This window comes from Nocardia sp. NRRL WC-3656, assembly GCF_000720265.1.
Classification (GTDB): Bacteria; Actinomycetota; Actinomycetes; order Mycobacteriales; family Mycobacteriaceae; genus Nocardia; species Nocardia nova.
In genome coordinates, this window is record NZ_JOJF01000011.1 from 112,588 (window position 1) to 170,258 (window position 57,671).

44 protein-coding genes and 1 pseudogene (2 of these 45 only partly in view) are annotated in these 57,671 nt (G+C 68.4%); 20 read left to right on the forward strand and 25 right to left on the reverse strand.

Translation table 11 applies throughout. The features are described from left to right. The 3 genes and pseudogenes from IG65_RS0116910 to IG65_RS39125 all read left to right on the forward strand — a co-directional run. Nucleotides 1-25: the 3' end of a phosphoenolpyruvate carboxykinase (GTP) gene (locus tag IG65_RS0116910; protein WP_030515885.1), read on the forward strand. It extends 1,811 nt beyond the left edge of the window; the window shows 25 of its 1,836 coding nt (coding positions 1,812-1,836); its start codon lies beyond the left edge, outside the window; it ends in the stop codon at nt 23-25. Continuing rightward, nucleotides 22-1,641 carry a SulP family inorganic anion transporter gene (locus IG65_RS0116915; protein ID WP_231509256.1) on the forward strand — a complete coding sequence of 540 codons (1,620 nt, stop codon included), beginning with the start codon at nt 22-24 and terminating at the stop codon, nt 1,639-1,641. The genes IG65_RS0116910 and IG65_RS0116915 overlap by 4 nt, the downstream gene beginning before the upstream one ends. A 173-nt stretch (nt 1,642-1,814) precedes the next feature. Then, nucleotides 1,815-2,165, forward strand: a pseudogene (locus tag IG65_RS39125) (class I SAM-dependent methyltransferase); the annotation flags it as partial. Between the two features lie 423 nt (nt 2,166-2,588). Here IG65_RS39125 and IG65_RS36935 read toward each other — a convergent pair. From IG65_RS36935 to IG65_RS0116945, 4 genes are all read right to left on the reverse strand, one after another. Beyond that, on the reverse strand, nt 2,589-3,011 hold the full coding sequence (locus IG65_RS36935; RefSeq protein WP_063016037.1) for a hypothetical protein: 423 nt from the start codon (nt 3,009-3,011) through the stop codon (nt 2,589-2,591). 285 nt (nt 3,012-3,296) lie between these two features. Continuing rightward, nucleotides 3,297-4,667, reverse strand: coding sequence for a hypothetical protein (locus IG65_RS0116935; protein ID WP_051756277.1), 1,371 nt, complete (start codon nt 4,665-4,667; stop codon nt 3,297-3,299). A gap of 179 nt (nt 4,668-4,846) precedes the next feature. Further along, nucleotides 4,847-5,218 carry a metalloregulator ArsR/SmtB family transcription factor gene (locus IG65_RS0116940; RefSeq protein ID WP_030515890.1) on the reverse strand — a complete coding sequence of 124 codons (372 nt, stop codon included), beginning with the start codon at nt 5,216-5,218 and terminating at the stop codon, nt 4,847-4,849. Nucleotides 5,219-5,226: 8 nt separating this feature from the next. Then, nucleotides 5,227-6,471 carry an MFS transporter gene (locus IG65_RS0116945; protein ID WP_030515891.1) on the reverse strand — a complete coding sequence of 415 codons (1,245 nt, stop codon included), beginning with the start codon at nt 6,469-6,471 and terminating at the stop codon, nt 5,227-5,229. 195 nt (nt 6,472-6,666) lie between these two features. Here IG65_RS0116945 and IG65_RS0116950 point away from each other — a divergent pair, with 195 nt between their 5' ends. From IG65_RS0116950 to IG65_RS0116970, 4 genes are all read left to right on the forward strand, one after another. Continuing rightward, a complete protein-coding gene (locus tag IG65_RS0116950) occupies nt 6,667-8,034 on the forward strand; it encodes a DUF2254 domain-containing protein (RefSeq protein ID WP_081879530.1) in 1,368 nt (455 codons plus the stop codon). A 134-nt stretch (nt 8,035-8,168) separates the two neighbouring features. Further along, entirely contained in the window at nt 8,169-8,750 is a 582-nt protein-coding gene (locus IG65_RS0116960; RefSeq protein ID WP_030515893.1) for a dihydrofolate reductase family protein, read from the forward strand. Nucleotides 8,751-8,760: 10 nt separating this feature from the next. Next, the gene (locus IG65_RS0116965) at nt 8,761-9,105 is read left to right on the forward strand and encodes a YciI family protein (protein WP_030515894.1); all 345 of its coding nucleotides are present in this window, start codon (nt 8,761-8,763) and stop codon (nt 9,103-9,105) included. 4 nt (nt 9,106-9,109) lie between these two features. Then, nucleotides 9,110-10,312 (forward strand): RNA polymerase sigma factor, encoded by a 1,203-nt coding sequence (locus tag IG65_RS0116970; RefSeq protein ID WP_030515895.1) that lies wholly within the window; start codon nt 9,110-9,112, stop codon nt 10,310-10,312. Nucleotides 10,313-10,316: 4 nt separating this feature from the next. Here IG65_RS0116970 and IG65_RS0116975 read toward each other — a convergent pair whose 3' ends face one another. Then, nucleotides 10,317-11,126: a class I SAM-dependent methyltransferase gene (locus IG65_RS0116975; protein WP_030515896.1), complete on the reverse strand. Its 810-nt coding sequence runs from the start codon at nt 11,124-11,126 to the stop codon at nt 10,317-10,319. Between the two features lie 132 nt (nt 11,127-11,258). Here IG65_RS0116975 and IG65_RS0116980 point away from each other — a divergent pair, with 132 nt between their 5' ends. Next, entirely contained in the window at nt 11,259-11,900 is a 642-nt protein-coding gene (locus IG65_RS0116980) for a helix-turn-helix domain-containing protein (RefSeq protein ID WP_030515897.1), read from the forward strand. A 112-nt stretch (nt 11,901-12,012) separates the two neighbouring features. Here the strand turns inward: IG65_RS0116980 and IG65_RS0116985 are convergent, their stop codons facing one another. Together IG65_RS0116985 and IG65_RS0116990 are read right to left on the reverse strand one after the other, a co-directional pair. Continuing rightward, complete coding sequence (locus IG65_RS0116985) at nt 12,013-13,044, reverse strand: alpha/beta fold hydrolase (RefSeq protein ID WP_030515898.1); 1,032 nt, start codon at nt 13,042-13,044, stop codon at nt 12,013-12,015. Between the two features lie 128 nt (nt 13,045-13,172). Beyond that, nucleotides 13,173-15,884, reverse strand: coding sequence for an AAA family ATPase (locus tag IG65_RS0116990; RefSeq protein ID WP_030515899.1), 2,712 nt, complete (start codon nt 15,882-15,884; stop codon nt 13,173-13,175). A gap of 450 nt (nt 15,885-16,334) precedes the next feature. On the opposite strand from IG65_RS0116990, the gene abc-f reads away from it, so the two are divergent. From abc-f to IG65_RS0117005, 3 genes are all read left to right on the forward strand, one after another. Beyond that, a complete protein-coding gene (gene abc-f / locus IG65_RS0116995; protein WP_030515900.1) occupies nt 16,335-17,990 on the forward strand; it encodes a ribosomal protection-like ABC-F family protein in 1,656 nt (551 codons plus the stop codon). Between the two features lie 512 nt (nt 17,991-18,502). Continuing rightward, nucleotides 18,503-20,143, forward strand: coding sequence for an MFS transporter (locus IG65_RS0117000; protein ID WP_063833641.1), 1,641 nt, complete (start codon nt 18,503-18,505; stop codon nt 20,141-20,143). Beyond that, nucleotides 20,140-20,838, forward strand: a complete 699-nt coding sequence (locus IG65_RS0117005) for a TetR/AcrR family transcriptional regulator (RefSeq protein ID WP_063018788.1) — start codon at nt 20,140-20,142, stop codon at nt 20,836-20,838. Before IG65_RS0117000 ends, IG65_RS0117005 begins: the two co-directional genes overlap by 4 nt. On the opposite strand, the gene IG65_RS34790 is transcribed toward IG65_RS0117005, so the two are convergent. Then, entirely contained in the window at nt 20,824-21,378 is a 555-nt protein-coding gene (locus tag IG65_RS34790) for a nuclear transport factor 2 family protein (RefSeq protein WP_051756283.1), read from the reverse strand. The two genes, IG65_RS0117005 and IG65_RS34790, sit on opposite strands and share 15 nt — an antisense overlap. A gap of 390 nt (nt 21,379-21,768) precedes the next feature. Here IG65_RS34790 and IG65_RS0117015 point away from each other — a divergent pair, with 390 nt between their 5' ends. The 7 genes from IG65_RS0117015 to IG65_RS0117045 are packed head-to-tail and all read left to right on the forward strand — an operon-like array spanning nt 21,769 to nt 35,338. Then, a complete protein-coding gene (locus IG65_RS0117015; protein WP_030515904.1) occupies nt 21,769-28,068 on the forward strand; it encodes a type I polyketide synthase in 6,300 nt (2,099 codons plus the stop codon). A gap of 8 nt (nt 28,069-28,076) precedes the next feature. After that, nucleotides 28,077-29,447, forward strand: coding sequence for an aminotransferase class I/II-fold pyridoxal phosphate-dependent enzyme (locus IG65_RS0117020; RefSeq protein ID WP_030515905.1), 1,371 nt, complete (start codon nt 28,077-28,079; stop codon nt 29,445-29,447). Further along, nucleotides 29,444-31,453, forward strand: coding sequence for a CRTAC1 family protein (locus tag IG65_RS0117025; RefSeq protein WP_051756286.1), 2,010 nt, complete (start codon nt 29,444-29,446; stop codon nt 31,451-31,453). The genes IG65_RS0117020 and IG65_RS0117025 overlap by 4 nt, the downstream gene beginning before the upstream one ends. Further along, the gene (locus IG65_RS0117030; RefSeq protein ID WP_051756289.1) at nt 31,450-32,490 is read left to right on the forward strand and encodes an enediyne biosynthesis protein; all 1,041 of its coding nucleotides are present in this window, start codon (nt 31,450-31,452) and stop codon (nt 32,488-32,490) included. Before IG65_RS0117025 ends, IG65_RS0117030 begins: the two co-directional genes overlap by 4 nt. A gap of 37 nt (nt 32,491-32,527) precedes the next feature. Then, nucleotides 32,528-33,499, forward strand: a complete 972-nt coding sequence (locus IG65_RS34795; RefSeq protein ID WP_051756292.1) for a DUF1702 family protein — start codon at nt 32,528-32,530, stop codon at nt 33,497-33,499. After that, nucleotides 33,496-34,296, forward strand: a complete 801-nt coding sequence (locus IG65_RS0117040; RefSeq protein WP_169812476.1) for an SDR family oxidoreductase — start codon at nt 33,496-33,498, stop codon at nt 34,294-34,296. The genes IG65_RS34795 and IG65_RS0117040 overlap by 4 nt, the downstream gene beginning before the upstream one ends. Before the next feature lie 28 nt (nt 34,297-34,324). After that, nucleotides 34,325-35,338, forward strand: coding sequence for a hypothetical protein (locus IG65_RS0117045; RefSeq protein ID WP_030515910.1), 1,014 nt, complete (start codon nt 34,325-34,327; stop codon nt 35,336-35,338). Nucleotides 35,339-35,399: 61 nt separating this feature from the next. On the opposite strand, the gene IG65_RS35955 is transcribed toward IG65_RS0117045, so the two are convergent. Together IG65_RS35955 and IG65_RS0117055 are read right to left on the reverse strand one after the other, a co-directional pair. Further along, nucleotides 35,400-35,816, reverse strand: a complete 417-nt coding sequence (locus IG65_RS35955) for a protease inhibitor I42 family protein (protein ID WP_051756297.1) — start codon at nt 35,814-35,816, stop codon at nt 35,400-35,402. Nucleotides 35,817-35,881: 65 nt separating this feature from the next. Beyond that, nucleotides 35,882-36,688, reverse strand: coding sequence for an SAM-dependent methyltransferase (locus IG65_RS0117055; RefSeq protein WP_030515912.1), 807 nt, complete (start codon nt 36,686-36,688; stop codon nt 35,882-35,884). Between the two features lie 116 nt (nt 36,689-36,804). On the opposite strand from IG65_RS0117055, the gene IG65_RS0117060 reads away from it, so the two are divergent. Further along, entirely contained in the window at nt 36,805-38,973 is a 2,169-nt protein-coding gene (locus IG65_RS0117060) for a bifunctional diguanylate cyclase/phosphodiesterase (protein ID WP_063833632.1), read from the forward strand. A 69-nt stretch (nt 38,974-39,042) separates the two neighbouring features. Here the strand turns inward: IG65_RS0117060 and IG65_RS0117065 are convergent, their stop codons facing one another. Together IG65_RS0117065 and IG65_RS0117075 are read right to left on the reverse strand one after the other, a co-directional pair. Further along, on the reverse strand, nt 39,043-40,656 hold the full coding sequence (locus tag IG65_RS0117065; protein ID WP_030515914.1) for an MFS transporter: 1,614 nt from the start codon (nt 40,654-40,656) through the stop codon (nt 39,043-39,045). A gap of 334 nt (nt 40,657-40,990) precedes the next feature. Then, nucleotides 40,991-41,326, reverse strand: coding sequence for a MerR family transcriptional regulator (locus tag IG65_RS0117075; RefSeq protein ID WP_030515915.1), 336 nt, complete (start codon nt 41,324-41,326; stop codon nt 40,991-40,993). A 63-nt stretch (nt 41,327-41,389) separates the two neighbouring features. Here IG65_RS0117075 and IG65_RS0117080 point away from each other — a divergent pair, with 63 nt between their 5' ends. Further along, nucleotides 41,390-42,553 (forward strand): MFS transporter, encoded by a 1,164-nt coding sequence (locus IG65_RS0117080; RefSeq protein WP_036524831.1) that lies wholly within the window; start codon nt 41,390-41,392, stop codon nt 42,551-42,553. On the opposite strand, the gene IG65_RS0117085 is transcribed toward IG65_RS0117080, so the two are convergent. The 13 genes from IG65_RS0117085 to steA all read right to left on the reverse strand — a co-directional run. Continuing rightward, on the reverse strand, nt 42,540-43,058 hold the full coding sequence (locus tag IG65_RS0117085; RefSeq protein ID WP_051756299.1) for a DoxX family protein: 519 nt from the start codon (nt 43,056-43,058) through the stop codon (nt 42,540-42,542). The two genes, IG65_RS0117080 and IG65_RS0117085, sit on opposite strands and share 14 nt — an antisense overlap. Nucleotides 43,059-43,276: 218 nt before the next feature. After that, a complete protein-coding gene (locus IG65_RS0117090) occupies nt 43,277-44,338 on the reverse strand; it encodes an alpha/beta hydrolase family protein (protein ID WP_030515918.1) in 1,062 nt (353 codons plus the stop codon). Between the two features lie 1,049 nt (nt 44,339-45,387). Continuing rightward, on the reverse strand, nt 45,388-46,830 hold the full coding sequence (gene der, locus IG65_RS0117105) for a ribosome biogenesis GTPase Der (RefSeq protein ID WP_369801551.1): 1,443 nt from the start codon (nt 46,828-46,830) through the stop codon (nt 45,388-45,390). Further along, the gene (gene cmk / locus IG65_RS0117110; RefSeq protein ID WP_036524910.1) at nt 46,827-47,495 is read right to left on the reverse strand and encodes a (d)CMP kinase; all 669 of its coding nucleotides are present in this window, start codon (nt 47,493-47,495) and stop codon (nt 46,827-46,829) included. Before cmk ends, der begins: the two co-directional genes overlap by 4 nt. A gap of 101 nt (nt 47,496-47,596) precedes the next feature. Then, complete coding sequence (locus IG65_RS39800; RefSeq protein ID WP_308248289.1) at nt 47,597-48,406, reverse strand: pseudouridine synthase; 810 nt, start codon at nt 48,404-48,406, stop codon at nt 47,597-47,599. 695 nt (nt 48,407-49,101) lie between these two features. After that, the gene (gene scpB / locus IG65_RS34800) at nt 49,102-49,773 is read right to left on the reverse strand and encodes an SMC-Scp complex subunit ScpB (RefSeq protein WP_036524834.1); all 672 of its coding nucleotides are present in this window, start codon (nt 49,771-49,773) and stop codon (nt 49,102-49,104) included. A gap of 335 nt (nt 49,774-50,108) precedes the next feature. Continuing rightward, nucleotides 50,109-50,981 (reverse strand): ScpA family protein, encoded by an 873-nt coding sequence (locus IG65_RS0117125; RefSeq protein WP_051756303.1) that lies wholly within the window; start codon nt 50,979-50,981, stop codon nt 50,109-50,111. Continuing rightward, nucleotides 50,978-51,949 carry a ParA family protein gene (locus IG65_RS0117130; protein WP_081879532.1) on the reverse strand — a complete coding sequence of 324 codons (972 nt, stop codon included), beginning with the start codon at nt 51,947-51,949 and terminating at the stop codon, nt 50,978-50,980. Before IG65_RS0117130 ends, IG65_RS0117125 begins: the two co-directional genes overlap by 4 nt. 298 nt (nt 51,950-52,247) lie before the next feature. Next, entirely contained in the window at nt 52,248-53,237 is a 990-nt protein-coding gene (gene xerD, locus IG65_RS0117135) for a site-specific tyrosine recombinase XerD (protein WP_051756305.1), read from the reverse strand. Nucleotides 53,238-53,346: 109 nt separating this feature from the next. Further along, nucleotides 53,347-53,991: an NUDIX hydrolase gene (locus IG65_RS0117140; RefSeq protein ID WP_030515926.1), complete on the reverse strand. Its 645-nt coding sequence runs from the start codon at nt 53,989-53,991 to the stop codon at nt 53,347-53,349. Then, nucleotides 53,988-55,724 (reverse strand): CTP synthase, encoded by a 1,737-nt coding sequence (locus IG65_RS0117145; RefSeq protein WP_030515927.1) that lies wholly within the window; start codon nt 55,722-55,724, stop codon nt 53,988-53,990. Before IG65_RS0117145 ends, IG65_RS0117140 begins: the two co-directional genes overlap by 4 nt. Before the next feature lie 196 nt (nt 55,725-55,920). Then, a complete protein-coding gene (locus IG65_RS0117150; RefSeq protein ID WP_369801552.1) occupies nt 55,921-56,835 on the reverse strand; it encodes a copper transporter in 915 nt (304 codons plus the stop codon). A gap of 17 nt (nt 56,836-56,852) precedes the next feature. Beyond that, nucleotides 56,853-57,671 carry the 3' portion of a putative cytokinetic ring protein SteA gene (steA, locus tag IG65_RS0117155; protein ID WP_036524839.1) on the reverse strand. The gene runs 396 nt beyond the window's last position, so the window shows 819 of its 1,215 coding nt (coding positions 397-1,215); its start codon lies off the right edge, out of view; the stop codon is at nt 56,853-56,855.

Here is a 57,671-nt window from a genome sequence, read left to right on the forward strand (position 1 = left end):
ACTGCGTCTGGCAGCCCGGTTGTGAACATCGCAGCACTGCTCCCCCGCTGGTCGGATTGGCGTCCGGCCCTCCGCACCCCCGGCCCGGATCTGCTGTCGGGTCTGATCGTCGCCCTGGTGGCGTTGCCGCTGGCACTGGGATTCGGCATCAGCTCCGGACTCGGCGCCGCGGCCGGACTGGCCACCGCGGTCGTCGCGGGCATCGTGGCCGCGATATTCGGCGGCTCCCGTTTCCAGGTGTCGGGGCCGACCGGCGCGATGACCGTCGTGCTGGTTCCGATCGTCCACCAGCACGGCGGGGGCGGGGTGCTGGCCGTGGGCCTGATGGCCGGCATCGTGCTGGTGGCGCTCGCGATCGCCGGGGCCGGGCGTGCGGTGCGATACATGCCGGCCCCGGTGATCGAGGGCTTCACCGCCGGCATCGCCGTGGTGATCGCCTTGCAGCAGTTCCCCAACGCTCTCGGTATCGCGCACGCGCACGGGGACAAGGTTTGGCAGTCGGCCTATGACGCTGTGCGCCAATATATTTCGCAACCCCATCTCGCGCCGGTCGTGATCGCCGTCGCGGTGGCCGCGGTGATGCTCGTCGGCGGGCGGTTCCTGCCGAAGCTGCCCTTCGCGCTGCTGGCCGTGGCCGGCGCGACCGTCGTGGTCGCGCTCTTCGACATCCCCACCGCGGCCATCGGCGCCCTCCCGTCGGGACTCAGTGCTCCCACACTGAACTTTCTCGACTGGGGCAGCCTCGGATCGCTGGTGGCGCCCGCGCTGGCGGTCGCTGCGCTGGGCGCCCTCGAATCGCTGCTGGCGGCGACCGCCGCGGATGCCATGGCCGTCGGCACCCGCCACGATCCCGATCGCGAACTGTTCGGGCAGGGGTTGGCCAATATCTCCGCACCGCTGTTCGGCGGCGTGCCGGCTACCGGTGCGATCGCCCGCACGGCCGTCAATGTGCGCTCCGGGGCACGCACACGCCTGGCCGCGCTGACCCACGCGGTGGTGCTCGCCGCCATCATCTACCTCGCCGCCCCGCTCGTCGCCGATATCCCGGTCGCGGCGCTGGCCGGGGTGCTGCTGGCCACGACGGTCCGCATGGTGGAAACCGCGTCGCTGACCGCCATCGCGCGTGCCTCACGCGGTGACGCACTCATCATGGCCGCGACGTTCCTGGTCACGGTCGCCATGGACCTGGTGACCGCGGTCGGTGTCGGCGTCGCGATCGCGATCGTCCTGGCGCTGCGTTCGGTGGCGAAAGAAGCTCGGCTGCAACAGGTTCCGCTCGACGAGAGCGACCACCTCAGCGAGGAACACCGCCTGTTGCACGACCGTATCGTCGCCTACCGCATCGACGGACCGCTGTTCTTCGCCGCCGCCCACCGCTTCCTGCTGGAGCTGACCGAGGTCGCCGACGTCCATGTGGTGGTCCTTCGCATGGCGCATGTCACCGCCCTCGACACGACCGGCGCACTGGTCCTCAAGGACGCCATCGCGAAACTGCAGCACCGCAACATCACGGTCCTGATGTCGGGCCTGCGCGACGAGCATCGCCGTCGGCTCGCGGCGCTCGGCGCCCTGCCCGCGGGCGGCGAGACGCAGATCTTCGAGCAGACGCCCGAGGCCCTCGCGTACGCGCGCGCCATGTGATCGCCGCGCGGCGAAACCGCCCGGCGCCGCGGCGATCTCGCCCGGCAGCCGCAGGGCGCGCGTAGCATCACCTGCCGTGAGTGGGTGATCCGGGGCCGGGCGCACCGGCCGAAGGCGGGGACACGTCCTTCACCGGATCGATCCCGCAGATCTACGACACGCTGCTGGTTCCGATGATCTTCGCCGAACCCGCTCGGTTGCTCGCGGAGGCGGTGGCCGCGACGGACGCGGTCGACATCCTCGAAACCGCGGCCGGGACCGGGGTGCTGACCAGAGCGCTCGCCCGGCTCGACGGTCGCGACGTCGTGGCGACCGACCTGAACGAACCCATGTTGACGACCGCCGCGAACCGCACGGCATCGGATCGGGTGCGGTGGCAGGTCGCCGACGCCCGAGACCTGCCGTTCCCCGAATGCTCGTTCGACCTGGTGGCATGCCAGTTCGGCGCGATGTTCCTGCCCGACAAGGTCGGCGGATACACCGAGACCCTGCGAGTGTTGCGTCCGGGCGGCATGTTCGTCTTCAACGTCTGGGACCGGCTCGAGACCAATGTGGTGACCCTGGTCGTCACCGAGGCGCTGTGCGCGGCGGCACCGGACGAGCCGCTCGAGTTCTTTCGCCGCACGCCCCACGGATACTTCGACATCGATCGGATTCGCGGCGAACTCGCGGCCGCCGGCTTCGAGCGGATCACCGGTGAATACATCGACGGGTCGAGCCGGACGACGGCCGAGACCGCGGCGGTCGCCCTCTGCCAGGGCACCCCGCTGCGCGGCGAGATCGAACGGCACTCCTCGCTCGATCTCGAATCCGCGACCGCGATCGCGGCCGAGGCGCTGCGCCGGCGGTACGGCACGGGCGAATTCGACGCGCCGATGCGGTGGCTGCAGGTGAGCGCGCGGCGGCCGGACCGAGTCCCCGAGACGCGGTCCGGCCGGCGCGAGATGTCAGATTCTGCGCGGATCCCAGGTGGCGATCGCCCAGATCACCACGATGTCGAGGGCGATGACCAGGATCGACCACCACGGATAGTGCGGCAGCCACAGGAAATTGGCGATGATCGACAAACCCAGTAGCGCGATCGCCAACATCTGCCCCCAGGTCGAACGCGTGAACAACCCGGCCGCGGCCGCCACCATCAGGATGCCGAGGATCAGGTGGATCCATCCCCATCCGCTGATGTCGAACTTGTAGATGTATTGCGGTCCGGAAACGTAGACGTCGTCCTTCACGATGGCCGAAATGCCCTGCAGGATGGACACGATTCCGGTGACGGCCAGTAGGGCCGCCGCGGCCAGCGAGGTGCCGGCCGCCACCGCATTGCGGGTGTCGTTTCGCCCGTTGCGTGTTCCGTGTTCCGTAGCCGTCACGACGGCTCACCCCTTTTCGTGAACCTCGCCGGCGGATTCGCCGGCGCGTACCGACATGCGTCGGTTCCGGTGGGTTGTGACATGCGGCCCTGCGCTGCCTCCTGACCAGCCGCCGCGGCGGATGATGGTCCCGGTTCGCTCATCGACCTGGTACATCGCTCGATGGACGAATTCGGCGAGCCAACCGGGCATCTAACGATTCGTCGCGGAAAACCTCGCGGATAATCACGAACCGATGGACCGTGCGATCGACCCCGAAACGTAACCGAATCGCCGTATTCCGCGTCACCCGGTCGCCGTGGGCTCGGTCTCCGCGGTGGTTTCGGGCGCCGCCGCGGGCCGCGCGAGAATTTCGACGATCAGCAGCAGCGCTCCCGCGACCAGCACGATCCCCACCACGACCAAACCGGTCGCGTAGGGCCACAGCACCAGCACGAGCACCGCGCCGGCCAGCACGGCGAGGCGCAGCGGTGTGCGGTAATGCGCGACGAACGACTCGACCACGTTGGGCGGGCGCCCACGCCGACCGCGGACGGCGACCATGAGCCGCCCGAAGCCGGAACGCACGGACTGCGCCGAATGAGACGACCCCGCCAGATATCCCACCGCGGCCACGACCAGGCTGACGACCGCGACCGCGCGCAGCGACACCCGCATCGGGTGGATCACGGTATCGAACAGCGCGGAGGCGGCCGGTGGCGACAACGTGTCGGGCGGAACGGAATCGAGGTAGACGCTGCGAGCGATCACCACCCCGACGGCCAGCAGCACCATCGCGACCGCACCGGCGACGCCGACGAGTGCGAGGGTCCGCAGCCGCCGGCCGCGGGGAGCCAGCCACACCGCACCCGCCGCGGTGGCCAGCGCCACCCACGGCAGGATGTTCGCCGCGCGGTCGAGCGTGCGCAGCCATTTCTGGTACTTGGGCAGCTCGGTGGCATGGAAGATGACGAATTGCGCGTCGACATCGGGAATCTTGTCGGCGAAGCTGATTCCGCGTGCGTCGAGCCGTTCGCGCACGGTCGCGAGGATCGGCTTCAGCGAAATGCTCACGGTGCCGTTGTCGCTGACCTCGATTCCGGGTCTGGTCTCCCCCTTGACCACATGGACCAGTGCGTCGTGCGCGCGGCGGTTGGCCGTGTCCCACGCCTCGCGGAACTGATCGCTGGTCACCACGGCCGTCGCGGCTTGGTGGATGTAGTTCTCGGCCTGGTCGGCCACCAGCGCGGGCAGACTGTTCAACGCCGCGACGGCACGGGGGCGATCCGACAATTGCCCGACGTTCTGCGTGAGCGCGTTGACCGCATCCGCCGTGTACGCCTTGATGTCGACGCGACCGACGATCGCATCGGTGATCTTGTCGGCCAGTTCCTTCTGGATCGCCGGATCGGTGGCCAGCGGTGCGACGGTCGTGACGTAGCGGTCGGTATCGAAGATCTGGCTGCGCACGAACCGCGTCGTCACCGATCCGATGATCAGTAGCGCGGTCAGGACCAGCAGCAGCACGACGCCGGTCCAGCGCCAGGCGTGCCGATGAGAAGTGCGCGGTGGATGCGCTGCGACATACGCGCGCAACCGCTCGAGTTCGGCGCGATCATCGGTGGACAGTTCCGCATTCGACGCCGGCGGGCGAGCATCTCGATCTTCGGCGGACATGATGACTCACACCCTTCCGGGCCGATCGACACGGCCCAGAACTGATTCGGCGCCGCTGCCCTCGGGGGGACAACGCGTCCGCCGCCGATCCCGGATCGATCCCACACCGTGACCCGACGGTGCTGCCCGGTACGGATCAGACGGGTCGCTCGCGAGAAGCACCGCCCGCGAACCGCGCCTTATTCGTGGGGCAGCTCGCCGGTGACGATGTGGTCGGCGAGGTTGAGTCCTTCCCGGACGAGGCGGGCGAGGTGGCCGTCTCGGATGCGGTAGATGATGCGGCGGCCTTCGCGGCGAGTCTCGACCATGCCGGTGAAGCGGAGTTTCGCCAGGTGCTGGCTGACCGCGGTGCGAGAGCCGCCGCAGGCCTCGGTGAGGGCGGTGACGTCGGCCTCGCCGTCGGCGAGAGCCCAGAGGATGTGCAACCGGGTCGGGTCGGCGAGCATCCGGAACACCGAGGTGGCGGCTTCGAGGCGGGCCGGGTCGGGTTCGACGATGTGCACCAGGCTCGGCGGCAGGGCGCCGACTGCGGGGGTTTCCTCACCGGTCATGGGCTGGTTCACCGACTTCCTGCTGTGGCCATCTGCGCACCCGACGATACGTGCACCGGCCACATTCGCGCGGCAACCACGGCGGCCACGGCCGCCAGGACCATCAGGGTCAGCGCCGCGCCGGCCTGTCCGGCAGCGGCGCCCAGCCAGCCGGCAATCGGATAGGTCACCAGGAAGCAGGCGTGCGAGAGCGAGAACTGCGCGGTGAACACGGCCGTGCGGGTGCTGCCGTCGGATTGGGCGCGCAGCAGTCGCGCCGAGGGCGTGTTGATCAGCGAGGTGCCCACCCCCATGATCGACCAGGCCACCCCCAGCAGCACCCAGCCCGCGCGTGGTCCGGGCTCGACCGCCGCGAGCGTCGCGGCGCCGGCGAGGCCGACGGGCAGGATCGCGCACCCGATCAGCATGAGGCGCCGATCAGGAATGCCGGTGAGCAGTCGCGGGATCGCCAGCGCGGCGATCATCGAACCGCCGCCGAAGCAGCCCAGCGCCACCGCCACCGCAGGTGCCGGCCCGTGCAGCAGGTCGCGGACGTAGACCACGGTATTGACCACGACCAGCGAAGTCGCCGCGGCGACAGCGACATTCATCGCCAGCAACCCGCGCAGCACCGGACTCGCCGCCATGAGCCGTGCGCCCCAGGTGATCCGGGCCGGCAGCGAGCCGGAGCGGTCGGCGGGCACCGATCGAGGGAGCGAGGTGCGCACGACCATGATCGCGGAGGTCGCGAAACCTGCCGCGGTGCCGACGAACAGCAGGTGGTAGCCGACCACGGTCAGCAATGCCGCCGCCAGTACGGGACTGAGCAGCGATTCCAGGTCGTAGGCCAGCCGCGAGAGCGACAGCCCGCGGGTGTAGTCCTCCTCGTCCGGCAGAATCGACGGGATGACCGCCTGGAATGCCGGGGTGAAGGTCGCCGAGGCCGCCTGCAGCACGAAGATCAGGACATAGATCTGCCAGACGTGCGTGACCAGCGGCAACAGCAAGGCGATGACCAGCCGAACCACATCGGCCGAGACCAGCAACATGCGCCGCGGCACCCGATCGGTCAGCGCCGAGACCACCGGCGCCACGCCGACATAGGCGACCATCTTGATCGCGAGTGCCGTGCCCAGCACCGCACCGGCATCGGATCCGGCCAGATCGTAGGCCGCCAAACCCAGCGCGACCGTGAGCAGACCGGTTCCGACGAGGGCCACCACCTGTGCGGTGAACAAGCGCCGGAAACGGTCGTGCCGCAACACCTCCAGCACGTCGGGCCTCCAGAATCCGCAGGACGCATCGAACACGGCCAGTTTAAGACAATAGGTGCGCAATTGCGAACTTATTGTCTCTTCAACGCGTTGCGATCGCGCCGCGCCACGATTCGATCTCTGCCGAGGAGTGGAGGTAGGTTCGGGTCGACAGGCCGGAGATACGCCGTCGGCGAGAGCGCAAGGAGGTCCAGCGTGCATGGGATCTCGCTCGAGGCGGATCGGTGGCGGGAACGGCTGCGCACCAATCTGTGGTTCGTCCCGACGCTGGAAGTCCTGGCCGCGGTGGCGCTGTTCGCACTGACCTTCACGCTCGACCGCGCGGCCTACCACAACGGCACGAGCCTGCCCACCTGGGTGCTGGGCGGCACGCCCGATGCGGCACGCCAGGTTCTCACCGCCATCGCGGCCGCGATCATCACCGTGGTCGGTGTCGTCTTCTCGATCACGATCCTGGCGCTGACGCTGGCCTCCACCCAGTTCGGGCCGCGCATGCTGCGCAACTTCATCCGCGACCGCGGCACCCAGGTGACGCTCGGCACCTTCGTCGCGACCTTCGTCTACGCCATCGCGGCACTGGTGTCGGTCGGCGAGAATTTCGTCCCGCACATCAGCGCGACGGTGTCGATCGGCTCGCTGGTGGTGGATCTGGCGGTGCTCATCTACTTCATCAATCACATCGGCGGGCAGATCCAACTGCCGAATGTGGTCGCCGACATCGCGCGCGAAGTGCGCACGGCGGTCGACGCCAATGCCGACACCACCGCGAGCGGGGCGAAACACGGTCCGTCGGCGCGGGAACTCCGCGATCTGCTGGCCCGCTCCGGTGGCGCGGTGCGCACCTCCAGTAGCGGATATCTCCAGTACATCCGCTACGAGCGGCTGGTCCGGCTGGCCGCCGAAGCGGATGCGGTCATCCATTTACCTTATCGCCCAGGACATTTCGTGACCGAGGGGCAGGTGATCGCGCGGGTGTGGCCGGCACAGGCCGCGAAGGGGATCGAGAAGAAATTCTCCCGAGGCCACGTCACCGGTTCGATGCGCAGTCTGGTGCAGGACGTCTCCTTCGGCGTCGATCAGATCGTCGAGGTCGCACTGCGTGCGCTCGCCTCCGCGACCAACGACACCTTCACGGTGCTGACGTGTATCGATTGGCTCGGCGACTGCCTGTCGCGGATCGCGGTCACCTGGGAGCCGAATCCGGTGCGCCGCGACAAGGACGGTCATATCCGGGTGCTCGCCGCCCAGGTCAGCTACGAGCGGCTGGTGCAGCGCGCGTTCGAGAAGATCCGCCAGGCGGGTGCCGGGCAGCCGGCCGTGATGATCCGCCAGCTCGACGCGCTGGCACAGATCGCCGACCGCGTCACCGACCCCGACCGGCTCCGGGTGATCCTCGAACAAGCGACGATGATCGAGCACGCCGTCCCGCTCATCCCGGAAGAACCCGACCGCGCCGACGTCCTGCGCCGCTGCCACGCCCTGCGCGGCCAGATCGCGGCGGAGCGCTCAACGCTCGACACGCGATCGCGAAAGACCACGCTCACACCGAATCCGAAGCCGTAGCCCGCGGCGCTCAGGTCGGATCGCCGCCACCGATTCGACAATTCTTCGCGCGATGTCGATTCCGGCGGCGGCCGTTCGTATAGGAGGTGAGGGGCGCGATCGTGCGCGTTCCCGGAATCGAGAGGAGCAGGGCGATGCGAGCGATCACGGTGACCATGAATGTCACGCTCGACGGTGTCGTACAGGGGCTGGGACGCGCGGACGAGGACACCCGGGGCGGTTTTCCGTTCGGCGGCTGGGGGCAGCGATTTCAGGACGAGGTGCTCGCCCGGGAGATGGGCGGGGATATGGCCCGGCCCGGCGACATGCTGTTCGGGCGGCGCACCTGGGAGGACTTCACGACCGTATGGGGACGGGCGGACGACAACCCCTACAGCAAACATATGAACGCGGCGACGAAGTACGTCGCATCGACCGGGCTCGACGACGTCGACGCGTGGCAGAACTCGATTCTGTTGCGCGGCGACGCGACTCGGACCGTGCGCGAACTGAAGGCACGTCCGGGAAAGGATCTGTCGATCATCGGCAGTGCGGCTCTGGTGCGCAGCCTGCACGCCGCCGGGCTGATCGATCGGTACACGCTGGTGATTCACCCGCTCACGCTCGGCGCGGGGACCAGGTTGTTCGAGGGCGCGGCGCCGTTGACCGAATTTCGCCTCCTCGGTAGCGTCGCGACCACCGCGGGCGTGATCATCGCCCGCTACGCCCGGCGCTGAGGAGAGGGCCGTGCCCGAATATCTGCTCTCTATCTACCAACCCGACAGTGGGGCGCCCGATGCCGAGACCATGGACCGGATCGTCGCCGAATTGCACCGCCTCAACGAAGAATTGCGTGAGAGCGGGTCGTGGGTGTTCACCGGCGGCCTGCACGCGGCGGACAGCGCGACCGTGGTGCGAGCCGACGGGCTGATCACCGACGGGCCCTATCTGGAGGGCAAGGAACATATCGGTGGCATCTGGGTGATCACCGCGGCCGATCTGGACGCGGCGCTGGCCTGGGGACGCAAGGCCGCGGCGGCCACCACGTTGCCGATCGAAATCCGCCCGTTCCGGGATGTTCCGCCGTTCTGACGCGATGACACCGGATCGGATCGCCGCCGTCTTCCGAGCCGAGTACGGCCGGGCCGTCGCCGTGCTGATTCGCACGCTCGGCGATATCGACCTGGCCGAGGACGCGGTCGCCGACGCCTTCGCCACCGCGCTGCGCCGCTGGCCGCAGGACGGGCCGCCGCCGAGTCCGGCCGGGTGGATCATCACCACCGCCCGGCGCCGAGCCATCGATACGCTGCGCCGCGAATCCGCCAGGGCCCGCAAGTACGCCGAGGCCGCGATCGTACACACCCCGACCGACGACGCCGAGGAGACCTCCGTGCCCGACGAGCGCCTCCGGCTGATCTTCACCTGCTGCCATCCGGCACTGAACCGGCCCGCGCAGGTCGCGCTGACGCTGCGGCTGCTGGGCGGGCTGACCACGCCCGAAATCGCCCGCGCGTTCCTGGTCCGGGAGGCGACGATGGCGCAGCGACTGGCCCGCGCCAAGGCCAAGATTCGCGACGCCCGTATCCCCTACCGGGTGCCCGGCGAGGCCGAGCTGCCCGAGCGACTCGATTCGGTGCTCGCCACCCTGTTTCTCATCTTCAACGAGGGATATGTCGCCTCGTCGGGCACGGAACTGCTGCGCGCGGACCTGTGCGAGGAGGCCGTACGGCTCACGCGCGCACTGGTCGAGTCGATGCCCGACGAGCCGGAGGCGGCGGGCCTGCTCGCCCTCATGCTGCTCACCCACGCTCGCCGCGACGCCCGCACCGATGCGACCGGCGCCTTCGTCCGGCTCGCCGACCAGGACCGCGGCCGCTGGGATGCCGCACTGGTCGCGGAGGGCCGGGCCATCGTCCGCACCTGCCTGCGCCGCAACCGCCCCGGCCGGTATCAGCTGCTCGCCGCGATCAATGCCGCGCACACCGATCCGGTCACCGACTGGACGCAGATCCTCGCGCTCTACGACCGGTTGGCGCGCCTGGACCCGAATCCCGTTGTGGCACTTCATCGAGCGGTGGCGGTGGCCGAGGTCGACGGAGCGGCCGCGGCGCTGAGTCTCGTCGACAGCCTGGACCTGACCGAGCACTACCTGTTCCATGCCGTCCGCGCGGATCTGCTTGCCCGCCTGGGCCGGACGGACGAGGCGAGACGCGATTTCGATACCGCGGCCCGCCTCACCGGAAATCAACGCGAACGCGACTACCTGGCCACCCGAAGTGCCGCGCTCACATCCCGCTGACCGGTCAGCGCGCCCGCGCCACCGCGCGAATCGCGCGCAGCCGCCCGTCGGCCAGCGCATCGGTGAGATGTGCTGCGCGCGTGGCGAAGTCGGGCACGAAGGCGTGCAGGCCGAGCGGGCTCGGCGGTAGCTGTCGCACCATCCGCATCACGGCCACGGCCTCGTCGGTGCGGTCGTCCCACCGCTGGACGGCGAATCCGGCCGCCTCGATCGTCGTCCGCAGGGTGGCGGGCGTGGTGAGGTGACCGAAGCCGGGGCTGTCGGCCCACGGGAGCGGATAGTCGGGTTCACCGGCGCCGGAGGTGGTGATATCCCAGAGCGCGAGCCGTCCCCCACGCGCCAGAACTCGGCGCATTTCGCGGTAGAGGCCGTTCTTGTCGGCGATATTCATCTGGACGTGCTGACTGAATACGACCTGGAAGGCGCCTTCCGGAAACGGCAGTGCGGTGACATCGGCGCACCGCACGGTGATGCGGTCGTCCAACCCGACGAGCCGGTCGAGCCAGCGAGCGATCTCGCAATACTCCTCGACCAGATCGACTCCGGTGACCCGGCAGCCGAATCGGTCCGCCAGATATCGGGCGGTGCCGCCGATGCCGGTGCCGGCGTCGAGAACCTCGGTGGCGGAGGAGATGTCGACCAGGTCGGCCAGTTCGCCGGTGGCGATGCGCCCACTGGTGTGGAAGTCCTCGAGCATCGCCAGATCGTCGAGCCGCAGGCGGCCGAGATCCTTTCCGGCGGCCAGCAACGCCCGTTCGATATCGGCCCGGGCCGCGCCGGTGGCGTACTGGGCGGGGATCTGGCTGCGAGTCATGTGCTTGCTCCGATACAGAGGGAATTCCCGGCCACTCGGCGACCGACCTTGCCATTTCATGCTAGGACGAGAAAGTAGAGTTTTTCAACTAACAAATTCAGAATCTCTACTTCAGGCCGATATAGTGGACATATGCGAAGCTACGGCCAGTACTGTTCGATCGCCCGCGCGCTGGATGTGGTGGGCGATCGCTGGACCCTGCTGATCGTGCGCGAGCTGCTGATCCAGGGACCGTGCCGATTCACAGATCTCAAGAACGGGCTGCCCGGCATCGCCGCGAATCTGCTGTCCACCCGCCTCCGCGAACTGGAGGACGCCGGATTGATCGACCGCGCCGACGCGCCGCCGCCCGTCGCATCGGCTCTCTATCGGCTCACCGATGCGGGCCGGGAACTGGAACCCGCACTGCGAGCATTGGGACGCTGGGGACTGCGGTACATGGATACGGTCGACCCGGACGACGCGTTCCTCCCGCAGTGGCTGGCCTACGCAGCCGGATGGTTCACCGCCGACGCCGATCCCACGGCCGCACCGGTGGTGATTCAACTCGTCGTCGACGAGGTGCGTGCGGTCGTCGACATCGGCGCAGGTCGCGTCGAGACCCGCGTCGGCAGCACCGACGCCGCCGATCTGATCCTCGACGGACCCGCCAATGCGGTCCTCGGCTTGCTCACCGGCGTGATCGATCTGAATGTGGCACAGCAGCTCGGCCTCACCGCACGCGGCGACCACGACGCACTCACCCGCCTGCGGCCCGTCGCGCAAGGCTCATAACCTTCGCACAGGCGAGACCGCGGGCGCGGACATCGGCACAACTGCCCGGAGACAGCGCAACACCCGCGCCGCTTCATCGTGGCGCGGGTGTTGCGTTGTCTCCCAGCGGGTTTCAGAGATGGTCGGCGTCGATCACGGCCTGCGCGAAGGCCGCGGGCGCTTCCTGCGGGACATCGTGGCCGACCCCGGGCAGCGTGCGGTGTTCGTACTTGCCGGTGAACTTCGCGCGGTAGCTTTTGCCGTCGGCATTGGCGCTGTCGAAATCGCTGCCGATGGTGAGCGTCGGGACGGTGATCGCCGGGCCCTGCGCCAGCGCGGTCTCCTCCGCGGCGTACTGCGGTTCGCCGGGGACCAGGCCCAGACGCCAGCGGTAGTTGGAGATCACGACGTCGACATGGTCGGGATTGTCGAACGAGCCGGCGCTGCGGTCGTAGGTGGCGTCGTCGAAGTTCCACTTCGGCGAGGCGGTCTTCCAGATGTACTTGTCGAAGTCGTGGACGTTGCGGCGGTAGCCGAGCACACCGCGGTCGGTGGCGAAGTAGTACTGGTACCACCAGCCGGCCTCCGCGGCCGGTGCGAGCGGCTGCTGATTGGCCGCGACATCGGTGATCAGGTATCCGCTCACGGCAACCAGTGCCTTCACCCGCTGCGGCCACAGCGCGGCGATCACATCGGCCGTCCTTGCCCCCCAGTCGTATCCGCCGAGGATCGCCTTGTCGATGTGCAGCGCGTCCATGAGCGCGACGATGTCGTGCGCGACCGCCGCCTGCTCACCGTTGCGCGCGGTATCCGGAGACAGGAATCGCGTCGGACCGTAGCCGCGCAGATACGGCACGATCACCCGGTAGCCCTGGGCGGCCAGCCGCGGGCCGACATCGATGTAGCTCGCCGGGTCGTAGGGCCACCCGTGGATCAGCACGACCGCCGGGCCGTTCTCCGGACCGTATTCGACGTAGGCGGTGTCGAGGACACCGGCGGTGATGTGCTTGATCGGCCCGAGCGTGGTGTGTTCACCGGCGCCGACGCCCGCGGCGCTCGCCGGGGCGGCGGGAGCCTGCGCATCCGTACCCGACGAGCACGCCGCCAGCGACGCCGCTACCGCTGCCGCCGCGATGATCTGCGCGAACCGCTTCTTGGTGAACATCTGCTCATCTCCCGTGTTCTCGTCCGCCGCGCCCGCTGCCACAGCTGCGATACGAGAAACGGTAGGCGGCACTGGTGTGCTGTCGCGCCCGTCGGATGACGGTATGTGCGTACGTCATCGCGCGCGGGCTACGTCACCGGATCCGTCGCGGTGCGCAGTGCGCCGGCCAGTTCGGCACGGGAGGTGACACCGAGTTTCGGGAAGATGCGGTGTAGGTGGGTGCTGACGGTGCGATGCGACAGATACAGCCGCTGCCCGATCTCCCGGTTGGTGAGCCCTTCGGCGGCCAGCTGCGCGATACCCAGTTCGTGCGGGGTCAGGCTGTCGCGTGCGTCGGGGTCGCGGCGCGGGCTGGTCTCCCCCGCGCCCCGCAGTTCGCGCCGCGCGCGATCGCCCCAGGGCCGCGCGCCCAGCGCGTCGAAGGTGTCGCGGGCCGCCCGCAGATGTGCTCGCGACTCGACGATGCGCCGCTGCCGTCGCAACCACTCCCCGAAGGCGAGCTGGACGCGGGCGCGTTCGAGCGGCCACCCGTCCGGATCGGCGTCGAGAGCAGCGGTGAACAGGTCTTCCGCGGACTCGGCCGACGCGAGCAGGGCGCGGGCGTAGCGCAGGCCGACATGCAGGGCCGGTGACGGACTACGCCGGGCCGGCTCCTCGAATTCGCGCACGATCTCCTCCGCCTCCTCGACGCGCCCGGCGCGCACCGCGGCCTCGACCAGATCGCCCACGACGTAGGCGCGCAGGGCGAGCTGATAGGCCGGGTCGGCGGGGTCGAGAATTCGGCGCAGGTCGGCGAGCGCGTCGTCGTAGCGGCCCTGTCCGAGCGCGACGAGAGCGCGGGCCCGTTGCACGGTGGCCAGTACCGGTCGCGCGCCGGCGGCCGCGCCGATCCGTTCGGCCTCCTCCGCTCGCTCGACCGCTTCATCGAAATCGCCTCGTAGCGCGGCGATTTCGGCTCCGACGGCGACGGCGAGACCGTACATGAAGTGCTGGCCGGTTTCCGGTCCGAGGCGCCCGGCCTCGGCCGCGGCCGCCGCACCGCCCACCAGATCACCGGTGCGCGCACAACTCCAGGCCCGCACCGCCAGCGCCCTGGTCAGCAGGCCGAGCCTGCCCTGTTCCCGCAGGCCGGTGATCGCCGTGGCGGAGAAGCGGCCGGCCAGCGCGAAGGCGCCGATCTGCAACGCCGCGCTGCCGAGATAGCGGTCCACCTCCGGATCGGCGCCGGTGCGCCCGGCCAGTGCGCGCAGTTGCTCCGAGACCGTCGCGCCGCGCTCGAACGGGGCCACATAGGCGGTGATCGCCACGATCCGCGGATCGCCGGCGGGCAGACCCATAACGTCGGCGACGGTCAGCAGGGCGCGGCGCGCGTCCGGACCCGGCTCGGACCAGAAACAGCGCATGGCGGTGCCCCACAGGATGCGCATCGCGAGGTCCCGATCTCCGTCCACCGCAACGGTTTCGGCTAGTTTCGCGAGTTCGGTGGTGCGGGCCGGATCCTCACCGACGCCGTCGTCGAATCCGCTGACCAGCCAGGTCGCCAAGGCGCGCTGACGCGAGTCGAGATCCTGGCGACCGGCTTCCCGCAGCAGCCGATCCACGGTGTCGCGCTCGCCGGATTCCACCGCCAGCTCGGCGGCGCGCAACAGTCGTCCCACCCGCGCTGCCGGCGTCTCGGTCAGGCGCGCGGAGTGTTCCAAGGTCGCGATCGCCGCCGCCACCCCGCCCCGGCGCAACGCCCGCTCGGCCGCGGCCTCGAGTTCGGCCGCTGTGGCATCGTCCGGTCCGGTGACGGCGGCCGCGTGATGGCGGGCGGCACGGTCCGGCTGCTCGCGCAGGGTCGAGGCCAGTGCACGATGGGCGGCGCGGCGGGCGGGCGGTTGCGCCCCGGCGGGGATCGCCGACCGCATCAGCGGATGACGGAATCGCACTGCGCCGGAATCGATCTCGATCAACCCCGCGGTGACGGCGGGGGTCAGGTCCGCGTCGTCGACCGGGCCGCCGAGCAGCAGTGCGGCGGCCGCGAGCGTTTCCGCTACCGACAGTTCGTCGAGCGCGGCGAGCAGCAGGACGGTGCGGGTAGTCTCGGGCAGCTGATCGGCCCGCAGACCGAACGCACGTTCCAGCCGCTCGGTGAGCGGCAACGCCACCTCGGGCCGGTCGGTGGCCGAGGGTAATTCCTTCAGCGCCAACGGATTTCCGGCCGCGGCCGCCAGGACCCGTTCTCGCCGGTGATCGTCGAGGCCGGGCGCGGCGGTGTCGAGCAGCTGCCGCGCCTCCTCCTCGCCCAATCGCGAGAGTGCCAGCGTCGGGTGCCCGGCCTGCGACAGCGCCGCCTGCGCGTCCCGGGTGGCGGCGACCAGCACAATCGGCTCGGATTCCAGTCGGCGGGCGAGGAAGCCGAGCACGCCGGCGGTGGCGGCATCGAGCCAGTGCAGGTCCTCCACCACCAGCAGCAGCGGCTGTTCGGCCGCCCGATCGCTGAGCAGGGTCAGCAGCGCCGCACCGATCAGATATTCGCTTGGTGCGACCGCGTCGACGAATCCGAGCGCGGCGTTCAGTGCCGCGGCGTGGGTGGGCGGCAGCGCATCGATGCCGGAACGCAGCGGGAACACGATCTGATGCAATCCGGCGTAGGGCAGCTGCTGTTCGGCCTCGGTCGCGGTCACGGTTACGACCCGGACGCCCGCCAGCCTGGCCATCACCGCGACCTCGTGCAGCAGCGCGGTTTTGCCGATCCCCGCTTCACCCGCGATGACGACGACGCCGCCGCGCTCGGCGATGCCGGTGATCGACTCGTCCAGATATTTGAGTTCCGATTCCCGTCCGACCAGCGACATCCGTGAGCACTCCTGTCCGGTCCCGGCACCGGCCGGCGCCGGTCACCGCGGGGCGATAGCAACACACCGAGCGAACTCGGCATGCCGTCGACACTATCGGTTCCACAGGCGAACCAGCGGACTCCGGGGCGCGATCCCGGCCGGGAACAGGCTCGGAATGCCGCCGCGACGGCGGCGATGAACACCACCTCGCCGCATCGGCCTGCCAACGCACGAGCGGCAACCCGACCTGGCCTTTTCCGTGCGATGCGGTCCCGGCTGTTATCGTCGGGCGGAGTCGGTAGATCAAGGAGACCAGACATGGTTGGTGAACTCGACATCTCCGGATAGACCCGGAAGTCACGGCCACCGGTAGGCGCACGCGGCGCCGCCGACGTGGCCATGTCGTCGTTCACCCGATCACCCTGCGGCGCGATCGCACCGTGCCGCAACGACTTTCGAGGTCTCACCATGTCCGATGCCTTCATCGTCTGTTCGAACCTGTCGTTCACCTGGCCCGACGACACCCCGGTGTTCCGGGATCTGTCCTTCAGCGTGCCGGGCGGACGGACCGGCCTGGTCGCCCCCAACGGCGCCGGGAAGACCACCCTGCTGCGCCTGATCGCCGGCGAACTGACCCCCTCGGCGGGCAGCATCACCGTCGACGGCGTCCTCGGATATCTGCCGCAGAATCTGCCGCTGACCGGAGAGCTGACGGTCGCCGAAGTACTCGGCATCGCACCGGTGCTGGCCGCGCTGGCGGCCGTCGAATCCGGCGACACCGACGAGCGGCACTTCACCACCATCGGCACCGACTGGGACATCGAGGAACGCACGCGCGCTCAACTGGACCGGCTCGGGCTGGGCGCGTTGCCGCTCGACCGGCGGCTGCACACCCTCAGCGGCGGGCAGATCGTCTCGCTCGGACTGGCCGCACAGCTCCTGCGGCGACCGGATGTGCTGCTGCTCGACGAACCCACCAACAACCTCGATCTCGAGGCGCGCCACCAGCTCTACGACGTGCTCACCGAGTGGAACGGCTGCCTGCTGCTGGTCAGCCACGACCGGGCCCTGCTCGACCGCACCGATCGCATCGCCGAACTCTACGACGGCGAAATCCGTTACTACGGTGGCAGTTTCACCGACTACGAGCAGGCGGTGCAGGCCGAGCAGGCGGTGGCGGAGAAGAACATCCGCACCGCCGAACAGGAGGTCAAGCGCGAGAAGCGGGAATTGCAGCAGGCTCGCGAACGCGCCGCGCGCCGGGCGAGCAACGCGCAGCGCAATCTCGGCAACGCCGGACTGCCGAAGATCTTCGCCGGCACCATGAAACGCAATGCCCAGCAATCGGCGGGTCGCGCGAACGAAACCCACGGCGCCCGTCTCGACGCCGCGAAGAACCGCCTCGACGAGGCCGGGCGGGCGCTGCGCGAAGAACAACGCATCGTGCTGAACCTGCCCGACACCGAGGTCCCGGCCGGCCGCACGCTGTTCGCCGCCGAGCACATCCGGTTCCGCTTCGGCGAGCGCGAGTTGTTCACCGGCGAGGGCGCCGATCTCACCGTCCGCGGACCCGAGCGCATCGCCTTGACCGGACCCAACGGCGCGGGCAAGTCCACGCTGCTGCGCATCGTGCACGGCGATCTCACCCCCGACAGCGGTACCGTCACCCGCGCCGACGGCCGGATCGCCTACCTGTCCCAGCGGCTGGACCTGCTCGATGCCGACCGGACCGTGGCGGAGAATCTGGCCGCCGCCGCCCCGCAGCTGCCCGCCGCGCAGCGGATGAATCTGTTGGCGCGCTTCCTGTTCCGCGGCTCGCGCGCCCATCTGCCGGTCGGCGTCCTCTCCGGCGGGGAGCGACTGCGGGCCACACTGGCCTGCGTGCTGTTCGCCGAACCCGCGCCGCAACTGCTGCTGCTCGACGAACCCACCAACAACCTCGATCTGGTGAGTGTCGGACAGCTGGTCGGCGCCCTGGAGTCCTATCGGGGCGCGATCGTGGTCGTCAGTCACGACGAACACTTCCTCGCCGAGGTGCGGGTGAGCCGGCGCGTGCGACTCGCGGACGGCCGCCTGGCCGACGACAACGCCGCCGTATCCGCCGAACCCCCGTCTCCCCGATAACACCCGACGGCTCCGAAAGGGAGCGTGGCGGCGGTCGAATCGAGCGTTTCGTCCGCCGCCACCGGGGGGACGACCGGTTTCGGTATCACGCGGATCGCGCGTCGGGGCGGCTCGCGTGCGCGCTCACGCCCCGTCACCGACCGTTCCCACCATTGGCAGGTACGACCTTCTGCCCGCCACTAGAATCGGCGTGTTGTCGTACCTACCGCAGCGATCGGTAACCACCGATTAGCCCGAGTCGCACACAATCCACACTCCCCTGCGCGCCGGCGCCATCCGCCCGGCGCCGGATTTCCGCAAAACTGCTGCTGACGCGCCCCACTCGGGGACATCGGCGGTAGGCCCGCGCCCGCTCGCCGATACCTCACGCGAAAAGTATTTCCGGAGAAGGCTTTTCACATTAGATCTTCCGAAACAGGCCATCGATCTGCACGTTTCGTGTGTAGGCTACCGCCCGGTAGCTGTTCGACGGCCGAGGGGTGGCGGCTGATGTAGTAGACGAGGATCCGGTGATGCAGGGCAGGGAATCCGTCGAATCTCCCCATTTACCCGACACACTCGGCGCCGGCCGGCGCACCTGGGCGTTCTGGCTCGGCCTGACGGCCACCACCGGCGGGGTGCTGCTCCACCTGCCGATGTTCCGGATGGCGCGGGACATGGGCTACCGCATGGCGGGAATGCCCATGGACAACGCGATGATCTGCGGTATGGCGCTGATCGTGGCCGGACTGGCGCTGACCACCTATGGACTCTTCCCGATCCGGTCGGTGCACGAGCGAGTGGTCGCGCTGCGGGTGCGCGCACTCGACGACGCCCCCATCAATCGCGTGCACGTGGTGCTCATGCTGGTGATGGCGGCCGCGATCACCATCGATGTGATGAAGCCGACCACACTGTCGTTCGTGGTGCCCGGCGTCGGCGCCGAGTACCACTTGAGAACACCGGCCAACCCGCATATCGACGCGCTGCCGGTGGCGTTGCTGCCACTGTCGGGCATCGCGGGCACCGTACTCGGATCATTCCTGTGGGGCTGGCTCGGCGACCGGATGGGACGCAAGGCCGCGATCCTGCTGGCCGGAATCTTCTTCGTGGGCACCTCGATCTGCGGCGCGATGCCCAGTTTCGAATGGAACGTGGCGATGTGTTTCGTCATGGGCCTGGGCGCCGGTGGGATGTTGCCGATCGCGTTCACGCTTCTGTCGGAGACCATTCCGGCCCGGCATCGCGGCTGGTTGCTGGTGCTGATCGGCGGTGATATCGCGGGGGCCTATATCGTCACCAGTTGGCTTTCGTCGACCATCGGGCACACCTACAGCTGGCGCAGCCTGTGGCTGCTCGGGTTGCCGACAGGATTCCTGCTCGTGCTGCTGGTGCGCTGGATTCCGGAATCGCCGCGCTACCTGCTGGCCGTAGGCCGCCACCGCGAGGCCGAAGACGTGCTGCGCACCTACAACGCCGAGATCGTCCCGGTGGAGCACAGCGAACTGGCTGCCGAGGACGGTGTGCGCGACGGGTTCGGGCAACTGCTGCGGCGGCCGTATCTCGGTGTGACCGTGGTGTTGTCACTGATCGGACTCGGCGTCGGGTTGGTCACCTACGGATTCCAATTGTGGTTGCCGACGAATCTGCGCGCGCTCGGCTTCAGCGATGTGACCGCCGACCGCATCCTGCGCGATTCCGCACTGATCGGATTCCCGCTGAACTTCGTCGTCGCCTACTGCTATCACCGGTCCACCAAATGGACCCTCATCACGCTGGGCGCGCTGCTGGCGGTGACCCTGGCCGGTTTCGTGATGCTCGGCGACCATGTGGCCGACCACCGGCTGCTGCTCAATATCCTTCTGGTAGTGCCCATCTGGGGTTCCAGCTCGATCGTGGCGGTGATCATCGCCTACGGCGCGGAGATCTACCCGACCCGGATCCGCTCGCGCGGCAGCGGTGTCGCGGCGGCCATGACGAAGGCCGGCGGCGTCGGTGTGATCGCACTGGTGGTGCTGGCGGTGGCCGCGCCCTCGATCAGCGTCATGGCCTTGATCAGTGCGGTGCCGATCGCGCTGGCGACGATCGCGGCGGTGGTCTACATCGTGGAGACGCGGCGCCGCTCGCTGGAGGACATCACCGCCGCGGAACTGCGAACGGTGGCGGCGGCATGAGCGCGACTGCCTGTGAATCCGGTGCCGCGGTGGCACAGTCGTTACGAGATCGCTTGATCCACGCGACTATTCAACTCATCTCAGCGGAGGGCCTGACCTCCCTGACCGTGCGACGAGTGTCGCGGATCTGCGAAGTGTCGACCATGGCGATCTACTCCAATTTCAGCGGAATGCCCGGACTGCTGCGCGCGGTGGGCTCGGCCGGATTCGCCCAGCTCTCGGCCCGGCTGGCCGAGTGTGGGTGCACCGACGACCCGATCACCGACATTCTGGTGCTGGGCTTCGTCTTTCGCGATGAAGCGCTGCGCAAACCCGAACTGTTCCGCCTGATGTTCGCCACCGAATCACCCAGGGCGGAGGTGAAGCTGCATCGCGGCAACATCCTGTCCGGTACCGGTGATTCGGACTTCGACAACTTCGCCGAGAGTTTCGACCACGTGGTGCGGGCGACCCAGCGCGCCCTCGACGCCGGCCTGGTTCGCGCGGAGAACGCACGGGCGGCGGCGGCCCAATTCTGGACGGGTCTCTACGGTTTCATCCAGCTGGACATGGCCGGGCTCTACGGAGACGAGGGCGTCGGCGAGGTGCTGCTGCCCTCGATCGTGAACATCATGATCGGCATGGGCGCCGATCCCGAGTGGGTGCAGCGCTCGGTGCACCGCGCGGTGGAGCGCGTGCTCTCACCCACGTCCTGACCGGCGGCGCAGCCGCACGCCGGCGCGCTGCATGCGAGCCATCGCGCGTTCGGCGAAACCGTTGCGCTTGGGTATCAGTTCGAGTTGCAGCAACAGTTCGTTCAGGTCCCAGGTGGCCTTGCTACGCCAGATCAGCCCCTCGCGAAACTGCCAGATGTCGACCACGAACAGGTCGAATTTCTTGCCGGTACCGGCGAATCCGGGCGGATCGATCGGCCCCGTATTGGTGCCGGTCATCCGCCACGGCACGATCGCGGCCAGCCCGTCGGCGGTGACGGCGGGCTCGAACACGAGGTGATAGGCCACATCCGGAAACGAGCGCACGGTGTCGTCGACGAATGCCGCGACCGCGGACCGGCCGATCATGACGTGTTCTTCGGACGGGTCGAGCCAGCGGGTGTCCTTGCTGACGCAGGCGGCGACGGCGGCGGCGTCACCGGCGTTCCACCCGGCGATGTAGTGGTCGACGAACCCGCGCAGCCAGGCGGGGTCGGTAATCGGGTCGGCTCCCGTATCGAGCGCGAATTCACCGGATTTCATGACGGCTGAATGTACCCGAATAACAATGTCATGAATCGCGGTGACATTGTTATTTCACCGGGCCCGGCGCGCACGCCGGCCGATAACGATGTCATTGTTCGATCATATGGCGCAGATGGCCGCAAATAACATCGTCATGGCTCGGACATAATCACTGTCGAGCTCCGGGAAATAACATCGTCAGCCCGAAAATAACACTGTCAGCAGGCCGGATGTCATTTCGAAATTCAGCGCACCATGCCCTCGAGTCAACTCTCACAACGACTTTCGACAATTCTCCAACCGCCGCGAGCGGTTCGTATCTATGCTCCCTGTTGTTCATATATGAATGGTTCGACCGCTTCCGTGCACATGTGCACGACTCGATGCAGACAATCAGAGGACCGCGCAATGTCCGATGCAGCAATCGTCGGGATCGGCTGTCGTTTTCCCGGCGGTATCGACGGTCCGGACTCGTTCTGGAATTTCGTGCTCCGCCGTGGCGACGGCATCGTCGAGGTCCCGGCGGATCGGTGGAGTCTCGACAAGTTCTACGACCCGGATCCCGACGCCCCCGGGCGCATGTACACCCGTCACGGCGGCTTCCTGACGCAATCGCTGTGGGATTTCGACGCCGACTTCTTCGGCATCTCCCAGCGCGAGGCCGCCATCCTGGACCCGCAGCAGCGGCTGTTGCTCGAGGTGGCCTGGGAGGCACTCGACGACGGCGGGATGGCCGGGCGGGTCGGCGGGCGCGATATCGGCGTATTCGTCGGCGGCTTCATGATGGACAACGCGGTGAGCCGCAACGTCGTTCGCGCCTCGATCAACTCGCACACCCCGACCAGTTCCTCGCACACGCTGCTCTCGGCCCGGATCGCGTTCCTGCTCGATCTGCACGGGCCGACCATGACCATCGACACCGCATGTTCGTCGTCCCTGGTGGCCCTGCACCAGGCCGTGCGAGCGCTGGAGACCGGAGAATGTTCGGCGGCGATCGTCGGGGGCACCAACGCGATGCTGCAGCCGGAGACGTTCGTCTCCATGTGCAAGGGCCGGTTCCTGGCCGTGGACGGGCGCTGCAAATCCTTCGACGCCGATGCCGACGGGTACGGCCGCGGTGAAGGTGCCGGTGCGATCGTCGTCAAACCGCTCGACGCGGCAGTCCGTGACGGCGACCGCATCTACGCCGTGGTGCGCGGCAGCGGGGTGAATCAGGACGGCCGCACCCTGGCCGTGCCTGTCCCGAATCCGGTTGCGCAGCAGCAACTCGCCGAGCGGGTGCGGCAGCAGGCGGGGATCGCCGCGCACGACATCGGCTTCGTCGAGGCGCACGGCACCGGAACTCCGGTGGGCGATCCGATCGAGATGACCGCGCTGGGCGCGGTGTACGGCGCCGTGCCGGAACGCACGGAGGCACTGCCGGTCGGGTCGGTGAAGAACAATATCGGGCACACCGAGGCCGCGGCGGGCGTCGCCGGCGTTATCAAGGCCGCGCTCACCGTGCATCACCGCACGATCGCCCCGCAGGCACGGCTGGACAAGCCCAATCCGGAGATCGATTTCGACGGCCTGGGCCTGCGGGTTCCGTTGCGCGCCGAACCGCTGCGGCAGCCGGTGGTCGCCGTCAACAGCTTCGGCTACGGCGGAACCAACGCGCATGTGCTGATCGGGCCGGCACCCGAGACGGCCGAACCAGCCCGCACCGCATCGTCTCTGCCCGTCCTGCCGTTGTCGGCGCGAAACGAGTCCGCGCTGCGCGTGCTGGCGGCCGAGCTGTGCGTGGCATCGGATGCGGTGCCGCCACACCACCTGACCGCCGCGGCATGGGTGCGGCGCGCACACCACCCGCTGCGCACGGCCTTCGTCTACACCGACGGCGACGATCTCCGAGCGCAGCTGACCGAATTCGCGGCCGGTGGCGGCCGGACACCCGCACGAGCGATCTCCGAGGGGAGCACGGATCCGGTGTTCGTGTTCAGCGGAATGGGGCCGCAGTGGTGGGCGATGGGCCGGGCTCTGCTCGAAGCCGACGGTCCCGGCGCCGCCGCCGCTCGCGAGATCGATCGAGAGTTCCGGGCACTGGCCGGCTGGTCGGTTCTCGCGGAATTGCTCTGTGACGAAGACGATTCGCGGATCACCCGCACCGAGATCGCCCAGCCGGCGAACTTCGTCGTGCAGGCAGCGCTCACGGCCGAGCTGGCCGCGCTGGGGATCCGTCCCGCCGCGGTGGTCGGCCACAGCGTCGGCGAGGTGACCGCTGCCTACGTATCCGGTTCGCTGACAGCGGCGCAGGCGGTCGCGGTGAGCTATCACCGTTCCCGGTTGCAGGCCACCACCGCGCACACCGGCGGCATGCTGGCAGTCGGTCTCGCGGAGGCCGAGGCGCGGGAACTGACGGCAGACGCCTCCGATATCGATATCGCGGCGGCGAACAGCCCCTCGGCGGTCACACTGGCAGGCGATGTGACGGTACTGCGCGACCTCGCCGACCGCCTCACCGCCGACGGCACGTTCGCACGGATGTTGCGGGTGGAAGTGCCGTATCACAGTCGCCGCATGGATCCCGTTCTCGACGAGCTGCGCACCGAACTCGCAGCCCTGTCCCCCACGGCGGCCACAATTCCGGCCTACTCCACGGTCACCGCACAGCGTGCGACCGGTGACGATTGGGATGCCGACTACTGGTGCCACAATGTGCGCGACACGGTGCGGTTCGCCGACACCGTCGCCACGATGCTCGCCGACGGGCACCGGGTGTTCCTGGAGATCGGTGCGCATCCCGTCCTCAGCGGCAGCATTCGCGAAATTCTGCTGGATCACGGCGTGACCGGGGCCGCCGTGCCGACGCTGGCCCGCGGTAGTGACGACCACGCGAATCTGCACAACGCCCTCGCCGACCTCTACCGCGCGGGAACGCTCGACGGTGACCGGCTTCCCGCCGGAATCGACACGGCCACACCGCATCTGGACCTGCCACGCTATCCGTGGCAGCGCCGGCGCATCTGGTCGCAGCAGCCGGAGACCGAACTCGACCGGCTCGGCACGCCCGGCGGGTTCGCCCTGCTCGGCGACCGGACCGCGGCCACCGCACCGGAATGGGAGGTGCAGCTGTCGGTATCGAATCTGCCGTGGCTGCACGACCATGTGGTCGCGCAGGCGGTCGTGCTGCCCGGCGCCGCCTACCTCGACGCCGCGCTCAGTGCGGTCGCCGCGCGCACCGGCCGCGACACCTTCGGCCTGGAAGGGGTCGAATTCGTCAGCCCGCTGGTGATCGACGACCACGATGTACCGGTCGTGCGGATCGGGGTGGAGGAGAGCACCCGGCGTTTCACGATCCGATCCCGCCCGGCCACCGGCTCGGACTGGACGGTCAACGCCTACGGCCGGCTCGTCGAGGCCGATGTCGACTCCTGTTCGGTGGAGACGGATCCCGCGGCCGATGCGGTCGAGATCGCGAGCGACACGGTCTACGAGCGAATGGCCGCACACGGACTCCGCTACGGTCCCGCCTTCCGCCGGTTACGCCACATCGTCGTCGGCGCCGACACCGTGGTCGCCCGCGTCGACGGCAGCGATCGCGATCCCGCCCACCGCCATCTTGCGCACCCGGCCATCGTCGATGCCGCGCTGCAGTGCTTCGCGGCGCTGTACGCGAACAAGTCCGGCCCGCAGCCCGATTCGGACGAAGATGTCGTCGTTCCCGCGTCGATATCGGGAGTCCGTCGACACGGCCCCCTGCCGGAGGATCCGGTGGTGGTCGTGACGCGCGATCCGGCCGACGCGCTGCGTGCCGACATCCGGATCGCCGCCCCCGACGGCACGGTCGCGATGAGCCTGCTGGGGGTGCGGTTCCGTAACCTCACCGCCACACGCTCACTCACCGAACGGCTCGACGATCTGTTCTACGAACCGGTCTGGGAGATCGTCACCGACAGCGGCGACCCCGCGGCCGCCCCGGCTCCGGACGAGGCGTTCGTGGTGATCAATCTCGGGGCGCAGATCTGCCAGCGCGCCAAGGAGATCGCCACGTCGCGAACGGTCGAGCCGGTGACGGTCGGCGAGCACTCCGGGTCGTACGACGCCGCCGCCCTCGCCGATCTGTTGCGGACCGCCGCGCTGGACTCGAGCAGCCTGCGCGTGGTGGTCGCCGCCGGTGAGGATCTCGACCCCGCCGCCGGCGTACACGGCACGGCAGAGGTCGCCCGCGCGGTGAAACAGCTTCTCGCCGAGACGGATTCGGGTGCGGTCGAGGTCCGGGGGGTGATCGTCACCGAGAACGCATTGTGTCTGCCGATCGACGATTTCGCCCGCCTCGACCATGCGGCGCTCACCGGCGCCCGCCGCGAACTGCTCAACGAACTACCGGCCGGGCACTGGCGGCTCGTCGATACCGAACCCGGCACGCCCGCCGCCGACATCATCGAACGAATCTACGCCGACACCAGCATCGACGAGGTGGCGTTGCGGGCCGGTGCGTGCTGGACGATTCGCTGGCGGCACACTCTCCCGGCGCATATCCGGGAGTGGGAAACCCCTGTGCCGCTGGTGGATCCGCAGCAGTCGTATCGACTCGACATCCCGCGGTCGCGGTTGCTTCCCGATCTGGCCCTGGCCACCGCGGACCGAGTCGCCCCCGGCCCGGACGAGGTCGAGATCCGGATGCAGGCGGTGGGCCTGAACTACAAGGACGCGCTGAAGGTGCTCGGTGTGCTCACCGAGCGTGAACTCGAGGGCACCTTCTTCGGCACCGAGATCGGGATGGACGGATACGGCGTCGTCGAACGGGTCGGCAGCGCGGTGACCGGGATCGCGCCGGGCGACGAGATCTTCGTCGTCGCACCCGGAATCGTGCGCAAGTTCGTCACCCTGCGCACCGATACCGGCGCCACCACCGTGATGGACATCTTCGAGCCCGGCACCTTCGATCCGCTTCATTGCACCTCGGTCATGCCGCTGTTCACCGCGGAGATCGGGTTGCGGGAGCTGGCGCGCGTGCAACCGGGTGAGACCGTACTCGTGCACGGCGCGGCCGGCGGTATGGGTATGGCGGCGGTCCAGGTCGCGCTGCGGCTCGGCGCCCGGGTCATCGCGACCGCGGGCACCGCCGAGCGCCGCGAACGGGTACGGGCGGCGGGCGCCCACGAGGTACTGTCCTCGCGGTCGATCGGGTTCGTCGACGAGGTGCTGCGACTGACCGGCGGCGCGGGCGCCGATGTGGTCTACAGTTCGGCGCCGGGTGAGATCCTGCAGCAGAACTTCCGGGTCGCGGGAGAATTCGGCCGCATCGTCGATATCGGCAAGGCCGACATCTACGGATCGGGAACCATCGATCTGCGGCCCTTCGACCGCAACCTGTCGTTCTTCGCCGTCGATATCGACCGCATCCTCGCCCGGCGCCCGGAGCAGGTCCGGCGGGCCGCGCGGCGCGTGGTGCAGGCCCTCCATGCGGGCGAGTACACGCCGCTGCCGAATACTGTCTTCGGCCTGGGCGAGCTGACCGCGGCCTTCGAGACGGTCGCTCGCTCGGCGCAGATCGGCCGGGTGGCACTGGATCTGCGCGCGGACCACCCGCAGGTCCGGCATCTGCCCCGCGAAGTCGACATCGACCCGGCGGCGAGCTATCTCGTCACCGGCGGGTTCGGCGCCTTCGGACTGGCGACGGCCCGGCAGCTGGTGCGTCGCGGCGCCCGCAATCTGGTTTTGGTGGGTCGCGGCGGCGCTCGCACCGCGGCCGCCCGCGCACAACTCGCCCGCTTCGCCGCCGACGGAGTACGGGTGCGCGCCGAACGGGTCGATGTCGCCGACTACGGCGCCGTGGCGGCTCTGCTGGACCGGATCGCCGCCGACGGAGCACCGCTACGCGGACTCGTCCACGCCGCGGGCGTGGTCAACAACACCGAGATACCCGAGGTCACTCCGGAATCGCTGCACGAGATCTTCCGGCCGAAAGTGCTCGGTGCGCTCAATCTCGACCGGGCCACCCGTGCCGCCGGACTGGACCTGGACCTGTTCGTCCTCTACGCCTCGGCCAGCGGCATCGCCGGGCTCTCGCCCCAATTGGGTTATGCCGCAGCGAATTCCGTCCTGGACACCCTGGCCTGGACGCGGCGCGTGCAGGGGCTGGCGGCGATCTCGGTGGATTGGGGGTTCATGCGCGGCGACGGGGGGATGGCCGATTCGCGGGCGGTGTCGCGCTATGCGGAGATGACCGGTTACGGGTCCCTGGACATGGATTTCGCGACCGCGCTGCTGTGGGAAACCCTGCGGCTGCCGGTCACCCAGTGCGCAATCCTCGACATCGATTGGAGCCAATGGGCGCTGGCGCACCGATCCTCGGCACGCGCACCACGTTTCGCCGAACTGGTCGCGGCCGCCGGGGACGGCGCGGGCGGCGTGGGCGCGCTGCGCGCGGAAATTCTGGCACTGGACTCCGAACAGCGCAGCGAGGTGGTCGCCTGTCTGCTGGCCGAGCAACTGGCGATCGTGCTCGGCGTCGATGCCGACACCGTGGATCTGGCGACACCCACCAGCGAACTCGGCCTCGATTCGCTGATGGCCATGGAATTCGGCGCGCGTGTGGTGAAAAGCCTCGGCGTGAAGATGTCGGTGCTGTCCATCGGCGCCGGCCTGTCGCTGGCCGGTCTCGGGGTGAAGATCGCCGCCCAGATCGCCCAGGAAGAAGCAACGTCCGACCGTACGGCAGCGTGAGGAGCCCGATGACGACCGACAGTATGGATGCGCGGGCGGTGGCCCGCGCCCTGATGTCCAAACACGATCCCGGCAGCGGCGGCGCGCAGACCGCGGCCACCGCCGCGGTCACCGTCGCGACGGCGACCGAAACACCGATGCGCCGCACCGATTTCCGCGACCACCCGGGCGTGGTCGAGGCGGCCGAGAAGTGGGCGCGGTTCGACAGTTGGGCCACCGCGGCCGGAGTGCTGAACCCATATTACCTGCCGCACGAGGGGGTCAGCGGGGCGCGGACCCGCTTCGCGGGCCGGGACATGCTGAACTTCAGCAGTTTCGGATACCTGGATCTGGCCGCGGAACCGCGGGTGCAGGCCGCCGCGGCGGCCGCGATCGATACCTACGGCACCTCGGCGGCCGCGGTGCGGCTGGTCGCCGGTGAACTTCCGCTCTACCGTGAGCTCGAATCCGAGCTGGCGCGCATCTACGACACCGACGCGGCGATCGTGACGTCCAGCGGATTCCTCACCAACGCCGCCGCGGTGGCCTTCCTGCTCGGCAAACGCGATCTGGCGGTATGCGATTCGCTGATCCACAACAGCATCGTCTCCGGCACCGAATGGGCGGGCTGCCGGCGGGTGACGTTCCGGCACAACGATCCCGACTCGCTGGAAGCGATACTGCGGATGTCGCGGCGGTCCTTCGACCGCGCGATGGTCCTGCTCGAGGGTGTTTACAGCATGGACGGCGACATCGTGCGGCTGCCCGAGATCATCGAGGTCGCCCGGCGTTACGACTGTTCGGTGATGATCGACGAGGCGCATTCGTTCGGCATCCTGGGCGAGCGCGGCCTCGGCGCGCGCGAGCTGTTCGACCTGCCCGGCGATGCCGTGGACGTGTGGATGGGCACGCTGTCGAAGGCGCTCGGCAGCGTCGGCGGATATCTGGCCGCCAACCGGGAACTGGTGGACGGCTTCAAATACTCCGCCGCCGGTCTGAGCATGTACACCGCCTCACCCGCACCGTCGGCCGCCGCGGCAGCACTGGAAGGGCTGGCCGTCCTGCACGACGAACCGCAGCGGGTCGCCGCGCTGCGCCACAACAGCCGGTATTTCCTCACGCGCGCACGGGAATTGGGCTTCGACACCGGCAACGGCGCCGGTACCCCCATCACGCCGATCGTCACCGGCGACGACGAACCGGCGGTGCGCGCGTCGATGGAACTGCTCGAGCACGACGTGATGGCGAATGCGATCGGCCATCCGGTCGTCCCCGCCGGCCAGGCGCGCCTGCGATTCTTCGTCAACTGCCGCCACACCGAGGACCAGCTCGACATGGCACTGAGCACCCTGCGCCGGATATTCGACGGCTTCACCACGGAAGAGGGCCCGAACTCGTGAAACTGCCCGTCTCGACCTCTCTGCTACGCAAAGCGCTGGTGCCGCTGGCATCCCTCGCGCTGATGGGAATTCTGCTGGTGCCCGCGCATTCGGCCATGGTCGCACCGGTCTCCGACGATCCGAACGGAGCGCCGGCGCACCGATTCCACTTCACCGAGATGCCGATCGCGCTACCACCGGGGCTGCCCCAGCGCACGATCCGCCATATCGAGCCCCGCTACGAACACGTGGTGGCGTGGATGTCGTCGGTCAACTCGGCGGTGGCGATCAACGACATCGACGGCAACGGCAAGGCCGACGATCTGTGCCTGGTCGACTCGCGGTCCGATTCGGTGATCGTCACCCCGGCGCCCGACAGCGACACCACCCGCTACGCCCCCTTCGTCCTGAATCCGGCCCCGCTGCCGACCGACGACAAGATGGCACCGACCGGATGCATCCCCGGCGACTTCGACCATTCCGGCCGAATGGGCCTGCTGGTGTACTACGGCGGCCGCACGCCGATCGTGTTCCTGCCGCGTGCCGGCGCCGCGAAACTGGACAACAGCGCGTTCAAACCGGTCGAGCTGGTGCCCTCCCCCGCGGCTCCCGACGGGAGTTACCAGGGGGCGCGCTGGTTCACCCTCGCCGCATCCGTCGCCGATTTCGACGGCAGCGGCAACCCGAGCGTCTTCATCGGAAACTATTTTCCCGACAGCGATTTCATCGGCCCGGACGGCACCCACAGCCTGACGCTCAACGAGTCGTTCTCCAAGGCGACCAACGCCGGCAGCGACCACCTGCTCACCTTCGAACGCGCCACCGGCGGCGCCGATCCCACCGTGGATTACCGCGAAGTGTTCAACGCCTTCCCGGAGGGCACCACCAACGGCTGGACCATCGCGACCGCCACCCAGGATCTGACCGGTACCGGCCTGCCGTCGCTGTACGTGGCCAACGATATGGGACCCGACCGGCTGTTCGTCAACCGCTCGACCCCCGGTGCGATCAGGTTCACCCTCGCCGAGGGCACTCGCGGGCCCGCCGATCCGAAATCCTTTGTGCTGGGCCATGATTCGTTCAAAGGCATGGGCGCGGACTTCGGCGACCTCGACGGTGACGGTATGCCCGACCTGTTCGTCAGCAATATCGCGCAGCGGTGGGGCATCGTCGAGGCGAACCTCGCCTTCATGAACACCGCCCGAAACCCGAAAGAAGCCGCGGAGAAGCTGAATTCGGGTGTCGCTCCCTTCCGCAACGAATCGGTGCGCAAGGGCCTGGCCTGGGACGGCTGGTCGTGGGACACCAAGATCGACGACTTCGACAACAGCGGCCGTCCGCAGATCGTGCAGAGCAACGGCATGTTCAAAGGCAAGACCACGCGCTGGCCGCAGGTGCAGGAGATGGCCACGATGAACGACGATCTGACGAAATATCCCTGGGCCTGGCCGAAGTACACCGCCGACTCGGATCTGGCCGGCAACAACCGGATGGGCTTCTTCGTCCAGGACGCCGACGGCAATTTCACCAACATCTCACCCGCTCTGAACGTCTTCGCGGCGACCCCGACCAGGGGCATCGCGGTGGGCGATTCCACCGGCACCGGACGGCTGAGCTTCGCCGTCGCGCGCCAGTGGGAGGCACCGGTCTACTACCGCAACGATTCTCCCGATCTCGGGCAGTATCTCGGCCTGCGCCTGTTCACCCCACCCACCAACACCGCCTCGGGGGGCACCACGATCGCCGGTCAGCCGATCCTCGGCTCCCCCGCCCTCGGCGCGGAGGTCACCGTCACCACTCCGGACGGGAAACCGCATGTGGCCCAGCTCGACGGCGGCAGCGGCCACGCCGGCAAGCGCGCCACCGAAATCCACCTGGGTCTCGGCGAGATCGACGCCGCGACAACACTGCCGGTCACGCTGAGCTGGCGCGACAACCACGGCGGATTCCACACCCAGCAGCTGCCACTGCGGCCCGGCCGCCACACCCTGGTTCTCGATTCCGACGCGCGGGAGGTCACCCGGTGAGCGCACAGAATACCGATCACAGCGGCGACGTTTCCGATCGTTCGGAGCTGCCCCGGTGGCGAAGGATCATCGGCGTCGACAAGGAGGGGCGGGATCCGCGTTATCTCGCCTTGCGCAACTTCGCGGCCTCGCTGACGTTCTTCAATATCCTCGGCTTCCTCTGGCTCGGTTTCGAGCAGCCGTGGTTGTGGCCGTTCCTGTCCGCGGCGACTGCCTACGTCGTCGAACTGTTACTGGAAACCCTTGCCGCGTGGGCCTATCGGCGGCGGCCGGGATATCTCGGTAACGGGTTACGCGGGCTGATGGTATTCCTGATGCCTGCGCACATCACCGGCCTGGCCTTCAACTTCCTGATGTACGCGGCGGATCGATTTCTGCCGATCATGTTCGGCATCACGGTCGCCGTCGGCACCAAATGGGTGCTGCGCGCCGAGATCAACGGCAAGATGAAACACTTCATGAACCCGTCGAATTTCGGGATCGTCGTATCGCTTCTGCTCTTTCCGCAGATCGCGATAGTCGGTCCGTACCACTTCGTGGAGAACATCTCGGGTGCGGCCGACGCGCTGATCGTCCTGGGCCTGCTGATGGCCGGAACCATGTTGAACGCCAAGCTCACCAAGAAGACGCCGCTGATCCTCGCCTGGCTGGCGGCATTCGTCCTGCAGGCCGTGCTGCGCGGCCTGTTCGAACCGGATATCTCGGTGATCGCCGCGCTGACGCCGATCACCGGTCTGGCGTTCGTGCTCTACACGAACTACATGATCACCGACCCCGCGACCTCACCCTTCGGCACCCGCAATCAAATCGCGTTCGGGGCATCGGTCGGCATCATGTACGGGATCCTGATGGTGCTGCACGTGTCGTTCGGGCTGTTCTTCGCCCTCGTGATCGTCTGTGCCGCCCGCGGCGTCTACTGGTGGTCGCGCAATATCCGCGAATGGCTCGCCCGCCGCGCCGAATTCGACCGCGATCCGGTTCCGGTGCCGATGCAGGAGCCACTGCCCGCACCCGAACCCGCGCCGGTCCCCTCCTGACCGAAAAGCACTTCGCAGCAACAGAATCGAGACCACCATGCCTTCCGTCTTCGGACCGGTTCGCTCCATCCTGCTCGGCACCGGCTCCCAGGAACCGCCGCTGAACCGACCGGGATTCGCGGCACCCAGCCCGGCCACCGCCGCCGAACTCGAACGTGTCGCCACCCATCTGGCCTCCAGTATCGATATGGCGGTGCGCAGCAAGAACAACGACGAGGTGATCGCCACAATCGCCGCACTGCCGGAGCAATATCGAGGTTTCGCGTTCGAGGGCGCCGCGACGGGATTGGCCGCCGTCGACTCGATCACCCCGTTCGGCCGCCGCGCGCACGATTTGATCGCCGGTCCGGCCGCGAAACACGATCTGACCATGTACGTCGGGGTGGGCCTGGCGATGGGCCGGATTCCGAAAGTGTTGTGGCGCAAGACTCTCCCGAAACACGAGAGCTACCGATGGCTGGCACTGGACGGGTACGGCTTCTACAACGCCTTCTTCCACACCGAGAAATGGGTCGGCCGCCACTACATCGACAACCGCCTGCCGCGGTGGATGGGTGATCCGGCGCCCCTGCACCGCGCGATCGATCAGGGGATCGGCCGGGCGCTGTGGTTCATCGGCGGTGGCTCGGTCGACGGGGTGACGAAGATGATCGAGGAATTCGACAGCACCCGCCACCCCGACCTCTGGGACGGCATCGGCATCGCCACCACGTTCGCCGGCGGGGTCGAGGTCGCCGATCTGGAGGCGATCCTGGCCCGCGTGCCGCAATTCCGGACCCAGCTGGCCGCCGGCGCGGCCATGGTTGCCAAGATCCGGCAGCAGGCCGACAGTGCCACCGCGCATACCCACGTCGCCGTGCGCACCTATACCGGACGCGGCATCGACGAGGCCGCCGCGCTCATCGATCGCGCCTTCGCCGACGTGCCGCAGGACGGCACGGCCGGCGCCTATGTGGCCTGGCGCGACCGGCTGGGCGTCCTCGCCGCGACACCGGGAGACGACGCGTGAGCGTGGACTGGACCGGCCGTCATGTCATCGTGACCGGCGGCTCGGAGGGGATCGGCGCCGCTGTGGCGACTGCCTTCGCCCGCCGCGGCGCGCGCGTGTCGATCATCGCGCGGCGCGAAGCGGTGCTGGCGGCCACCGCGCGGCGCATCGGCGCCGAATGGGCCGTCGCCGATGTCACCGACCGGGCCGGGCTGGCCGCCGCGATCAAGGATCTCGAAGCGCGGCAGGGTGATTGCGCCGTCCTGGCGTGCTGCGCGGGGCTCACCCTGCCGGGCCGATTCCTCGATCTGGCCGACGACGAGTTCGATATCCAGATGCAGGCCAATTACCTGGGCTCGGTATACGCCGTGCGTAGCGTCTACCCCGGAATGGTCGAACGCGGTCGCGGCAATATCCTGCTGCTCAGTTCCACCTCGGCATTTCTCGGCATCGTCGGCTACTCGAGTTACGGGCCGACCAAGGCCGGCGTACGGCAACTGGGCCTGTGCCTGCGCTACGAGGCCGAGCCGCACGGGATCTCGGTATCGGTGCTGTATCCGGCCGACACCGATACCCCCGGCCTGCTGCGCGAGAATCTGCGCAAGCCCGCCGAAACCAAGGCCATCACGGGGTCGATCGCGCCCATGCCGGCCGACCGGGTCGCCGAGGTCGCCGTGCGCGGAATGGAACGCGGCCGAGCCCACATCACCGTCGATCCGCTGACCGCGTTCTTCCTGCGCTGGGCCAATATCCCGGAAGATTTCGCGCGGCCGTTCTTCCGCCGCAGCATCGCGAAGGCACGCGCATCGCGGCCATGAGAACCGCCCCACCGGAAGGACATTCGCCGTGGCAGGCACCGTAGACTACGCCGCCGGATCGCTGCGCGCGCAGCTGCACCGCATCTTCACTCCCGGCCCGGGCGAAGACGGCATCGCGCTGCCGGTCCATCTGCGGCTGCATTACGCGCTGTGGCTGACCAGACCGGAGATCGCTCCCATGTCGGTGGGCATCATGGCCGCCGACGTCCTGTTCAGCGCGCGGTCGTGGGACGAGATCCTGACGGTGCCGATGCTGGTGGCCTCGCTCATGCTCGCCGCCGCGATCCAGCTGCTGCACGTCGCCAACTGCCTGGCCGACCGCTGGGTGGACGTGGATTACAAATCGAAGTTCTCGCGGATGGTGCGTGATCTCGGGGTGCGGTTCGTGGCCCGCCAGATCTACGCGACCACCGCGTTCATCGGCGTGTCCGCGCTGTATCTGACGTGGGCTACCGGCCATCCCGATCTGCTGCCGCTGATCGTGCTCGGAACCGTACTGCTGCTGCAATATTCGCTGCCGCCATGGCATTTCAAGGCCTCGGGGTTCTGGCAGATCCCCTTCACCTATCTGATGACGATGGTCTTCCCCGGCCTGGTCGTGCTGCGGCTCTACGACCGTGGCATCGACGTCGCGGCACTGGTGGCGATCCTCGGAATGGGCCTGACGCTCACGGGGCTGTTCTCGATCAATACCGCCGAGGACATCCCCGAGGACGCCGAACACGACATCCTGACCTCCGTGCGCGCGCTGGGGCTGCGGACCTCGCTGATCGAGTCGTTCACCCGGGTGCTGGTAGGTGCGCTGATGGTGGCCGGCGGGACCCTGGCCCTGCGCGGTGCGATCTGGAGTCTGGTGCCGTACGGGGCCGGCGTGCTGATCGCGCTCGGTTTCGTGGGCAGCACGCTGGTGCGGGTGTGGTCGGCGGATCTCGATGCGGCGATGCCGGTGCTGCGTGCGCGAGCGAAGTTCTTCACCGCGATGGTGGCGTTAATGTCGTGGGTCACCGTCGTTCCCGCGGCGGCCGTCTTCGCCGCGCGCTGAACGGTTCCGGCATGCGAACGGCCCGTCCCTTGCGGTGACGGGCCGTTCGATATCGAAAGTACTACCGCACGGTGACGGTCATCGAGAACCGCTGGCCCGGGTTGGCCTGATCCCACGGCCGCACCGACACCAGGCTCAGGCGGGTGCTGCCGGCGTGGGCGGCGGTGAAGGTCCACACGCTGGTACCGGGCGCACCCGGCATCGAGCTGCCCGGCCGGAACACCGGATCACCCTCCTGAGCGAGCACCCCGCGGTCGACTTCGCCGATCTGCCAGACGTATCCGGTCGTCGGGTTGTCGGGCAGGGCCACCGCCAGTTCCTGTCCGACGTCGAGGGTCGTGGTTCCGCCGTCGCCGTCGGTACCGACGATGATCGGCTCCGATACCGCCTGCACGGCACCGGGCACAGCGGGAATCGGGTCGGCCCCGGCAACCGCATTCGCCCCACCGGCCGTCAGCGCCAGACCGAACACAACCATCAGCAAAGGTGTACGCACCGCATTCCTTCCATATTCAAACGGGCGTCCACACCCTACAGTCGCGCTCAGTTCAGCAACGCCAAACCGCCATAGGCACCGGAGAATTCGGGATGCTCCCCCACGTCCGCCGGATTGTCGGGCCGCCACAGCGGCAGATGCACCAGTCCGGGTTCCAGCAGCGGCCAGTCGTGGAAGAATTCCGCGATATGGTCCTTGTCGCGCAGCACGATTTCGGTCGAGGTGCGTCCCGAGAGCTTCTGCGCCTCCAGCACTTCGATCGGTTGCCCGTCGGCGGTGGCATGGGTGATCGCGAGATAGCTGCCCGGGGCGACAGCTTGCTGCAGCCGTGCCACACATCCGGCCGGATCGGCCTCGTCCGGGACGAAATGCAGGACGCCCAACAGCAATACGGCGATCGGCCGGTCGAAGTCCAGCACCTCCCGCACCAGCGTATCGTTCAGAATCGTGTCCGGCTCGGCGACATCGGCCTGCACGACCGCCGCATGCGGGTTGCCGTCCAGGATCGCCCGGCTGTGCGCCACCGCCACCGGGTCGATATCGACGTAGACGACACGGGCCTGCGGATTACGCGCCTGCGCCACCTCGTGCACATTGCCGACGGTCGGAATGCCCGAGCCCAGATCCAGGAATTGGGTGATGCCGGCGTCTACCAGATGACGCACGCAGCGGCGCAACAGATCTCGGTTGGCGCGCATGGTTTCGGCGACATTCGGGGTGAACGACTCGATCTGGCGTGCCAGCGTGCGATCGATCTCGAAATTGTGCATCCCGCCGACGAAATAGTCGTACACCCGCGATGCGCTGGGCCGATCCAGGTCGATACCTTCCGGCGCCCAACTAGGTCTGGTCATCGCAACCTCTCTGGAATCCAACCCCGCCGGAAGGCGAAGCCACGCAATCGTATTCGACAGGTGTGCGAAACTCCCGCGGTTCACACGAAGTCCACGCCCCGGCTACCATCATCGACATGGCGTGGGATGGGTCCGAACACGACGGTCCGCACGCCGACCTGGCGCACCGATGGTCAGCGGCGCTCGGCGGCGGGATCCGCGATCACGTCGTACCCATGAGCGTTTCCGAGGCCCGCCAGTTGCTGGTCACCCTCGCCCGGGGGTTGATCGACGCCGCCGACTCCGGCGGTACCGCGCGGGTCGCCGAACTGGGCGGCGATCTGGCCCGCGCTCATTTCGTCGGCGACGAGGTCCTCGGCCGCACCATGACGGTGCTGGCCACCTACTTCGCCGAACTCGACATCGCCTCCGGCCGGGCCGCAGAATTGATCGGCGCCTTCGCCGGCGGTTACGTGCGTGCCTTCCGGGCCTGGCTGCTCAGCGAACAGGAAAGTGTGCGCACCGCCGATATCGCGGCGCGCAGTGTGGTGGAGGAACAGTTGCGCGCCAGTGAGGCCCGATTGCGGGCCGTGTTCTCCCAGGCCGGGATCGGCACGGGTCTGTCGGATATGACCGGCCGGATCATCGAGGTCAACAACGCGTTCGCCGCCATGCTCGGCTACGAACCGGAACAGATGTACGAACTCGAGGTCACCGACCTCACCCATCCCGACGATCCGCCGGGCATGTGGGAGCTGTACGCGGGCGTGCTGCGCGGGGACCACGATCACGCGCAGATGGAGAAGGCGTATCGCCATCGCGACGGGCACACCGTGTGGACCAATATCAACGTCTCGCTGATCCGTGACGACCACGGCCGGCCGCAGTACACGCTGGTGCTGGTCGAAGACATCTCCGAACAGCGCGAGTTGCGCGAGCGCCTGAGCTACCGGGCCCATCACGATCCGCTCACCGGCCTGGCCAACCGGTCCCGGTTCTTCGACGCGCTCACCGAGGCCTTCACCGATCCGGACGCGCGAGTCGGCCTGTGCTACGTCGACCTCGACCATTTCAAGGCCGTCAACGACACCTTCGGCCACTCCATCGGCGACGAACTGCTCACCCGCGCGGCGGCCCGGCTGTGCGCGTGCGCGATCGGGGAGAACAATCTCGTGGCCCGGATGGGCGGCGACGAATTCGTCATTCTGGTGCCCCGCACCCGCCGTCGGCGCGAACTGATCGATCTGGCCCGCACGGTGCTCGACGCGTTCACCGTGCCGTTCGACATCGACGGGCACCGGTTGCGGATCGGGGTGAGTATCGGCGTCATCTCCGAACAGGCCGCCGAAACCACCACCGAAGAACTGCTGCAGGCCGCCGATTCGACCATGTACTGGGCCAAGACCGACGGCCGCGGCCGCTACGCGGTCTTCGACCCCAGCCGGCGCCGCCGCGAGCACACCCGCGCCGAACTACTCGCCGATCTCCCGGGCGCGCTGGCCCGCGGCGAATTCTTCCTCGACTACCAGCCGATCGTGGATCTCGGCGACCACCGGCCGGTCGCGGTGGAGGCCCTGGTGCGCTGGCACCACCCGCAGCTGGGAATTCTGAGTCCGGCCCGGTTCATCGATCTGGCCGAGGGCGGCGGCCACATCATCGCGCTCGGCACGGTGGTGCTGGAGCAGGCGTGCCGGGAAGGCCGGCGCTGGTGCGACCGCTTCGGCGACAAGGCGCCGGTGGTGAGTGTGAACGTCTCGGCGGAGGAAGTCGCCGATCCGGCCTGGCTCGAACGGGTGCAGAAGATCGTCGCGGACACTGGAATCCCGCCGGACCGGCTGCAATTGGAGCTCACCGAGCGTACCTTCATGCACGCCATCGGCCGGCCACTGCAGGCGCTGCACACCCTCGCCGAATCCGGAATCCGCATCGCCATCGACGATTTCGGCACCGGATATTCCAATCTGGCCTATCTGGGCCAGCTTCCGCTGCACGTGGTGAAATTGGCGGGGCCGTTCATCCATCGCATCCGCAATGCCGGCACGGTCGGCCGCAGCGATCTGCTGATCCTGGAGACGATCATCGATCTCAGCCACGATCTGGGCCTGAGCGTGACCGCGGAATGCGTGGAGACCCGGCATCAGGCCGACCGGCTGCTCGGACTGCAGTGCGATACCGCCCAGGGCTGGTACTTCCACCACCCGGTGCATGCCGACGTGATCGCGGATCTGCTCGAACGCGAACTCGAAGCCCCGGGGTCGCTGCCGCTCGAGCTGCCCGGCACGCCGCCGAAACCGCACGGCCTCTGACTGTTCCACGCACGCGGGCGGTGCGGTGGCCCGCATCGGCCACCGCACCGCCCGCGTTGTGTCCCGGAATCAGAACGCCGTACCACCGGTGGCCGCGCTGCGGCCGTGCTTCATGAACACCACACCGACGAGCGCGACAGCGGCGGCCACGGCCACGAAGTAGAAGCCGAGCTCATATCCGCGGTCGGCGAACAACAGCGGAATATCCTTGGTGGCCACATGCTTTCCCGCCACCGAGATATCGGCGCGCACCGGATTGGCGTTGAGGAACGCGGTCGCCACCGCGATGCCGATCGCGGCGCCCATCGACTGCATCACCCCGAGCATGCCCGCGCTGATGCCCTGCTGTTCGGCCGGGACGCCCTCCACGATGAGGTTCGGCGTCGAGGCGTAGTACAGGCCGAAGGCGAGGCCGTACACGGCGCTGATCAGGGCGATCACACTCCAGCCGTGGTCGAGCACCGCATAGGCCAGCCCGCTGAGCACCATCACCACCAGCGCCGACATCAGCGGCAGCCGCGCACCGGAGCGGCGGATCCAGAACCCGGCGATCAGTCCGGCGATCATGCCGAGCACCGCCTGCGCCAAGGCCACGTGCACCGCGAATCCGAGCAACGTCAGATTGTCGCCGTAGGTATAGCCCGGGTTCAGGCTCACCTGCACGGCCTGCGCCGGCAGCATCTGCCCGGTCTGGGCGTGGATCTCGGCGAGCGTGCCCTGCACGACACCGGCGGTGACATCCGCGGCGGGCGGCGACTGGGTCATGTACCCCACCGCGTAGCCCTGGTATCCGATCGTGAACGACGCCAGCAGCGCGACGAACAACACCACGCTCACTCGCGGGTGGAACAGCAGCTTCATATCCATGATCGGTTGCCGCACACGCATTTCCACGATCGGGAAGGCGGCGAGCAGCACGAGTCCGACGACCAGCCAGGCGAGAGTCGACGGCTTCGCCCAGCCCCAATCCTGCCCCTTGTCGAGGTAGATCAGCGTCAGCACCGCACCCGTGGCCAGCAGCACCGCGCCGATCACATCCAGTCGCTGCGGCGTGCGCAGCCGCGACTCCGGCACGATCAGTGCGACCAGCGGCAGCATGATCAGGGTGAAGACGAACAGGAACCAGAAGATCGCCCGCCAGCTGTGGTGGTCGACGATGTAGCCGCCGATCAGCGGTCCGGCCACGGCCGAAACACCCAGGCCGGTGGAGGCCACACCCAGCCCGATCGGCACGTACTTGCGGGGCATGAGGTCGCGGATCAGGCCGTAGGAGATCACCGCGGTCGCGATCGCGGTGGCCTGCAGACCTCGCCCGACCAGGAAGATCATCCAGTTGCTGGTGACCGCGCACAGCGCGCAGCCGATCAGAAACAGCACCCCGCAGAGCAGGAACATCCGCTTCTTGCCCCAGATATCGCTCATCTTGCCGATCAGCGGCGAGGCCGCGGCGCCGATGACGCCGAAGATGATGATCGCCCAGTTGATATTCGCGCCCTGGTCGGGAAAGGTCGGCGCGATCTGGCGCAATGCCGCCGACACCATGACGAATTGCATCGGGGCGACCTCGGTGAACAGCACAATCACCGCGAGCACGGTGAAAATGCGCAGTTTGGACGCGCCGTCGAGGCGGCCGGTGGTATCGACCGGCTCCGACGGTGTCGTCGCTTCGAGGGAGGTGGACATATGCCCTCCGGGGTGACAGGTGAACAAGATGGCGTGAACCGTGTCACATTCCGGGTGGTCCGAATATCACCGAACCCGCTCAGTGGGACCGAACTCGCGCATCTCCATGTCGCGCGACACCGCGGCAGGGCACAATGCTCTGATGCTCGATTTGTACTACGGCTTGTTCCTTCTCCTGGTCGAGGGAGAGCGGCTGAGCCAGATCTTCGGAGTTTCGCTCGTCTCCGGAAATCCCTGAGTCCGAGAGCGATTCACTCCCCTCCGGCCGACCCGGCCGACTCACCTCATAGCCGGTAGCCAGCCGAAACAACACCGAGTGGGCGATCGAGGTGCGCTAGGTGGTCGCGAGTAGATCGTCCAGCAACGATCGGGTGTGGACGAGTCGGTCGATATCACCGGTGATGCGGCGACGCTCCACTTCCAGTCGTTCGCGGCAGCCGTCCAACAGCAGGGAATCGCCGGACAGGCAGGACAGGATCTCACCGATGAGGTCCATATGCAGCCCGGCCGCGAGCAGGGTGCGGATGTGCGCCACCGTGCGGACGTCGGAGTCGCCGAAGACGCGGTACCCGGCGGTGGTTCGCTCCGGCTTCAGCACACCTCGTTCCTCGTAGTACCGCAGTGCGCGCACACTCACCCCGGTTCGCTCGGCCAACTCTCCGATCTTCACCTGGCGCTCCGTTCGCTGTTCGGGCTTGACTCTCACGTGGACGTGAGAGTTTAGCGTCCCAGCATGCTCCGACTCCTCATCCTCATATTCTGCGTATTCAGCGTCACCACCGGCGAATTCGTCGTCGCCGGAATCCTGCCCGAGGTCGCCGCCGACCTCGGGGTCAGCGTCGGCGCCGCCGGTCTGCTGGTCACCGCGTACGCCGTCGGCATGATCATCGGCGGGCCGCTGCTCACCGCCGTGACGGCCGGAATCGATCGGAAACGCCTGATGGTGGCCCTGCTGGCCGTCGCGGTCGTCGGCAATGCCGTCTCCGCCCTCGCGCCCGACTTCCGGCTGCTGTTGGCGGCCCGGTTGCTCACCGCGCTGGTGACCTCAACGTTCTTCGCCCAGGCCGTCGTGATCGCGGTACAGTCCGCGGCCCCGGAGCGGGCCGGAACCATGGTGGCCCGCTTGGCATTCGGCATGAACCTGGCGATGATCCTCGGAGCTCCGATCGGCACCCGGATCGGCAGTCAGTGGGGTTGGCGAGCGACGTTCGCCACGATCGCGGTCGCCTGCCTGATCGGCCTCGTCTCGGTCGCCCGGGCGTTCCCCTCCGCGGCCGCCGCGCAGCGGACCTCGGCCGTCGCGGAGTTGCGGGTCCTGCGGCGGGGGCCGGTGCTGGTGGCGCTGGCGATCACCGCGGTCGGCAACGTCGGCGCGCTGATGGTGTTCAGCTACCTCGCCTCGCTGCTCACGAACCTGGGTGGGCATCCCGCCGGCCGCCTGCCACTGCTGCTGCTCGCCTACGGCGTCGGCGCGACGATCGGCAATCTCGTCGGCGGCACGCTCTACGACCGCAACCCACGGTTCGCTCAACCCGCGCTGCTCGGGCTGCTGGCCGCGACCTTCGTGGGAGCGTGGTTCGTCGCGACCGTCACCGCGCTCACCGTGGTCGCGGTCGTCGCGATCGGCCTGCTCGGCTTCGCCGTCATCCCCGGAATGCAGGCGCGCGTGATGACAACCGCCGCCACGGCACCCACCCTGGCCATGGCCGTCAACGCCTCCGGCTACCAACTCGCCGCGGCCGCCGCGGGACTCGTCGGTGGACTGATCGCCGACTCGCCCGCAGGCCCCCGCCCTCTCTATCTCGTCGCCGCCGGCCTCACCGTCTGCGGCTTGCTCATGACCGTCACGACCACTCGTGCGTCCCAGCCCGAGGACGTCGCCGTCATGGTGGATTGACCCGCCCACCAGCAGACACACGCCCCGCCGGTGACAGACCGGCGGGCCGTGCGATCAGCGCATCCAGCGACCAGCGGCCGGGCCCCACCCACAGCAGGAAGATCAATCCGAGCAGCATCGCGAAATCGGTGCGCGCGTCGTGAGCCATTCCCCAGAAACCCTGCACTCCACCGAATCCGCCCGGGCGCAGCTCACGCACTTTGGTCAGCGCGATCGCCAGCACGATGTCGATGAGCAGCGGCACCGCCGCCAGCCGGGTCAGCAGACCGAGCAGGACCAAGGCACCGCACACGATTTCGACGACACCGTCGAGGTCGGCGAAGAACGTCGGCGCCGGTATCCCGATCTTGTCGAATCGACCCGGTCCCAGCGCGTGCGGGTAGACGAACTTCTGAATCCCCTCACTGAGGAACACCAGTCCCACCGCCAACCGGATACAGATCACCGCCGGCGGGCCCTCGGGGCCCAGTATCTTCCACCACGACCACTGCTGCGCTTCCGCCATGAGACTTCGCCTCCCGACTTCGCCACCTGGTTCCGCATCCGACCCTACGGCGAGCGCACCGCCGCGGACTGTGGATACGGCTCTGCCACTGCGCGCGATTCCGGGAGGTCTCGCCGACGAAGACGACCCGGCGGCGTGCCGTGTGAGCGACACGCCGCCGGGTGGCGGTTCGCGGACCGCCGACGATCCGCACAGCGGGAAGCGTCGGCGAATCCGTGTCAGCCGATGTTGGCCGACAAGTCCGGAGCCATCCGATACACCTCGTCACGCCAGTTGTTCCAGGCGTGGATGCCGAAGGCCGGGAAGTCGTAGGCGATGTTCTGCGCGCCCAGTGACGCCATCCGCACCTGGAATGCCCGGGTGTTCACCAGCGCCAGCGCCTCGAGTCCCATTCCGTTGACGGTGCCCATATTCGGCCCGTCGGTGGCGGTGGGCAGTCCGCTGCCTGCCGAGATCCACAGCCGCGTGTGGTTCTGAATCAGCCTGGGCGCGAACACGAACGGATCCATCCGCAGCCACTGCGGGCCCCACGGCGGAGCCATCGCATCGACGTTGTAACCGCCCGTGTCGAGCATGGCCATGCGGATCGCCTCGCGCATACCCGGCGCCGAGATATTGAGGTAACCGGAGAACGAGCCGGCGAAGCTGAACTGATCGGGATGGTAGGCGGCCAGGGTCAGCGCGGCGCTACCGCCCATCGACAGGCCGAAGACGCCGTTGCGGTCGGCCCGGAATCCCAGGCGGTCGCGCAGCGCGCCGCGTAGATTCTGCGTCAGGAAGGTCTCCCACTTGTAGGTGTAGGACTTACCCGGTCCGGCCGAAAAGGCCTGCAGCGCACCGGATCCCGACGACGACCCGGACGAGGAGCCCGAGCCCGGCGCGACACCGAGGAAGCTCGACGGGGCGTTCCAGTCCGCGTAGAAGCTGGACTGTCCGCCGACCGGCATCACCACGTTGATATTCCACGAGGTCAGCAGGTGCGCGATATCGGTTTCGATCTCCCAGCCGTTGAGATCCTCGCGGGCGCGCATGCCGTCGAGGGCGTAGACGACGCGGTCGGTGTTGCCGTCGGCGGCGCGGAAGACGCGCGATTTGATCGGCCCCATACTCGAGTCGACCCAGAAGTCGAAGCCGGCGGGGTCGAAGGCGGCCGCGGCCCGCGGGAGCTGACCCGACACCGCGGCGGTCAGCGGCACGAACAGCGCCAGGGCCAAGGCGAGCAGGGTCCGCCCGAGCGTCGTACCGGAGCGCCCGGATCTCTGCCGACGCAATCTTCGCATGTGTAAACAGCACCTTTCGTGATCGAACGCCGAGGCCCCGCCCCCGCCGGGCCGCGACGGTGCCCAGTGCCGCCACCCCGACCCCCGGCCTCGCCGGGGTCCGCCGCACTGCGCGTGTCACGCCCGTATCGACCACCCATTCGGCGCCGTTACTGAAATGTGATGTTTATTTCCGACCGACCGGTCTCGCATAACAGACATACCGAGCGGTCATGCGGCGAAGGCGTCCGGCGTCGGCCCACCGACGCCCGCGGCGAACTCCCGACGGACCGTCGGCCAACCGGTGCATCCGGTCCTCGTTGCACGTGCAAGCCGCGCAGTGGCCGCCACCGGCCCCGGCTCGGCCGCCGAAACAGAGGCTCCGAACAGCGACAGATCCGCATCGGGCGGTCGCCCCCTACGACGAGCGCTGCCGCGACCGGATCGAGTGCGCGGAGGTCCGGCCGCTCGCACGGCATCGGATTCTCGACCTCCCATGCACCCGCATCGCCCGCGTCTCCGCACGCGTTCGGGCGCAGCCATTCGCCGGCGGGCCCGCACCGGTCGCTGATTGTGAAATTCTCAGCGACCGGAGCGAACCACGATCTCCCGCGGCCTACTTGTCCGGGAACCCGGCGGAAAATCCGGCGGCGATGAGCGCGGCGGCGATGACCGACAGGACGGCGATGCTCCACATGGCAAACCTCTTCGATTGTGGGCCAAGCGGATTCACCGTAGCGTGATGTGGTTCACACCGCGACCGAAACGGCGCAATCGGCAGCGCCGACTCGCCCGCGCCGAGTCCGACCCGCCCACAACGCAATTCCCCCGCACCTTGCGGGCGGCCGCGATGCCACAGGCCGGCTCGGTCGATGCCTCTTCGTGAAAAGTCGGCGTTGCTGCGACGAAGTCGGGCCTGCCCGGGACGTGCCGCACAAACATGTTTTGATGCGCATATGTCCGTGAGGCAATGAAGAAGGCCGACAGACACCTTTGGCAGAACTCCGCAAGGCCGGAAGCCGGCGGGATGTCCGGTGCGGACGAAACATCCGCCCGCACCGGCACTTCCACTACTTCTTCGAACGATCCCGCTTCTCGCGCACCCGCACCGAGATGCGCACCGGCGAACCGTCGAAACCGAATTCCTCACGCAGGCGGCGCTCCAGGAAACGGCGGTAGCCCGCCTCCAGGAATCCGGTGGTGAACAGCACGAACGTCGGCGGCCGGGTGGTCGCCTGGGTCGCGAACAGCACGCGCGGCAATCGCCCGCCCCGCATCGGCGGCGGCGTCGCCGCGATGACCTCCTTGAGCCAGGTGTTGAGCCGGCCCGTGGGGATCCGCTGATCCCAGGATTCGAGCGCGGTTTCCATTGCCGGAACGAGCTTTTGGACCGCGCGGCCGGTGTGCGCGGAAATGTTCACCCGCTGCGCCCAGGGCACCCGCACCAGTTCGCGCTCCACCTCACGCTCGAGCTGGTAGCGGCGATCCTCGTCGACCAGATCCCACTTGTTGAACGCGAGCACGAGTGCGCGGCCGGCATCGGCGACCATGCCGATCACGCGCAGATCCTGTTCGGTGATCGGTTCGGAGGCGTCGATCAGCATGATCGCGACCTCGGCGGCCTCGATGGCGGCCTTGGTGCGCAACGAGGCGTAGAACTCGGTTCCGTCGGCCGTGCCGACCTTGCGGCGCAGGCCTGCGGTATCGACGAAACGCCATGTTTTGCCGCCCAATTCGACCAGCGAGTCGACCGGGTCGACCGTCGTTCCGGCCACATCGTGCACCACGGAACGCTCGTCACCGGACAGCTTGTTCAGCAGGCTGGACTTGCCGACATTCGGCTTACCGACCAGGGCCACTCGCCGCGGGCCCCCTCCCCCGGAACCCTCGCGCGGAGTTTCCGGCAGCACCGCGAGCACATCGTCGAGCAGGTCGCCGGTACCGCGACCGTGCGCCGCCGACACCATCCGCGGCTCTCCCAGCCCGAGCGACCACAGCACGGCCGCATCGGCTTCGGCCTTCTCGCCGTCGACCTTGTTCGCGACCAGGATCACCGGAGTCTTGGAGCGCCGCAACGCCTTCACCGCCGCCTCGTCGGTCGCGGTCGCACCCACGGTGGCGTCCACGACCAGCAAGATCGCATCGGCGGTCTGCATCGCCAGTTCGGCCTGCCGGGCCACCGCCTGCTGCAGACCCTTCGCGTCAGGTTCCCAGCCGCCGGTGTCCTGCACCAGGAAGCGGCGCCCCGCCCAGCTCGCCTCGTACGACACCCGATCGCGGGTGACGCCCGGAATGTCCTCGACGACCGCCTCGCGGCGGCCCAGGATCCGGTTCACCAGCGTCGATTTGCCGACGTTCGGGCGGCCGACGACGGCCACGGTGGGCATCGGCACATGCTCGTGCGCGTCCGCGTCGCCCTCGAAATCGGCGATCTCCCAATCGGTTTCGTCGGTCCAGATGCCGTCGCCGGCGAGAGTGTCGGAACTCGAACTCGGTGTCACACTCGGGCTCATCTGCGCTCTCCCACCGTAATCTGCTGCGCCACAACCCGGTACAGCTCGTCGATGACCTGGTCCATGCTCAGCTCGCTGGTGTCGACCTGCACCGCGTCCGCGGCCGGGCGCAGCGGCGATACCGCGCGGGTGGAATCCAGATTGTCGCGGCGCTGCACATCGGCGAGCACCGCGTCGTAATCGTCGCCGCGACCTTCGGCGATGTTCTGCTGATTGCGCCGCGACGCGCGGGCCTGCGCCGACGCGGTCAGATAGATCTTGGCGTCGGCATCGGGCAGCACGACCGTGCCGATATCGCGGCCTTCGACCACGATCCGCCCGGCCGCGGCCGCGATCTCACGCTGCAGGGCGACGAGTTGCGTCCGTACCTCGGCCACCGCGGAGACGGCGGAGACCGCCTTGGTCACCGCGTCGCCGCGAATTTCGGCCGACACGTCCTCGCCGTCGAGTTCGATCAGCTCGTGGCCGGGATCGGTGCCGATGGTCAGCGGCAGATCCTTGACCGCGGCCGCGATCTCGGCGGGATCGGTCAGCTCGACACCGCTGCGCAGCACCCGCAGGGTCGCGACGCGATACATCGCGCCGGTGTCGAGATAGCGGGCGCCGAGCCGCGCCGCGAGACGGCGCGACACACTCGACTTGCCGGTGCCCGACGGGCCGTCCATGGCGACGACGAGTTCCGCGCCAGGGATGCCGTCGTCGCCGATGCCGGATTCCACCACGTCACGGCCTCCTCGGATCCGATCGTCCAGCATGTCCACACCACTCACAACTCCACCGCCTCGTACAACTTCCCGATTTCGTCTCGGCCCAGCACTCGCAGGGTGCCCGACCGTTGATCGCCCAGCGCGACCGGCCCGATATGGGTGCGAACCAGCGCGATCACCGGGTACCCGACCTCGGCCAGCAACCGCCGCACGATGTGCTTGCGGCCCTCGTGCAGGATCACCCGGACCAGCGATTTGCCCTCGGCGACCTCGAGCACCTGGAATTTGTCGACCTTCGCCGGGCCGTCCTCGAGTTCGACGCCGTCGCGCAGCTGCTTGCCGACCCCACGCTGCATTTCACCCTGCACCGTCGCGAGATACGTCTTCGACACCTGGAACGACGGATGCATCAGCCGATGCGCGAGATCGCCGTCGTTGGTGAGCAGCAGCAGGCCCTCGGTATCGGCGTCGAGGCGGCCGACGTGGAACAGCCGCTGACCGGCCATCACCCGCTCGGCGACGATATCGCCGACGCAGGGACGGCCCAGTTCGTCCGACATCGTCGACTGGAAACCCTTGGGCTTGTTCAGCGCCAGGTAGACCTGTTCGTCGCGAACCACGACGCGAACGCCGTCGACCCGCACCACGGCCGTATCGGGATCGATGCGCAGGCCCTGTTCGCGCACCACCGCCCCGTCGACCTCGACGCGGCCCTGTTCGATGAGCTCTTCGGCCGCGCGGCGCGAGGCCACGCCGGCCTTGGCGAGCACCTTCTGCAGGCGTTCGCCCTCACCCCACGGCAACTTCTTGGGACCGGATTGCTCGGCCTCGACATGCTGGTGGCGGGCGGGTTTGGCGAAACTCAGCACGGTCGGCGGAGTCTTGCGCTTCTTCGGCTTCGGGGCGGCCGCGCGAGGGCGACCGGCGGCAGTGCCGCGATCCCGCGAGCCGGCGGGTGAATCGCCGCGCGAGGGGCGGGCATCGCCACGGCCGTATCGCGAGTCACCGCGTGCGTCCCCGGCCGCCTGGCCGCGAGCGAACCGATCGCCCCGGCCGTAGCCCCCCTCGGACCGCGAACCCCGTCCGGCGCTGTCCCCGCGGCCGTAGCTCTCGCCGCCACGGTTGTAGCGGTCGTCTCCGCGGCCGGACCTCTCCCCGCCGCGCCCGAAGCGGTCGTCCCCTCGGCCGGACCTCTCCCCGCCGCGCCCGAAGCGGTCGTCCCCTCGGCCGGACCTCTCCCCGCCGCGGCCGTAACGGTCGTCTCCGCGGCCGGACCGGTCACCACCGCGGCCGTAGCTCTCGCCCCCGCGGCCGTAACGGTCGTCCTCGCGGCCGGGTCGCGACCCACGTGTGTCGCCGCGGCCGTAACTGTCGTCCCGGCGCCCGTAGCGGTCGCCGCGTCTGTCATCGCTGCGGTCGGCGCGGCCGGCCGCCCCTCGTGCCGCGCGTCCGCCGCCACGAGGCGGGTCGCTGTGTCTTTTCCTACGGTCCGGTGTGCCATCTCGGCGAGCGGGTGTATTCACGTGGTCCTCTGATCAGTCGACAGGATCCGCTGCGGATCCGGTCAATCCTCGGTGCCGAGATCGATATCCGATTCGGCGGGTTTCTTCAGCTTGGTGTACCGGGGGTCGGTGTCCAGGCTCTCGTTGATCTCATCGATCAGGTCGACGCCCGGTAGCAGGGGCGCCAGCGACGGAAGTTCCGCCAGCGACGCGAGCCCGATCCGTTCCAGGAACAGTTCGGTGGTGACGTAGAGGGTGCCGTTGGTATCGACGTCGGCGCCCGCCTCGGCGATCAGTCCCCGCGCCACCAGGGTGCGGATCACGCCGTCGACGTTCACCCCGCGCACGGCACTCACTCGTGCTCGCGTAACCGGTTGACGATAGGCGATAACCGCCAAAGTTTCCAAAGCGGCCCTGGTGAGCTTGGACCGCGCCCCGTCCAACAGCATACGTTCGACATAGGGCGCGTACTCGGTCCGGGTGTACAGACGCCACCCGTCGCCCACATAGCGCAGATCGATTCCACTGCCCCGCGCGGTCCACTCCGCCGACATCTCGCGCAACACCCGCTCGATCCGGGCAGGCGCGTCGTCGACCGCCGCCGCGAGCAGTTCCGCCGACGCCGGCGCATCCACTACCAGCAGCATCGCCTCGAGCGCCGACCGCACCTCCTGGTCGTCGAGCGGACGAGCGACCTCCTCCTCGTCCGCGTCGTTCTCCGCCCCGGGCCGCACCTCGCGGGGATGCTCGGCATCACCGCTCGGCCCACTCCCTACGGCCTCCGCAACGCCGGACTCGCCAACGAAGGTTCGCGAAACACCCGACTCGGTACCAGCATCCTGCGCATCGTCGACACCAGCGGGCGCAACCTCGTCAGCGGCGGTCTGAGCGGCATCGTCCGCGGCAGGTGCGACCGCCGCATCATCACCACCACGCCCCGACGAATCGGCCGAGGAGGGCACGACCTCGGAACGGCCGGTCTGTCCGATCGCGGCATCGCCCGCCGGGGCGACGGCGGCCGCTTCGGCTCGGGCTTCCGCGTGATCCATCGACTGCTCACCGTGCGACATCATCCGTAATCCTCATCGATTGTCACAGGCTCGGCGGGCGCGCCCTCGGCGTCGTCGCCGATCCAGCGCACCGCCAGCGGGCCGAGCGGGTCGGGTTGGTCGAATTCGATCGTCTTGCCCCGGTAGAGCTCGAGCAGCGCGAGGAAGCGCGCGACGATCTGGATCGGCATCTCGCAATCGGCGCACAGCTCGTGGAAGGTCGACCACTCTCCCACCCCGCGCTTCTTCAGCATCTCCAAGACCAGCGCGGCCTGTTCGGCCACGGAGATGGCATGGGCGTGCAGGTGGTCCAGCCCGACCGTCGGCCGCGGCCGGGGGCGGAACGCGGCCGCGGCGATATCGGCGAAACCGGCCGCGTCGACGCCGAGGCTCACCTCCGGCAGCAGGTCCAGGAAGCGTTCCTCGAGCGACACCGCCCGCGGATACCGGCGCAATGCGGCGGCCTCGAGCTCACCGAGCAGTTCGGCGACCTGTTTGAAGGCCCGATACTGCAGCAGCCGCGCGAACAGCAGATCGCGCGCCTCGAGCAGTTCCAGGTCGTCGGCATCGGTGACCTCACCGGACGGCAGCAGCCGGGCGGCCTTGAGGTCGAGCAGGGTCGCGGCGACCACCAGGAATTCGGTGGTCTGATCGAGAATCCGATCCGCCCGCAGCGTCGGATCGCGTTCCAGGCTCGCGGTGAGCTCTTTGGTGTAGGCGATGAACTCGTCGGTGACCTTGTGCAACGCCACCTCGGTCACATCGAGCCGCCGCTGGCTGATCAGCTGCAACAACAGGTCGAACGGCCCCTGAAAATTGCTCAGCCGCAGGTGGAACCCGTCGGGCTTGTTTTCCGGTACGACCTCGGCAGCCGGTGGTCCGGCCTCGCTCACCGGCCCGACCGGTGGATGACTTCCCGTGCCATCGCCCGATACGCTTCCGCGCCACCGGATTTCGGCGCCCAGGTGGTGATCGGCTCACCGGCGACACTGGCGTCGGGGAAACGGACGGTCCGGTTGATCACGGTGTCGTACACCAGATCACCGAACACCTCCACCACCCGGGCCATCACCTGCCGGGAGTGCAGCAATCGCGCATCGAACATGGTCACCACGATGCCCGACAGGGCCAGCCGCGGGTTGAGCCGGTCCCGCACCTTCTCCACGGTGTCGGTGAGCAGCGCCAGCCCGCGCAGGGAGAAGTATTCGCATTCCATCGGGATGACCACGCCGTCGGCGCAGGCCAGCGCGTTGACGGTGAGCAGACCCAGCGACGGCTGGCAGTCGATGAGTATGTAGTCGTAGCGGTCGCGCAGCGGTGCCAGCGCGCGGCCGAGGGTCTGTTCCCGGCCGACCTCGTTGACCAGCTGGATTTCCGCCGCCGAGAGGTCGATGTTGCTCGGCAGCAGATCCATCCCGTCGACCTTGGTGTTGAGCAGCACGTCGTCGACGCTCGCCCGGCCGCCGACGAGCAGATTGTGCACGGTCAGGTTTAGGTCGTGGTGGGCCACGCCCAGTCCCGCCGACAGGGCTCCCTGCGGGTCGAGATCGACCAGCAACACCCGGCGGCCGTATTCGGCGAGCGCGGCACCGAGGTTGATGGTGGAGGTGGTCTTGCCGACGCCGCCCTTCTGATTGCACATGGCGACGATCAGGGCGTCACCGTTGCGCGACGACGGGGGTGGTTCGGGAATGTCGCGCAGCGGGCGTCCGGTCGGGCCGAGTTCGGTACCGTCCGCCACGATGTCGTTCGCCTCCCAGAGTCTGCGGGCCGCCTGTTCGATTCGGAGGCCGGTTCGGATATTCGAAAGCGGTTCTGCCGCAGCGTTGTTCGGCGGCTCGGCCGGGCCGGCTGTCGTCATGTCCGCTGCTCCTTCAGTTTTCCTGCTCGTTGCCCCGCCGCGCGCTGCGGAACAGCGGGCGGCCGTCACACCGGACGCCGATGTACCGGACCGCCGCATTAGACGCTACCGCCTCCGAGCGCAAGACCCCCGATCGGACACGCTTGGGGAACGCCCCCGATCGTTGCGCACTTGTGTCATTGCCCGTGCCACAACACCGTGTCCTCACGGCACCAACCGCATTCTGTCGCCTCGAGGGGGTGTTGGGAAACCCTTTGCGGCAATCCGCACCCGATATCGCGCCGCCGCTGCCGGCGCGTTACCGCGCCCGTGGATGCGCGGTGGCCCACACCTCGTGCAGTGTATTGATCGTGACCAGGGTGTAGATCTGCGTGGTCGTCACCGACGCGTGCCCCAGCAACTCCTGCACGACGCGCACGTCGGCGCCCCCGTCGAGCAGGTGGGTGGCGAACGAGTGCCGCAGCGTGTGCGGCGACACCGCGGCGCCGATCCCGGCCCGATCGGCCGCGTCCTGCAATACCTGCCAGGCGCTCTGGCGCGAGAGCCGGCCGCCGCGAGCATTGAGGAACAAGGCGGGGGTGCCCTTGCCGCGGGCGCCGAGCGCCGGCCGGCCCCGAACCAGATAAGCGTCGACCGCCGCCAGCGCCGGCCGCCCGATCGGCACCATGCGCTGTTTACCGCCCTTGCCGTGCAGGACGACCGAGCGCCCGGCGGTGTCGATATCGTCGACGTCGAGTCCGACCACCTCCGAGATCCGGGCGCCGGTGGAGTACAGCAGTTCCAGCATGGCCCGATCCCGCAGTCCGCGCGGCCCGCCCCCGGAACCGGCGTCGTCTCCCCCGCCCGCGGCCTCGAGCAGCCGGGAAATATCTTCGTAGGGAAGCGCTTTCGGCAGTCGCCGCGCCGGGGTCGGCGGCTTCACACCATGCGCGACATCCCCGGTGGTCAGTCCCTCGGCCGCCGCGAACCGGTGCAAGCCGCGCACCGCCACCAATGCGCGGGCGGCCGAACTGGCGGCCAGCGCCGGATAACCCTCGCCGCCCGCCCGCAGCGAGACGACGAAATCGGCGATCTGGTTCTCGGTCACCCGGTCCAGATCACCGATATCGCGCTGTTTCAGAAACTCCCGATATCGCTGCAGATCACGCCGGTAGGCGCTGAGCGTATTTCTCGCCGCGCCGCGCTCGACCGTCAGATGGTCGAGATAGGCCTGGATCTGCCGCTCCACCACGCGTTCACCCGACCGGTAGCGGCACAACGACCGCCGGGGCGGCGGGAACAGCGACATTCACGGTGTCATCATGACAGCCGCCGGCGACATTCGTTCGCGCGAAACACAGTTCGCACGTGCCCGAGGAGTACGGCCGGGTGCGGTGAGGCACCCGGCCGGTTGCCCATCAGGCCTGTGCGCGTTCGGCGGCCTTCCGATCGAGCAGCTGCGTCGGCATACCCGGCCATGGCGCGTCGGCGGGCCGCAGCGTCGTGCCGTTCGCCCGCGCGACCGACGCCGCCAGCACACCGGCCACCGCGGTCGCGTTCTCGATCCGGCCCGACAGCGCGGCGGTCACCGCGTCCTGCAGCGGCATCCGCACGATCGACAGATCGGCTTCCTCGTGCTCGGGGTCCGGCCGGTCGGTGTCCGACAACCCGGTCGCGAGATAGATGCGCAGTGCCTCGTCGGTGAACCCCGGCGACAGCACCACATCCACCAGCGTGGACCACTCCCGCGCCGCCAGACCGGTCTCCTCGGCGAGTTCGCGTTGCGCGGCCGCCAGCGGATCCTCCCCGGCCTGATCGAGCAGGCCGGCGGGCAACTCCAGCAACCGCCGCCCGATCGGATGCCGATACTGGTTGATCAGCACCACCGAGCCGTCGTCGTCGAGGGCGACGATCGCGACCGCGCCGTGATGCTCGACCACCTCGCGTTCGGCGACCCGCCCGCCGGGCATTTCGACCTGATCCCGGCGCAGCGCGACGATCGCCCCGGAATACACGGTTTCGGACCCGACGGTGCGGAAGTCGTGGCTTCCGGATTCGCTCACTGCGCGACCCGCTCGGCCTCGTCGGCCTCCTCGCCGTAGATCTCCACCGGAAGCCGTTCGGCGCCCTTGTATTTCAGCGCCGCGTCGACCAGCCCGGCGAACAGCGGATGCGGCCGGGTCGGCCGGCTCTTGAGCTCCGGATGCGCCTGGGTCGCAACGAAATACGGATGCACGTTCGCCGGCAGCTCCACGAACTCGACCAGATGCCCGTCCGGCGAGGTACCGGAGAATCGCAGGCCGCTCTGGGCGATCTTGTCGCGATAGGCGTTGTTGACCTCGTAGCGGTGCCGATGCCGCTCCGATACTTCGGTGGTGCCGTAGGCCTGCGCCACGACCGAGCCCTTCTCCAGCACGGCCGGATAGGCGCCCAGTCGCATGGTGCCGCCGAGGTCGGCCTCACCGGCGACCGCCTGGGCCTGGTCGGCCATCGTGGAGATCACCGGATGCGTTGTCTCCGGCTCGAATTCGGCGGAGTTGGCGTCCTCGAGGCCCACCGAACGGGCGGCCTCGATCACCACGCACTGCAGTCCCAGGCACAGGCCCAGCAGCGGAATGGAGCGGGTGCGCGCGAACCGGATCGCGCCGACCTTGCCCTCGATGCCGCGAATGCCGAAGCCGCCGGGGATCAGCACCGCGTCGACGTCGCCGAGATGATGCTGCGCGCCCTCCGGAGTCTCACATTCGTCGGACTGCACCCAGCGGATGTTCACCTTGGCCTTGGCCGCGAAACCACCGGCCCGCAGCGCCTCGGTCACCGAGAGATACGCGTCCGGCAGGTCGACGTACTTACCGACCAGCGCGACGGTCACCTCTTCGCGCGGGTTGTGCACGCGGTCCAGCAGATCGCCCCAGACGGTCCAGTCGACATCGCGGAACGGCAGGCCGAGCTTGCGCACCACGTAGGCGTCGAGGCCCTCGCGGTGCAGCACCTTCGGGATGTCGTAGATCGACGGCGCGTCGGGCGTGGAGATGCAGGCGTCGACGTCGACGTCGCACATCAGCGCGATCTTGTTCTTCAGCCCCTGCGGCACCTCGCGGTCGCAGCGCAGGATCAGCGCGTCGGGCTGGATACCGATGTTGCGCAGCGCCGCGACGGAGTGCTGCGTGGGTTTGGTCTTCAGCTCGCCGGAGGGCGCCAGATACGGCACCAGCGTCACGTGCAGGAAGAAGCAGTTGTCCCGGCCCACCTCGTGCCGGATCTGACGCGCGGCCTCCAGGAACGGCTGGGATTCGATATCGCCGACGGTGCCGCCGATTTCGGTGATCACCACGTCCGGGGTCTGGCCCTGCAGATCCGGACCGCTCATCGCGAGGATGCGGTTCTTGATCTCGTCGGTGATGTGCGGGATGACCTGCACGGTGTCGCCGAGATACTCGCCGCGCCGCTCCTTGGCGATCACGGTGGAGTAGACCTGCCCCGTGGTGACGTTCGCATAGCCCGACAGATCACGGTCGAGGAAGCGCTCGTAGTGGCCGACGTCGAGGTCGGTTTCGGCGCCGTCCTCGGTCACGAACACCTCGCCGTGCTGGAAGGGATTCATGGTGCCGGGGTCGACATTCAGATACGGGTCCAGCTTCTGCATGGTGACCCGCAATCCGCGGGCGGTCAGCAGCTGGCCGAGGCTGGAGGCGGTCAGTCCCTTGCCGAGGGAGGAGGCGACACCGCCACTCACGAAGATGTGTTTGGTGGCCGTCTGATGGGGGGAACGCGCCGGAATCCGCGATTGACTCACGGAACTCCACGCTAACACGAAAAACGGTTGCGAAACGAATGCCACGCGGGGAATGCCGGAGGTCGTCCTATCGGTTTGTCACTTGCGTCTCATTCAGCGCAGCAACCCCATGACGCGGCGCCCCGGACGCACCGATCGCCCGGCACTCGCTCCGACGTGACGGTCATCCGATCGCGGTCGACGACGGCGGCCACGCTCAGCCGGGAGAAGCGGTCACCGACAGCGAGGTCGCCTCCGGCCCGGTGCCGTAGTGACCGGTTTTGCCGCCCAGTTGCTCGGCGAGGCCGAGAGCCGTTGTGACCCGGCCCGTTTCGCGGTCCACGTTGTCGACCGTGGACACCGTCGCGTCGAGGCGGTTCTCGCGGCGCACCTCGGCGATCGGACCCGATCCGTCCGAGGATCCGGCCCGCCCCGCCAGCACCAGCCCCGCCCCGCGTCCGCGCAGCGCCCCGGAGAAATGCGCCGTGATCGATCCCTGGCCGTTGTGGTCGGCCCGCGCGCCGGCCCCGGTCACCACCACGGCCAACTGGGCGGGCGCGAAGTCACCGGCGGCGAGGAAGCCGCCGTTGCGCAGGGTGTCGACGATCAGCCCGCGTTCCTGCGCGGTGGCACGGTCGGCGCCGTCGGCGGGGTCGGTGAGAAACGCCAGGCCGAGGAGATCACCGGCGAGGCTGCCCTGATCCACCGCTTCGGTCTGCAACTGGGCGCCGGCGGGAATCATGTTCGTGACCGCAGTTCGCAAGCGGTCGCCCTGCGAGGCGTCGACGAAGGCGTCGGTGAGCGCGACCCGCCCGGTGACCTTCGCCCCCGCAGTGGTCAGGGCTGCCGTCACCGCGTCGACATCGCCGCCGTCGGCATCGGGGGTGGTGAATACGAGCACCGTGTGATCGGCGAGGGTTCCGTTCAGGATGCGGCCCGCCGACCGGGCGATGAAGTCGTCGGCCGCACCGACCTGTCGTTCGAGTTGCCCGTTGGCCGCCGCGAGCGCGTCGTTGCGCTGAGCCAGATCGTCACCGCCACCCGGACCACCCTGGCGGACGACGGCGCCGAGCGCCGCACCCACCGCCAATGCCAGAAAGATCGCGGCCAGGGAAACGACGAGCCGACGCATGGAACCCACTGCTTTCTCTACCCCCGACGGTCCGATAGTCGATGGAGCCAGTCCTGCGACTGCCGCCACGCCGAATCCAGCCAATCCAGCACATCGCTGCCCAGATGCGAGGACACCAGCAGTCCGACGATCAGCGCGATCAGCGCGGCCAGCACCACCAGTGCGGTCGCCCAGCCGGAGTTGCCCTGCCGATACAGGGTGGCGACCGCCTTGGCGTCCATCAGTTTCGGCCCCGCCTTGAGCCGGGTCAGGAACATCGCCGGAGCCGATTCGCGGCGGCTGCGATCGAAGAAGTCGTCGAGCGAGGCCGGCGCACCGCAGGTGATGATCAGCGCGGCCCCGTGATGGTCGGCCAGCAGCAGCGCCAGATCCGCCGCCGATCCCGAGGACGGGAAGGTGGTGGCGCCGATACCCAGGTCCTGAATTCGCTCCAGCCCCTTGGCATGCCCGTCGGTATCGGCCGGAAGTATCAGCTCGGCACCGCATTTCAGCGAGCTCGCGGTGATTTCCTCCGGGTCGCCGACGATCAGATCGGGACGATATCCGGCCTTGGTCAGGATGTCGGCGCCGCGCCCGACACCGACCAGAATCGGCGCGTATTCCTTGACGAACGGCTTGATCGCCTTGAGGTCGTCACGACTGTCCACGCCGTCGGCCACCACCACGACATGGCGGCCGCGCATCGACAGATCCAGGGCCGGAACCCCGAGACCGTCGATCAGCATCGCGCTTTCGGTCCGGATGTATTCGGTCGTATTGCCGGCGAAGGCTTCCAGATGGTCGGCCAGCCCGTTGCGCGCCGCGATCATCCGCTCGGCGATGACCTGATCGGTGAG

Coding starts and splice junctions, on each gene's coding strand:
- IG65_RS0116975 (WP_030515896.1), bottom strand. CDS start 11,126: ATGACTCGCAGCCAGATCCCCGCCCAGTACGCCACCGGCGCGGCCCGG.
- IG65_RS0117055 (WP_030515912.1), bottom strand. CDS start 36,688: ATGACCAGACCTAGTTGGGCGCCGGAAGGTATCGACCTGGATCGGCCC.
- IG65_RS0117000 (WP_063833641.1), top strand. CDS start 18,503: ATGCAGGGCAGGGAATCCGTCGAATCTCCCCATTTACCCGACACACTC.
- IG65_RS0116990 (WP_030515899.1), bottom strand. CDS start 15,884: ATGTCGCTGGTCGGACGGGAATCGGAACTCAAATATCTGGACGAGTCG.
- IG65_RS0116970 (WP_030515895.1), top strand. CDS start 9,110: ATGACACCGGATCGGATCGCCGCCGTCTTCCGAGCCGAGTACGGCCGG.
- IG65_RS34790 (WP_051756283.1), bottom strand. CDS start 21,378: ATGAAATCCGGTGAATTCGCGCTCGATACGGGAGCCGACCCGATTACC.
- IG65_RS0117130 (WP_081879532.1), bottom strand. CDS start 51,949: ATGACGACAGCCGGCCCGGCCGAGCCGCCGAACAACGCTGCGGCAGAA.
- IG65_RS0116935 (WP_051756277.1), bottom strand. CDS start 4,667: ATGTCCGCCGAAGATCGAGATGCTCGCCCGCCGGCGTCGAATGCGGAA.
- IG65_RS34795 (WP_051756292.1), top strand. CDS start 32,528: ATGCCTTCCGTCTTCGGACCGGTTCGCTCCATCCTGCTCGGCACCGGC.
- IG65_RS0117015 (WP_030515904.1), top strand. CDS start 21,769: ATGTCCGATGCAGCAATCGTCGGGATCGGCTGTCGTTTTCCCGGCGGT.
- IG65_RS0116940 (WP_030515890.1), bottom strand. CDS start 5,218: ATGACCGGTGAGGAAACCCCCGCAGTCGGCGCCCTGCCGCCGAGCCTG.
- xerD (WP_051756305.1), bottom strand. CDS start 53,237: ATGTCGCTGTTCCCGCCGCCCCGGCGGTCGTTGTGCCGCTACCGGTCG.
- abc-f (WP_030515900.1), top strand. CDS start 16,335: ATGTCCGATGCCTTCATCGTCTGTTCGAACCTGTCGTTCACCTGGCCC.
- IG65_RS35955 (WP_051756297.1), bottom strand. CDS start 35,816: ATGGTTGTGTTCGGTCTGGCGCTGACGGCCGGTGGGGCGAATGCGGTT.
- IG65_RS0117150 (WP_369801552.1), bottom strand. CDS start 56,835: ATGCGTCGGCTCGTCGTTTCCCTGGCCGCGATCTTTCTGGCATTGGCG.
- IG65_RS0117080 (WP_036524831.1), top strand. CDS start 41,390: ATGCTCCGACTCCTCATCCTCATATTCTGCGTATTCAGCGTCACCACC.
- IG65_RS0117090 (WP_030515918.1), bottom strand. CDS start 44,338: ATGCGAAGATTGCGTCGGCAGAGATCCGGGCGCTCCGGTACGACGCTC.
- IG65_RS0117065 (WP_030515914.1), bottom strand. CDS start 40,656: ATGTCCACCTCCCTCGAAGCGACGACACCGTCGGAGCCGGTCGATACC.
- IG65_RS0117020 (WP_030515905.1), top strand. CDS start 28,077: ATGACGACCGACAGTATGGATGCGCGGGCGGTGGCCCGCGCCCTGATG.
- IG65_RS0117005 (WP_063018788.1), top strand. CDS start 20,140: ATGAGCGCGACTGCCTGTGAATCCGGTGCCGCGGTGGCACAGTCGTTA.
- IG65_RS0116980 (WP_030515897.1), top strand. CDS start 11,259: ATGCGAAGCTACGGCCAGTACTGTTCGATCGCCCGCGCGCTGGATGTG.
- IG65_RS0117085 (WP_051756299.1), bottom strand. CDS start 43,058: ATGGCGGAAGCGCAGCAGTGGTCGTGGTGGAAGATACTGGGCCCCGAG.
- IG65_RS0116960 (WP_030515893.1), top strand. CDS start 8,169: ATGCGAGCGATCACGGTGACCATGAATGTCACGCTCGACGGTGTCGTA.
- cmk (WP_036524910.1), bottom strand. CDS start 47,495: ATGGACGGCCCGTCGGGCACCGGCAAGTCGAGTGTGTCGCGCCGTCTC.
- der (WP_369801551.1), bottom strand. CDS start 46,830: ATGAGCCCGAGTGTGACACCGAGTTCGAGTTCCGACACTCTCGCCGGC.
- IG65_RS0116985 (WP_030515898.1), bottom strand. CDS start 13,044: ATGTTCACCAAGAAGCGGTTCGCGCAGATCATCGCGGCGGCAGCGGTA.
- IG65_RS0117060 (WP_063833632.1), top strand. CDS start 36,805: ATGGCGTGGGATGGGTCCGAACACGACGGTCCGCACGCCGACCTGGCG.